The 57032-nt window shown below is 63.5% G+C and carries 54 protein-coding genes (1 of these 54 running past the window's edge); 33 read left to right on the forward strand and 21 right to left on the reverse strand.

Annotated features, from left to right (window positions below):
- Positions 1-260 precede the first annotated feature (260 nt).
- From ACFFNA_RS24100 to ACFFNA_RS24115, 4 genes are all read left to right on the forward strand, one after another.
- The gene (locus ACFFNA_RS24100; protein ID WP_208647190.1) at positions 261-833 is read left to right on the forward strand and encodes a rod-binding protein; all 573 of its coding nucleotides are present in this window, start codon (positions 261-263) and stop codon (positions 831-833) included.
- A gap of 97 nt (positions 834-930) precedes the next feature.
- Entirely contained in the window at positions 931-1356 is a 426-nt protein-coding gene (locus ACFFNA_RS24105; RefSeq protein ID WP_111548636.1) for a hypothetical protein, read from the forward strand.
- A gap of 67 nt (positions 1357-1423) precedes the next feature.
- Positions 1424-1939: a hypothetical protein gene (locus tag ACFFNA_RS24110; RefSeq protein WP_111548637.1), complete on the forward strand. Its 516-nt coding sequence runs from the start codon at positions 1424-1426 to the stop codon at positions 1937-1939.
- A gap of 204 nt (positions 1940-2143) precedes the next feature.
- Positions 2144-2428 (forward strand): SCP2 sterol-binding domain-containing protein, encoded by a 285-nt coding sequence (locus tag ACFFNA_RS24115; protein WP_111548938.1) that lies wholly within the window; start codon positions 2144-2146, stop codon positions 2426-2428.
- A 91-nt stretch (positions 2429-2519) separates the two neighbouring features.
- Here ACFFNA_RS24115 and ACFFNA_RS24120 read toward each other — a convergent pair whose 3' ends face one another.
- Complete coding sequence (locus ACFFNA_RS24120) at positions 2520-3122, reverse strand: GNAT family N-acetyltransferase (protein ID WP_378922139.1); 603 nt, start codon at positions 3120-3122, stop codon at positions 2520-2522.
- Between the two features lie 97 nt (positions 3123-3219).
- The gene (gene odc2 / locus ACFFNA_RS24125) at positions 3220-4353 is read right to left on the reverse strand and encodes an ornithine/lysine decarboxylase (RefSeq protein WP_111548638.1); all 1134 of its coding nucleotides are present in this window, start codon (positions 4351-4353) and stop codon (positions 3220-3222) included.
- Between the two features lie 539 nt (positions 4354-4892).
- On the opposite strand from odc2, the gene ACFFNA_RS24130 reads away from it, so the two are divergent.
- From ACFFNA_RS24130 to ACFFNA_RS24145, 4 genes are all read left to right on the forward strand, one after another.
- Positions 4893-6089, forward strand: a complete 1197-nt coding sequence (locus ACFFNA_RS24130; RefSeq protein WP_378922142.1) for an amidase — start codon at positions 4893-4895, stop codon at positions 6087-6089.
- Positions 6090-6091: 2 nt separating this feature from the next.
- Complete coding sequence (locus ACFFNA_RS24135) at positions 6092-6991, forward strand: LysR family transcriptional regulator (protein WP_111548640.1); 900 nt, start codon at positions 6092-6094, stop codon at positions 6989-6991.
- 175 nt (positions 6992-7166) lie between these two features.
- The gene (locus tag ACFFNA_RS24140; RefSeq protein ID WP_378922144.1) at positions 7167-7835 is read left to right on the forward strand and encodes a DUF1007 family protein; all 669 of its coding nucleotides are present in this window, start codon (positions 7167-7169) and stop codon (positions 7833-7835) included.
- Positions 7832-9031, forward strand: a complete 1200-nt coding sequence (locus ACFFNA_RS24145; RefSeq protein WP_378922146.1) for a nickel/cobalt transporter — start codon at positions 7832-7834, stop codon at positions 9029-9031. Before ACFFNA_RS24140 ends, ACFFNA_RS24145 begins: the two co-directional genes overlap by 4 nt.
- 25 nt (positions 9032-9056) lie before the next feature.
- Here the strand turns inward: ACFFNA_RS24145 and denD are convergent, their stop codons facing one another.
- The 4 genes from denD to ACFFNA_RS24165 form a co-directional block, all read right to left on the reverse strand.
- Positions 9057-10034 (reverse strand): D-erythronate dehydrogenase, encoded by a 978-nt coding sequence (gene denD, locus ACFFNA_RS24150; protein WP_378922148.1) that lies wholly within the window; start codon positions 10032-10034, stop codon positions 9057-9059.
- Between the two features lie 12 nt (positions 10035-10046).
- The gene (locus ACFFNA_RS24155) at positions 10047-10259 is read right to left on the reverse strand and encodes a hypothetical protein (RefSeq protein WP_111548644.1); all 213 of its coding nucleotides are present in this window, start codon (positions 10257-10259) and stop codon (positions 10047-10049) included.
- Positions 10260-10342: 83 nt separating this feature from the next.
- On the reverse strand, positions 10343-11323 hold the full coding sequence (locus ACFFNA_RS24160) for a cation diffusion facilitator family transporter (protein ID WP_378922150.1): 981 nt from the start codon (positions 11321-11323) through the stop codon (positions 10343-10345).
- A 30-nt stretch (positions 11324-11353) separates the two neighbouring features.
- On the reverse strand, positions 11354-12040 hold the full coding sequence (locus ACFFNA_RS24165; protein WP_378922152.1) for a GNAT family N-acetyltransferase: 687 nt from the start codon (positions 12038-12040) through the stop codon (positions 11354-11356).
- An 83-nt stretch (positions 12041-12123) separates the two neighbouring features.
- Here ACFFNA_RS24165 and ACFFNA_RS24170 point away from each other — a divergent pair, with 83 nt between their 5' ends.
- Both ACFFNA_RS24170 and ACFFNA_RS24175 read left to right on the forward strand, forming a co-directional pair.
- Positions 12124-13308 (forward strand): pyridoxal phosphate-dependent aminotransferase, encoded by a 1185-nt coding sequence (locus tag ACFFNA_RS24170; protein ID WP_378922154.1) that lies wholly within the window; start codon positions 12124-12126, stop codon positions 13306-13308.
- 51 nt (positions 13309-13359) lie between these two features.
- The gene (locus tag ACFFNA_RS24175; protein ID WP_111548647.1) at positions 13360-13734 is read left to right on the forward strand and encodes a YciI family protein; all 375 of its coding nucleotides are present in this window, start codon (positions 13360-13362) and stop codon (positions 13732-13734) included.
- Here ACFFNA_RS24175 and ACFFNA_RS24180 read toward each other — a convergent pair whose 3' ends face one another.
- The 4 genes from ACFFNA_RS24180 to trhO form a co-directional block, all read right to left on the reverse strand.
- Positions 13735-14490, reverse strand: coding sequence for an SDR family oxidoreductase (locus ACFFNA_RS24180; RefSeq protein ID WP_111548648.1), 756 nt, complete (start codon positions 14488-14490; stop codon positions 13735-13737).
- 19 nt (positions 14491-14509) lie between these two features.
- Entirely contained in the window at positions 14510-14848 is a 339-nt protein-coding gene (locus ACFFNA_RS24185) for a 1-deoxy-D-xylulose-5-phosphate synthase (protein WP_378922157.1), read from the reverse strand.
- Between the two features lie 213 nt (positions 14849-15061).
- Complete coding sequence (locus ACFFNA_RS24190; RefSeq protein WP_378922159.1) at positions 15062-15799, reverse strand: tellurite resistance TerB family protein; 738 nt, start codon at positions 15797-15799, stop codon at positions 15062-15064.
- A 130-nt stretch (positions 15800-15929) separates the two neighbouring features.
- Positions 15930-16859: an oxygen-dependent tRNA uridine(34) hydroxylase TrhO gene (trhO, locus tag ACFFNA_RS24195; RefSeq protein WP_378922602.1), complete on the reverse strand. Its 930-nt coding sequence runs from the start codon at positions 16857-16859 to the stop codon at positions 15930-15932.
- 191 nt (positions 16860-17050) lie between these two features.
- Here trhO and ACFFNA_RS24200 point away from each other — a divergent pair, with 191 nt between their 5' ends.
- Entirely contained in the window at positions 17051-17689 is a 639-nt protein-coding gene (locus ACFFNA_RS24200) for a 2-dehydro-3-deoxy-phosphogluconate aldolase (RefSeq protein ID WP_378922161.1), read from the forward strand.
- Positions 17690-17761: 72 nt separating this feature from the next.
- Here the strand turns inward: ACFFNA_RS24200 and ACFFNA_RS24205 are convergent, their stop codons facing one another.
- The 3 genes from ACFFNA_RS24205 to ACFFNA_RS24215 form a co-directional block, all read right to left on the reverse strand.
- The gene (locus tag ACFFNA_RS24205; protein ID WP_378922163.1) at positions 17762-17953 is read right to left on the reverse strand and encodes a hypothetical protein; all 192 of its coding nucleotides are present in this window, start codon (positions 17951-17953) and stop codon (positions 17762-17764) included.
- A 179-nt stretch (positions 17954-18132) separates the two neighbouring features.
- Positions 18133-19980: a peptidoglycan L,D-endopeptidase MepK gene (locus tag ACFFNA_RS24210; protein ID WP_378922165.1), complete on the reverse strand. Its 1848-nt coding sequence runs from the start codon at positions 19978-19980 to the stop codon at positions 18133-18135.
- Positions 19981-20452: 472 nt separating this feature from the next.
- Positions 20453-22012 carry a sigma-54-dependent transcriptional regulator gene (locus ACFFNA_RS24215; protein ID WP_378922167.1) on the reverse strand — a complete coding sequence of 520 codons (1560 nt, stop codon included), beginning with the start codon at positions 22010-22012 and terminating at the stop codon, positions 20453-20455.
- A gap of 177 nt (positions 22013-22189) precedes the next feature.
- On the opposite strand from ACFFNA_RS24215, the gene ACFFNA_RS24220 reads away from it, so the two are divergent.
- The 13 genes from ACFFNA_RS24220 to ACFFNA_RS24280 all read left to right on the forward strand — a co-directional run bounded on the left by ACFFNA_RS24220 (position 22190) and on the right by ACFFNA_RS24280 (position 35517).
- Complete coding sequence (locus ACFFNA_RS24220) at positions 22190-24022, forward strand: M3 family oligoendopeptidase (protein ID WP_378922169.1); 1833 nt, start codon at positions 22190-22192, stop codon at positions 24020-24022.
- Positions 24023-24395: 373 nt separating this feature from the next.
- Entirely contained in the window at positions 24396-25121 is a 726-nt protein-coding gene (locus ACFFNA_RS24225) for a helix-hairpin-helix domain-containing protein (RefSeq protein ID WP_378922171.1), read from the forward strand.
- Between the two features lie 201 nt (positions 25122-25322).
- Positions 25323-26468, forward strand: a complete 1146-nt coding sequence (locus ACFFNA_RS24230; RefSeq protein WP_378922173.1) for an aminodeoxychorismate synthase component I — start codon at positions 25323-25325, stop codon at positions 26466-26468.
- Positions 26417-27079: an aminotransferase class IV family protein gene (locus ACFFNA_RS24235; protein ID WP_378922175.1), complete on the forward strand. Its 663-nt coding sequence runs from the start codon at positions 26417-26419 to the stop codon at positions 27077-27079. The genes ACFFNA_RS24230 and ACFFNA_RS24235 overlap by 52 nt, the downstream gene beginning before the upstream one ends.
- 13 nt (positions 27080-27092) lie before the next feature.
- On the forward strand, positions 27093-27380 hold the full coding sequence (locus tag ACFFNA_RS24240) for a YciI family protein (RefSeq protein WP_111548658.1): 288 nt from the start codon (positions 27093-27095) through the stop codon (positions 27378-27380).
- A complete protein-coding gene (locus tag ACFFNA_RS24245; RefSeq protein ID WP_378922177.1) occupies positions 27377-28315 on the forward strand; it encodes a heme-dependent oxidative N-demethylase family protein in 939 nt (312 codons plus the stop codon). Before ACFFNA_RS24240 ends, ACFFNA_RS24245 begins: the two co-directional genes overlap by 4 nt.
- A 128-nt stretch (positions 28316-28443) precedes the next feature.
- Positions 28444-29889 carry a homospermidine synthase gene (locus tag ACFFNA_RS24250; RefSeq protein ID WP_378922179.1) on the forward strand — a complete coding sequence of 482 codons (1446 nt, stop codon included), beginning with the start codon at positions 28444-28446 and terminating at the stop codon, positions 29887-29889.
- A gap of 85 nt (positions 29890-29974) precedes the next feature.
- Positions 29975-30352 carry an outer membrane lipoprotein Omp10 gene (omp10, locus tag ACFFNA_RS24255; protein WP_111548661.1) on the forward strand — a complete coding sequence of 126 codons (378 nt, stop codon included), beginning with the start codon at positions 29975-29977 and terminating at the stop codon, positions 30350-30352.
- 188 nt (positions 30353-30540) lie between these two features.
- Complete coding sequence (locus ACFFNA_RS24260; protein ID WP_378922181.1) at positions 30541-32625, forward strand: 5'-nucleotidase C-terminal domain-containing protein; 2085 nt, start codon at positions 30541-30543, stop codon at positions 32623-32625.
- Positions 32626-32762: 137 nt separating this feature from the next.
- A complete protein-coding gene (gene hemH, locus ACFFNA_RS24265) occupies positions 32763-33827 on the forward strand; it encodes a ferrochelatase (protein WP_378922183.1) in 1065 nt (354 codons plus the stop codon).
- A gap of 5 nt (positions 33828-33832) precedes the next feature.
- Positions 33833-33967, forward strand: coding sequence for a hypothetical protein (locus ACFFNA_RS24270; RefSeq protein ID WP_378922185.1), 135 nt, complete (start codon positions 33833-33835; stop codon positions 33965-33967).
- Between the two features lie 121 nt (positions 33968-34088).
- Complete coding sequence (locus ACFFNA_RS24275) at positions 34089-35039, forward strand: SPFH domain-containing protein (protein ID WP_111548665.1); 951 nt, start codon at positions 34089-34091, stop codon at positions 35037-35039.
- A 13-nt stretch (positions 35040-35052) separates the two neighbouring features.
- On the forward strand, positions 35053-35517 hold the full coding sequence (locus ACFFNA_RS24280) for an NfeD family protein (RefSeq protein ID WP_378922188.1): 465 nt from the start codon (positions 35053-35055) through the stop codon (positions 35515-35517).
- A gap of 4 nt (positions 35518-35521) precedes the next feature.
- On the opposite strand, the gene ACFFNA_RS24285 is transcribed toward ACFFNA_RS24280, so the two are convergent.
- Positions 35522-36523, reverse strand: a complete 1002-nt coding sequence (locus ACFFNA_RS24285; RefSeq protein WP_378922190.1) for a KpsF/GutQ family sugar-phosphate isomerase — start codon at positions 36521-36523, stop codon at positions 35522-35524.
- A 229-nt stretch (positions 36524-36752) separates the two neighbouring features.
- Between ACFFNA_RS24285 and ACFFNA_RS24290 the strand changes: the two genes are divergently transcribed.
- Positions 36753-38558, forward strand: coding sequence for an outer membrane beta-barrel protein (locus ACFFNA_RS24290; protein ID WP_378922192.1), 1806 nt, complete (start codon positions 36753-36755; stop codon positions 38556-38558).
- Between the two features lie 157 nt (positions 38559-38715).
- Here the strand turns inward: ACFFNA_RS24290 and galU are convergent, their stop codons facing one another.
- Positions 38716-39621, reverse strand: a complete 906-nt coding sequence (galU, locus tag ACFFNA_RS24295) for a UTP--glucose-1-phosphate uridylyltransferase GalU (RefSeq protein WP_378922194.1) — start codon at positions 39619-39621, stop codon at positions 38716-38718.
- A 212-nt stretch (positions 39622-39833) separates the two neighbouring features.
- Between galU and ACFFNA_RS24300 the strand changes: the two genes are divergently transcribed.
- Together ACFFNA_RS24300 and ACFFNA_RS24305 are read left to right on the forward strand one after the other, a co-directional pair.
- On the forward strand, positions 39834-41057 hold the full coding sequence (locus ACFFNA_RS24300; RefSeq protein ID WP_378922196.1) for a lytic murein transglycosylase: 1224 nt from the start codon (positions 39834-39836) through the stop codon (positions 41055-41057).
- 129 nt (positions 41058-41186) lie between these two features.
- Positions 41187-42410, forward strand: coding sequence for an SGNH/GDSL hydrolase family protein (locus ACFFNA_RS24305; RefSeq protein WP_378922197.1), 1224 nt, complete (start codon positions 41187-41189; stop codon positions 42408-42410).
- A 22-nt stretch (positions 42411-42432) separates the two neighbouring features.
- Here the strand turns inward: ACFFNA_RS24305 and ACFFNA_RS24310 are convergent, their stop codons facing one another.
- Together ACFFNA_RS24310 and gltB are read right to left on the reverse strand one after the other, a co-directional pair.
- Positions 42433-43887 carry a glutamate synthase subunit beta gene (locus tag ACFFNA_RS24310; RefSeq protein ID WP_111548672.1) on the reverse strand — a complete coding sequence of 485 codons (1455 nt, stop codon included), beginning with the start codon at positions 43885-43887 and terminating at the stop codon, positions 42433-42435.
- Between the two features lie 140 nt (positions 43888-44027).
- Positions 44028-48773, reverse strand: coding sequence for a glutamate synthase large subunit (gene gltB / locus ACFFNA_RS24315; RefSeq protein WP_111548673.1), 4746 nt, complete (start codon positions 48771-48773; stop codon positions 44028-44030).
- A 470-nt stretch (positions 48774-49243) separates the two neighbouring features.
- Here gltB and ACFFNA_RS24320 point away from each other — a divergent pair, with 470 nt between their 5' ends.
- Complete coding sequence (locus ACFFNA_RS24320) at positions 49244-50296, forward strand: threonine aldolase family protein (protein ID WP_378922200.1); 1053 nt, start codon at positions 49244-49246, stop codon at positions 50294-50296.
- Positions 50297-50361: 65 nt separating this feature from the next.
- On the opposite strand, the gene ACFFNA_RS24325 is transcribed toward ACFFNA_RS24320, so the two are convergent.
- The gene (locus tag ACFFNA_RS24325; RefSeq protein ID WP_023759726.1) at positions 50362-50829 is read right to left on the reverse strand and encodes an Hsp20 family protein; all 468 of its coding nucleotides are present in this window, start codon (positions 50827-50829) and stop codon (positions 50362-50364) included.
- Positions 50830-51298: 469 nt separating this feature from the next.
- On the opposite strand from ACFFNA_RS24325, the gene ACFFNA_RS24330 reads away from it, so the two are divergent.
- The gene (locus ACFFNA_RS24330) at positions 51299-52276 is read left to right on the forward strand and encodes an alpha/beta fold hydrolase (RefSeq protein WP_378922202.1); all 978 of its coding nucleotides are present in this window, start codon (positions 51299-51301) and stop codon (positions 52274-52276) included.
- An 18-nt stretch (positions 52277-52294) separates the two neighbouring features.
- Here ACFFNA_RS24330 and ACFFNA_RS24335 read toward each other — a convergent pair whose 3' ends face one another.
- On the reverse strand, positions 52295-52807 hold the full coding sequence (locus tag ACFFNA_RS24335) for a DUF1579 domain-containing protein (protein WP_378922204.1): 513 nt from the start codon (positions 52805-52807) through the stop codon (positions 52295-52297).
- A 176-nt stretch (positions 52808-52983) separates the two neighbouring features.
- Here ACFFNA_RS24335 and ACFFNA_RS24340 point away from each other — a divergent pair, with 176 nt between their 5' ends.
- From ACFFNA_RS24340 to ACFFNA_RS24350, 3 genes are all read left to right on the forward strand, one after another.
- Positions 52984-53139: a hypothetical protein gene (locus ACFFNA_RS24340; RefSeq protein WP_167392101.1), complete on the forward strand. Its 156-nt coding sequence runs from the start codon at positions 52984-52986 to the stop codon at positions 53137-53139.
- Positions 53140-53142: 3 nt separating this feature from the next.
- The gene (locus ACFFNA_RS24345; RefSeq protein WP_378922206.1) at positions 53143-53397 is read left to right on the forward strand and encodes a DUF1127 domain-containing protein; all 255 of its coding nucleotides are present in this window, start codon (positions 53143-53145) and stop codon (positions 53395-53397) included.
- A gap of 210 nt (positions 53398-53607) precedes the next feature.
- On the forward strand, positions 53608-54438 hold the full coding sequence (locus ACFFNA_RS24350; RefSeq protein ID WP_378922208.1) for a helix-turn-helix domain-containing protein: 831 nt from the start codon (positions 53608-53610) through the stop codon (positions 54436-54438).
- A gap of 2 nt (positions 54439-54440) precedes the next feature.
- Here the strand turns inward: ACFFNA_RS24350 and hisN are convergent, their stop codons facing one another.
- Positions 54441-55214, reverse strand: a complete 774-nt coding sequence (gene hisN, locus ACFFNA_RS24355) for a histidinol-phosphatase (protein ID WP_378922210.1) — start codon at positions 55212-55214, stop codon at positions 54441-54443.
- A 372-nt stretch (positions 55215-55586) separates the two neighbouring features.
- Positions 55587-56528, reverse strand: coding sequence for an N-formylglutamate amidohydrolase (locus ACFFNA_RS24360; protein ID WP_378922212.1), 942 nt, complete (start codon positions 56526-56528; stop codon positions 55587-55589).
- A 162-nt stretch (positions 56529-56690) separates the two neighbouring features.
- On the opposite strand from ACFFNA_RS24360, the gene cpdR reads away from it, so the two are divergent.
- Positions 56691-57032 carry the 5' portion of a cell cycle two-component system response regulator CpdR gene (gene cpdR / locus ACFFNA_RS24365; protein WP_010911372.1) on the forward strand. Its footprint extends 21 nt past the window's final position, so only the first 342 of its 363 coding nucleotides appear in the window; it begins with the start codon at positions 56691-56693; its stop codon lies beyond the right edge, outside the window.

The raw sequence follows: 57032 nt of genomic DNA on the forward strand, positions 1-57032 counted from the left end.
TCTGCCGCTGCCGAACCCCGCTCAATGCAGGCGCAACGACCGGTTCTTGATCTCTACCTCAACCGCAGGCGCCCTCCCGCGCAGCGGGTTCGTTCTCCGGCCCAAAACGCGACGTCCGAATAGTGGCTTGGCGATGTCCGTAGTTGGCGCTTGGCCGACCACGACACACACCTGCATTCCGCCTCTCCCACCCGCGCAAGCCTGCCACAAGCTTGTTGAGGCATGGTCTGGCTAGGAAAACCGATAACAGGCGGACTTTCTTGGCGATTTCTCCACCCAGCGACATCGTTATGGATGTGGCCCGAGCCGTCGACCCGACGGACATCGAGGCCGCCCGCGCCGCGCTGACCAGGCGCGCCGGTGGTGCTGCCGGGACGTTTTCGGTCGACACCGCGGCTTCGGTCGATGCCGGCTCGATCCTGTCGCGCGCCACCGCCGACAAGGCCGCCGCAGCGACCGACCCGGCCAAGAAGTTCAAGAAGTTCGAGGCGATGGTGCTGCAGACCTTCATACAGAACATGCTGCCCAAGGACACCGAAGGCGTCTACGGCAAGGGCCTGGCCGGTGACATGTGGAAATCGCAGCTTGCCGAGCGGGTGGCCGACGTGATGGCCGAACGCGGCGGCATCGGCATCGCCAAGTCGATGCTCGCCGACCACTATCTCGAAGGCAAGCGCGTCGTGCCGGTCGGTCCGGTTTCGGGCGGGCCGGAAAAGACCGAGATCGATCAACAGAACAGCCTGTCGACCTCGCTGGTCCACGAATTGCAACGCAAGGCGGCCCGGTCGATCACCGGTGACGAGACCGCCATCAAGACAGACATCAAGATCTAGGGCATGCCCCAAAACCGGGAACCGGTTTTGGGAAAGATCACGCTAAAACACTGAGATAGTGCGTATCCGAGTTCAATCTAACCAGACCGGGATTCTCATGGCCGACTTTTCGGAATTCACCGCCAACCTGCCAGCACGCACGACCGCGTCGGAAGCGCCGATCCCGTTCGCGCGGCCTGGCAACCTCGCCGCCATCATCGGCCGCATCGAGGAAGTGGTCGAGGAAGAGACGGCCGGCATCCGCAACGCCACCAACTATGATCTCAAGGCCTCGAACGCCCGCAAGAGCCGCTATCTCTACGAGTTGACCCGCGCCATGAAGGGCGGCAGCGAAGCCGAATTCCTCGAACAGCACCGCGAAGGCCTGACCCGGCTGCGCCAGAAGCTGGCGAAGAACGAGGCGGCGATCCTGGCTCACCTCAGCGCGGTCAACGAGGTCGCCAGCCTGCTGCGGCACGCCATCCAGCGCGCGGAAACCGACGGCACCTATTCCGCCGGCGAGTTCGGCTGGATGAAGGCATGATGCCGAACACAATGCCCAGGCAAAAAAATAGTGCCGCGTTCCCATCACCAGGGAATGACAAGGTCTGATGATCAAGGTCATCGCCATCGCCGTCTGGATCTGCGCCGCCACGCTCGGCGCCGTGTTCTATTCGTTCCAGGCAGCCGGCGAGCGTGGTGTCGGCGAGACGCCGAAGCCGATGCTGGGCGGCCTCGACTACGTCAAGACCGATATCATCTCCGTGCCGCTGATCCGCGATTCCGAGATCGGCGGCTATTTCCTGACCAAGCTTGTCTACACGGTCGAGCCCGAGCAGATAAAGAAGCTGTCCATTCCGGCCGAAGCGCTCATCACCGACCAGGTCTATACCTACCTCTATTCCAATCCGCAGATCGACTTCACCAAGAAGGCGACGATCGATCTCGATGCCTTCCGCGCCGCGATCCGCGACACTGTCAACACCCGTGTCGGCGCCACTTTGGTGCATGAGGTTCTGATCGATCAGGTCAATTTCCTCAGCAAGGACGAAATCCGCGACAACTGGCTGCGCCGCAAGAAAAGCGAGACGGCGGCGGAAATGACCAAGGCATTCAAGGAACATTGATCTGCCCGGCGTGCCGTTGCCCGCAGCCCGATCACATCGGACGTCATCCGCTGCGGCGATAGGAACCAGCCACCGGAATTCGCGTTGACGTAAACGTCAACCCAAAGCTATATGCGGCAGCGGCCGTGATCGCAAAAAACGCGGCATGGCGACTTAAGCCGGGTCGAAGCGCCGTTGCGCGACCAACCAGACAAGGAGAACAGCGTGAGCGTTCAGGAGATTGCCGAGAAGATCAAGTCGCGCGTGGCGAGCAGCGGGTTCGATCGTTCCGTGAAATTCGACACCGGCGCCGACGGCGTCATCGTCATCGACGGCGCAACCATCTCGACATCAGACGGACCCGCCGATTGCACCATCAAACTCTCGCTCGACGATCTGGATTCGCTGATTTCTGGCGACCTGAATCCGACCATGGCGTTCATGACCGGCAAGATAAAGGTCGAAGGCGACATGACCGTCGCCATGGCACTCAGCCAGTTGATCGGCTGACCGCTTGTGAGACGCGCAAAACGCCGCCCGATGGGCGGCGTTTTCGTTTTGGGGCCGGACCCGGGTGGCCGCATCACGCAGCCCTTGCAGCTCAGGCCGCCGACGTCAGCTGCTGCGCCTTCAGCTTGCGTCCCGCCGCCTTCAGTGTGCCCTGCGCGCCATCAAGCGCGCCGTCGACCAGTTCCAGCGCCAAAAGGCGGTGCCGCTCATAGGGGCCGGGCATGGCGAGCGAACCGGTCCTGGCGGCCGAGAATCCGAAGCGTCCGTAATAGGGCGCGTCGCCGACCAGCAGGATCGCCGCATGGCCAAGCCGCGCCGCCTCGGCGATGGCATGACGCATCAGCGCCGAGCCGATGCCGGCACTCTTGAGCAACGGGTCGACGGCGAGCGGACCAAGCAGCAGCGCTGCCGGACCGCCCTCGCCCAATCTGACATCCCACAGCCGCACGGTGCCAGCGACGGCGCCCGACGCATCGCGGGCGATAAAGGCCAGGCCTTCCGAAGGCCGGCGGCCACGCCGCAGCTTCTCCGACGATTTCTTCTTGCGCTTCGGCCCCATGGCGTCGTCGAGCAGCGCTTCACGCGCTGCAACGTCGGCTGAGGTTTCGGCGACGATGGCAATGACGCGGCCACTCTTCCCCTCAAGGGGGGAGATCACCCAGGCGCCCTCATCGATGAAATTTGCAATGTCCATTTCCGCGATCCCTAGCGAGCGGAGATCTGTTCCACAGGCGAGCCCGGGTGGACGCAAGACGCCCACCTGGGATGATCTGACCAGTTCTTGCGAACCGTCAGATCACGTAGGATCGGAGAGGCTCGAAGCCGTTGAAAGCGACCGCCGAGTAGGTGGTCGTGTATGCTCCGGTGCCTTCGATCAGCACCTCGTCGCCGATGGTCAGCGACAAGGGCAGCGGATACGGCGTCTTCTCGTACATCACGTCGGCCGAATCGCAGGTCGGGCCGGCGAGCACGCAGGGTGCGGTCTCCGTGCCGTCATGCGCGGTGACGATCGGGTAGCGGATCGCCTCGTCCATCGTCTCGGCCAGACCGCCGAACTTGCCGATGTCGAGGAACACCCAGCGCACATTGTCGTTGGCGGCCTTCTTCGAGATCAGCACGACTTCCGACTTGATGACACCGGCATTGCCGACCATGCCACGGCCCGGCTCGATGATGGTTTCCGGAATGGCATTGCCGAAATGCTTGCGCAGCGCCGAGAAGATCGCCTGGCCATAGGCCTGCGCCGCCGGCACGTCACGCAGATAGCGCGTCGGGAAACCGCCGCCCATATTGACCATCTTGAGCACGATCCCTTCGTCGGCGAGCGTCGCGAACACCGTCTTGGCGTCGGCGAGAGCACGGTCCCAGGCGGTCAGGTCGGTCTGCTGCGAGCCGACATGGAACGACACGCCATAGGCGTCGAGGCCGAGCCCCTTGGCATGGCGCAGCACGTCGACGGCCATCGCCGGCACGCAGCCGAACTTGCGCGACAGCGGCCATTCGGCGCCCTCGCCATCGGTCAGCACACGGCAGAACACGCGCGCGCCGGGAGCGACGCGGGCGATCTTCTCGACCTCTTCGACGCAATCCACCGCGAACAGGCGGATGCCGAGCTGGTAGGCGCGTGCGATATCACGCTCCTTCTTGATGGTGTTGCCGAAGGAGATGCGGTCCGCCGGCGCACCGGCGTCCATCGCCATCTCGACTTCGGCAACGGAAGCGGTGTCGAAGGACGAGCCCATCGCAGCAAGGAGGCGCAGGATTTCCGGCGCCGGGTTTGCTTTCACCGCATAGTAGATCTTGGAATCGGGCAGCGCCTTCTCGAAGGCGCGGAAATTGTCGCGCACGACATCGAGGTCGACGACGAGGCAGGGGCCGGTCGGACGTCGGGTGGCGAGGAAGTCAAGGATACGCTGGGTAGCCATCGGGGTCTCTCCATCAGCGCCTTTCGGCGCGCAATAAGGCTGCGGACGCGGGCTGTCAGCCTCGCGAACACGCGGTGGACAAAGGCGGGACGGAAATCCATGGAACCAGCCGGTGGAGACCCCGGAACCATGAAACGCCGTCTCGCGGCGGTGAACCTTGGCCTTGCCCGGCCTCGGTTCGCTTTGTCTGCCTTGGCTTGGATGGGAGACCCGTCCGCACTGCCGGCAATGAAGGTGTGCCTCTTCAGTAACCCCGGTCTTTGGACAACCGGCAGAACACCAGAAAGGCCCGCACCGTCGTTGCTTCAAGGTGTCCTCGGTCTGGCGGTTGGCCGCTAAACCGACTGGAGGGGTTGGCTCCAGTTACCTTACCGATTTCCCTCACCATTCGAGGATCGGCGGACACCCACAGGCACGTGCGACTTTGGGCAAACGCGATATAAGAGCGAAGGCTTTCACAATCAATAAAAATCGCATCCAAGGTTGTAAAATTTCTGGCATCGAACAATGTTGGTGCAATCGTATCCGGATATCGAACGATGCCAGGCACACACGGCCCCCTCAACGCCTTTCTCGATGTCAGCCAGATGCCGGTGGCACATGCCGAGCTCGGACCGCTGGCCGGCCTGCGGCTGGCCGTCAAGGACATCTACGACGTCGCCGGCTACCGCACCGGTTGCGGCAATTTGCAGAAGTTCGCTGAAAGCCCCACCGCCTCGCGCACCGCGCCGGCCGTGCAGATGATTCTCGATGCCGGCGCGCGCTTCGTCGGCAAGACCCAGACCGACGAGCTTGCCTTCGCGCTGTTCGGTCAGAATGCGCATTTTTCGTTTCCGGTGAACCCGGCAGCGCCCGACCGCGTCACCGGCGGCTCGTCATCGGGGTCGGCGGCGGCGGTGGCGGGCAGGCTGGCCGATATCGCCACGGGCTCGGACACCGGCGGCTCGATCCGCGCGCCGGCGAGCTTTTGCGGACTGATCGGGCTGCGCACCACGCATGGCCGCATTTCGCTCGATGGTACGATGAAGCTGGCGCCAAGCTTCGACACGTTCGGCTGGTTCGCCGACGACATCGAGACCTACGAGACCGTGGGCAAGCTGCTGCTTGGCCGCGACCCGCACCAGCACGTGTTGGAACGCCCGCTGGCGCTGGACTGGCTGGACGAACTGGTCGCCCGCCCGGCGCTTGCCGAATATGCTGGAATGAAGGCGCTGGCGAGCGCGGTTTTCGGTACGCCGGCGACGCCGGCTGCGCCCTTCACCTCGTCTCCGGACGAACTTTACTGGTGCTTTCGCCAACTGCAGGCCAAGGAGGCCTGGGCGGTGCATGGCGCATGGATCACCAGTGGCGAGCGCGATCTCGGCCCCGGCGTCGATGAGCGTTTCGGCTTTGGCCGTGCCGTCGACGACCGCACGGCACAGGCCGAGACGGTGCGCCGGCTGACCTTTCGCGGCGAACTGGGCGCCCTGCTCGGCAAGGACGGCTTTCTTGTCCTGCCGACGGTGCCGGGCCCGGCACCCTACGTGGACAGCACGCCGGAGCAATTCAAGGCCTATCGCGAGCGGGCGTTGCAGCTTCTGTGCCTGGCCGGCCTGTCGGGCTTTCCGCAAATCACCTTGCCCGTCGGCTCGGTCGCCGGCGCCCCGTTCGGCCTGTCGCTGCTTGGCCCTTCCGGCAGCGACATTGCCCTGATACGGCTCGGCCGGAAACTTCTCGACGCCGCACGAAAGGCCTGACCATGGATACACTGACCCGCATGCGTGCTTTCATCGATGTGGTCGAGGCCGAGGGCTTTTCGGCGGCGGCGCGCAAGATCGGCCGCTCCAAGGCATTGCTGTCGAAATATGTGCGCGAGCTGGAGGATGAACTCGGCGCGCTGCTGCTCAACCGCACCACAAGGCAGTTCTCGATGACGGAGGCCGGCCACACCTACTACCGGCGCGCCTCCGAGATCGTGCGCGAGGTCGACAGCCTGGCTGATGCGGTGCGCGAATCGTCGGGCGACGTACGCGGCCGGATCAAGCTGTCGGCGCCACGCACCTTCGCCGATGCGCCGATCGGCCAGTCGCTGATCGACTTCGCCAAGCAATATCCCGACATCGTGCTCGATATCCAGCTCGACGACCGCTTCGTCGACCTTGTCGAGGAAGGCTTCGATCTCGCGGTGCGCATCTCGCGGCTGGAGAACTCGTCGCTGATCGCCAGGCGGCTGGCGCCGTTTTCGATAAAGCTCTGCGCCTCTCCCGAACTGATCGCCAAGCACGGCATGCCGACACGGCCGCAGGACCTTGGCCGCATGCCTTGCATCGTCGACACCAATGGCCGCGGACTGAACAACTGGCCGTTCAAGGGCGACAATGGCGATCCGGTGAGCGTTGCGGTGTCGGGTCCGATCGAGGTCAACAGCCCGATGGCGGCGCGGGCCGCAGCCGTGGCGGCGCTCGGATTTTCCATCCTGCCGGATTTCATCGCCGCGCCCGACCTCGAAAGCGGGCGGCTGGTTACGGTGCTCGATGACCGCATCCTGTCGGGCGGCGGCATTTTTGCCGTTTACCCGCACCGCCGCTATCTGCCGGCGAAAGTTCGCGTTTTCGTCGACTTTTTGGTGCAGTGGTTCAAGACACGTGAAGCTGCCTGACCGGGTTTGGCCGTCAAAGCGCATCGCGCCGCGACGCGCTTTGAGTTTTTGTTGAGTGCGTGTCGTTGTCCAAACCGCTGTCCACTTCTGGGCGACACGCACCAGCGGTCCCAATTTCGCCCCCTTTCTGGTAACTCTCGACATATCTCCGAGGCCGATGGAATCGCGACCGAGAATGCACCTGAAACGGCACGCAATCATGCTGGCTTCGGCCTTGGCGGCGACCTTTGCCGCCACTGGACCGGCTTATGTGCATCCACATGTCTTCGCCGAGGCTCGCCTCGACGTGATCCTCTCCCCGGATCACCAAAGTGTGAAGGCGCTGCGTCATCTCTGGCGCTTCGACGATCTGTTTTCCAGCACGGTGATGATGGAGTTCGACAAGAACTCCGACCTGAAGCTCGACGACAAGGAGCTGAAGGAGGTCGCCGACACCGTCCACGCCTCGCTGGCCGAGTTCAACTACTTCCAGCTCGTCACTGTCGACGGCAAGGACGTGGCGATGACGCCGCCGCCGCATCTGATGGCCAATTTTGACAATGACCAGCTGATCATCCTGTTCGAGTCCGAGCCGAAGGTGCCGATCAAGCTCGCCGGCAAGATCGACATCGGCGTCTACGATCCGACCTTCTACACGGCGATCGATTTTACCGAGGACTCCAACATCACGGTTGAAGGCCTGCCGTCGAATTGCACCAGCAAGGTGATCCGTCCGGATCCGGACGAAGCGATCAAAGAAAACCAGAAGACCCTGACGGATGCCTTCTTCAACGATCCGACGGGCACCGACATGAGCAAGATCTTCGCCACCAAGCTCGAACTGACCTGTCAGCCAGAAGGATGAACCCGGTGACGAAACCGTCCCTGCGTTTGGCATTCGGCCTGTTGGCCATCACCTTTGTCATGATGCATTTCGCCAATTCCGCCCATGCCCAGAGTTCGCTCGGCATCGGCGTCAATGACGGCATGGCGCCCACCACCGGCCCGTTCGCCCATATCCTGATGTGGATCAATCTCAGGCAGCAGGAATTCTATCGCGCGCTGGCGACGGCGATGAAGGCGATGCGCCAGGACGGCAGCAAGCTGTGGGTGCTCATCGGCCTGTCTTTCGCCTACGGCATTTTCCACGCCGCCGGCCCCGGTCACGGCAAGGCAGTGATATCGTCCTACATGGTGGCCAATGAAGTGGCGCTGCGGCGCGGCATCCTGTTGTCCTTCGTCTCGGCACTGCTGCAGGGCCTGACCGCGGTCGTGGTGATGGCGGTTGCTTATTTCGTCCTGCGCGGCACCGCCGTCTCGATGACCGATGCGGCCTGGTTCATGGAAATCATGAGCTTTGTCTTCGTCACCCTGTTTGGCGCCTGGCTGCTGTGGCGCAAGCTCGGCCCCTCCGTCCTGCGCCTGTTTGGCAAAGGCCCCGCCTACAGCCTGTCAGCAGCTCACGCAGGTCATTCTCATGCGGGTCATTCGCACGCCGGCCATTCGCATGCCGCTCACAGCCATTCGGCGCCTGCCCATTCGCACGCCCTGCACGTGCATGACGATCACGACCATGCGCATGGCCATGCGCACGATCATCACGAGCATGGTGCGCACGATCACGACCATGATCACGCCACACACGACCATGCTCATCATGACCACGCGGCGGGCGAGGTCTGCGACACCTGCGGCCACTCGCATGCGCCCGATCCGGCGCTGCTGTCGGGCGACCGCTTCGACTGGCGCACGGCCTGGTCGGCGGTGGCGGCCGTCGGCATCCGCCCCTGCTCCGGCGCGTTGATCGTGCTGAGTTTCGCACTTCTCAACGGGCTCTGGCTCGGCGGCCTGCTGTCGGTGCTGGCGATGTCGCTGGGCACCGCCATCACCGTCTCGGCCCTGGCGACGCTTGCGGTGACCGCCAAGAACTGGGCGGTGTATTTCGCCGGCGACGGCCGCATGGGCAACCGCATCCACTCGATCGTCGAGATCGGCGGCGCCGCCTTCGTGTTCCTGTTCGGGCTGCTGCTCCTGTCGGCGAGTCTCGCGACCGGCGGATGATCTTGCGGGTCGCGACGCTCCGGGTTTAACCCGCGATCTTGCCGTCCAGCTCATCCTCGATATGCGCGCGGATGATTTCGTCAAAACTCTTTTCGGCGCTGAAGCCGAGCTCCCTTGACCGCCGGGCCTCGAACCTTGTCGGCCAGCCCTTGACGATCGCCCAGATCGTCTCGTCGGGCTCCTCGCGGATCAGTTTCACCGCCTTCGATCCGGCGATGCGTTCCAGTGCCTCGATCTGCTCGCCGACGGTGACGGCGACGCCGGGCATCGTCAGATTGCGGCGCGGCCCGACAGCGTTGCCGTCGATCCCGGCCGCATGGATCAGGAAATTGACCGCCGAGCGGGGACTGGCGTGGGTGTGCACGACCGAGCGCGGCACCGGCAGGATCGCCTCATGGCCGCTCAACGGTTCGCGAATGATGCCGGAGAAGAAGCCGGACGCCGCCTTGTTCGGCTTGCCTGGCCGCACGCAGATGGTTGGCAGCCGGATGCCGATGCCGTCGAAGAAGCCGCGCCTGGAATAATCGGCGAGCAGCGCTTCGCTCATCTGCTTCTGCGTGCCGTAGGAGGTCAGCGGCGTCGGGTGGAATTCATCCGGGATGACATCCGGAAAAGGCGCGCCGAACACCGCGATCGACGAGGTGAAGACGACGCGTGGTGCAAAGCCTGCCAGGCGGATGGCGTCGAACAGCGCCCGTGTGCCGTCGAGGTTGACGCGGTAGCCGAGATCGAAATTCGCCTCCGCCTCGCCGGACACGATGCCGGCGAGATGGAAGACGACATCGGGGCGCGATCCGACCAGGCTTTCGGCGGCACCCGCCTCGGTGAGATCGCCGGTGTGGATGGTGACGCTGACGCCGTCCATGCTAGGTGCCTGCGGCGGCACGATGTCGTGCAGGTCGAGTGCTTCGACCTTGCGGCCGCGCAGCGTACCGTCCTTGGCCAGCCGGGCAATGAGCTTGCGGCCGACCATGCCTGCCGCGCCAGTGATCAGAATGCGCATGTCAAAGAACCTTTACTTACCCTGGTTTTTGCGCTGGTTGCGGGCCCGCAGCCAGAACACCGAGAAAAACGCCAGCACGAAGACGATCCCAAATGCACCGGCCAGCACGGTCGAGAAACTGCCAAGTGCCAGCATCACGGTCGGCAGATAGAAGGCGGCGATACCGAACAGAAGCATGATCCACGCTGCCGCGATGGCCGCATTCCTGGTGTCTCGGTCCATCATGCTGCACCCGGGCAGCGGGTGTTCATCAAGCTGGTTTTCAAGGCTTTGGGACTCCTGAGGCAGGACCAATCGATATCAATCGATCAGGCCTGGTGATGATGGTCGTGATGCGCGGCCGCATCATGCTCGTGCTCGTGATCATGATCGTCGCCGTCGTCGGCGCATTGTCCGAATTCCGGTTCCACGGTGGCATGGCTGATGCCGTGCTCGCTGGCAAGCCGCTTCTTGATGGTGCTGACCGCCTGATAGGCATCGACGCCTTCGTCGAGACAGGCATGCAGCGTCGCCATGTTGCTTGTTCCGTCGAGCGACCAGACATGCATGTGGTGCACTTCGCGCACCCCCTGGACCGTCGCCTCGATATCCCTGGCGATCAGATCGCGGTCGAGGCTGGGCGGCACGCCCTCGAGCAGGACTTGGGCGGCGGCGCGCATCAGCGACCATGCCGTGGACAGGATCAGCAGCGAGACCAGGACCGACAGGATCGGGTCGATCGGCGTCCAGCCGGTCGCCAGGATGACCAGTGCGGCAACGATCGCCGCCGCCGAGCCGAGCAGGTCGCCGAGCACATGCAGCATGGCGCCGCGCATGTTCAGGCTCTCGCGGTCGCCGCCATGCAGCACGAAGAAGGAACTGATATTGACCAGCAGGCCGAGGATCGCCACCACCAGCATCGGCCCGCCAAGCACCGGCGCCGGCGCCTGCAGGCGCCCCCATGCCTCGTAGACGATCCACAGCGCAATGACGAAGATGGCAATGCCGTTGTTATAGGCCACCAGCGTCTTGACCCGGCCGAAGCCATAGGTGAGACGGCCGGTCGCCGGACGCCCGGCAAGGTGGAACGCATACCAGGCAAGGCCGAGCGCGATCGAATCGGCCAGCATGTGGCCGGCATCGGCCAGAAGTGCCAGCGACCCGGTAAGAAGGCCGCCGAGCGCTTCGGCGACCATGAAGCCGCCGGTCAGGCAGGCTGCGATCAGGACGCGTTTCTTATCGGTCGAGCCATGCACATGGCCGGCGCCGTGATCGTGTCCACTATGATCGTCGGAATGGGTATGTGCCAATGGCAACTCCCGTTGCACGCCGAATTCAGTTCACGCGCCGAACTCCGCGCGGAAATCCTCAAGCCGTCGCTTCTGTTGGCCGTCGCCATCGAAATTGGCCGGATCGAGCCACGCTTCATAGGCTTTGCGCAGATCAGGCCACTCCTTGTCGATGATCGAATACCATGCCGTATCGCGGTTTTCACCCTTGACGATGAGATGCTGGCGGAAAATGCCCTCGAACTTGAAGCCGAAGCGTTCGGCCGCCCGCTTCGATGGCTCGTTGCGGTTGTTGCATTTCCATTCGTAGCGGCGATAGCCGAGCCCGTCGAAGATGTATTTCATGAACAGGAACTGCGCTTCCGTCGCTCCCGGCTTGCGCGAGATGAGCGGTCCCCAATAGATGTTGCCGATCTCGATGACGCCATAGGCAGGATCGATGCGCATCAGCGTCTGGCGTCCGGCGACCTTGCCGCTGGCCTTGTCGATGACGGTGAAGAACAACGGATCCTCGCTGGCTTCCACCCTGTCCAGCCATGGTTGGAAGGCGGCACGGGTCTCCGGCGGATAATCGGGCAGCCAGGCGAAGCGGCCATCGACGTCGGATACGGAGGACGCCTCATAGAGGCCGTCGCCATGTTTTGCGGCGCTCAGCGGCTCGAGCCGGACGTACCGACCGTCGATGGCCTTGCGCTCAGGCCGCGGACGCGGTTGCCAGTCTTTGAGATTTTCCGACACCAAAAACTCCAATCCGTTTGACTTTTGCCAGCCGAAGCTCACAAAAACGCACGCCAACAGCAAGAACCACACGGACGGGAAAAATGCTCCACACGATTTCGGCCTTCGACCGTCTCGGCGAGGAAAACGCCTTTGCCGTGCTGGCGCGGGCGACAGCACTGGCGAGCCAAGGCCGCGACATCGTCAATCTCGGCATCGGCCAGCCCGACTTCAAGACGCCGCAGCATATCGTCGAGGCGGCGATCAAGGCGCTGCGTGACGGCCACCACGGCTACACGCCGGCCAATGGCCTGCTGGCGACGCGCGAAGCGGTGGTGCGGCGCACGCTGGCCACCACCGGCGTCGAGGTATCGCCTGAAACGGTGATGATCCTGCCCGGCGGCAAGCCGACCATGTTCGCCGCGATCCTGATGTTCGGCGAGCCGGGCGCCGAGATCCTCTATCCCGATCCCGGCTTTCCCATCTACCGCTCGATGATCGAGTTCACCGGCGCCGCACCGATCCCGGTGCCGATGCGCGAGGAAAACGGCTTTGCCTTCTCCGCCGAGGAGACGCTGGCGCTGATCACCTCGAAGACCAGGCTGTTGATCCTCAACTCGCCGGCCAACCCGACCGGCGGCGTGACGCCACGCGCCGAGATCGAGAAGCTGGTCAAGGGGCTGGAGAAGCATCCACAGGTCGCCATCCTCTCCGACGAGATCTACGACGTCATGACCTATGACGGCGAGACGCATTGCTCGCTGCTTGGCTTTCCCGAGATCCGCGACCGGCTGATCGTGCTCAACGGCTGGTCGAAGACCTGGGCGATGACCGGCTGGCGCATGGGCTGGTCGATCTGGCCGAATGGCGACAAGGGCGCCCATCTCTACGACAAGGTGCGCAAGCTGGCAGTCAATTGCTGGTCCTGTGTCAACGCGCCAAGCCAGTTCGCCGGCATCGCGGCAATAGACGGCCCACAGGACGATGTCGACAAGATGATGCGCGCCTTCGACCGCCGCCGGAAGGTCGTGGTCGAGGGGCTGAATGCCTTGCCCAACATTTCCTGCATCACGCCCAAGGGTGCGTTCTATGCCTTCCCCAACGTGTCGAAAACCGGCTGGAAAGCAAAGAAGCTTGCCTCGGCCTTGCTTGACGAGGCCGGCGTGGCGCTGATCGGCGGTCCCGATTTCGGCATTCTCGGCGAAGGCTATGTCAGGCTCTCCTACGCCAACTCCGAGGAGAACATTTTGCGGGCGCTGGAGCGGATCGGAACGTTCCTGGCGAAGTGAGGCTCAGCGCGCGCTGTCCAGGGATTCACGACCAGAGAGAGATGACATCAGATGTTCTATGCAATCCTCGCCTATCACGTGGAAGATGCGATCAAGGCGCTGACGCCGCAAGAAGATGCGGCGCTGATGGCCGACCTGCTGCAGATCAACGACAGGCTCCACGCCGACGGCAGCCTCGGGCCGTCGGCGCGGCTGGGCGCGACACAATCGGCCTTCACTCTGCGCGGGCCGGGCGACGGGACCGTCATTGACGGGCCGTTCGCCGAGACCAAGGAACAGCTTCTCGGCCTCTATGTCGTCGACTGCGCCACCCGCGACGATGCGATCGCCATCGCGCGCGACCTTCGCCGCGTCAATCCGACCGCCGTTTACGAAATCCGTCCGATCGCGCTCTATCTCCCCGGCGTGCCGTTGGCAGGGAAATGACTACCCACGCCCGACAAACGGCATCTTGGTGGCCATCACCGTCATGAACAGCACATTGGCGTCGAGCGGCAGGCTGGCCATGTGGACGACGGCGTCGGCAACGCGCTGGACGTCCATCACCGCCTCGGCGGCGATCGAGCCGTTGGCCTGCGGCACGCCGACCGTCATCGCCTGCGCCATGTCGGTCAGCGCGTTGCCGATGTCGATCTGGCCGCAGGCGATGTCATAGGGCCGGCCGTCGAGCGCCAGCGTCTTGGTTAGTCCGGTGATGGCATGCTTGGTCGCCGTGTAAGGCACCGAGCCCGGACGCGGCGCATAGGCCGACACCGAGCCGTTGTTGATGATGCGGCCACCCATCGGCCGCTGCTTGCGCATGGCGCCGAAGGCGGCGCGGGCGCACAGGAACGAACCGGTGAGATTGACGCCGACGATATCGTTCCACACCTCGACCGGGATCTCGTCGATCGGCGTCGATTTGTAGCCCATGCCGGCATTGTTGAACAGCAGGTCGACGCGGCCGAAAGCCTCCGCCACCGTCTCGAACAGATCATCGACCTCGCCGGCCTTGCTGATGTCGCAGGCAACCGCCAATGCCTTGGCCTCGGTCGGCCCGGCCTCGGCGACGGCGGTATCCAGCACGGATTTGCGGCGTCCGCAGAACACGGTGTTCCAGCCGGCCTTGAGCAACGCCGTGGCGACGCTCTTGCCGATGCCGGTGCCGGCGCCGGTGACGATGGCGGTTCTTTGCGCGGTCATAACTGTCCTCCGTGACGCCTCAGCCATCGCAAATGATGGTGACCGTGACAAGCCTGGGATCAGACTCAGTTGGGCGACGTTTCCCGGATCTCACGCCAGTATTCCTCTGCGACGTCAGCATCAATTGCACGGGTGCAGAACTTTCTGGATAGAGCCGATCTTTGCCGTCCTTCCGAGGACCAGAAATCCAAAACCTCTCGCCTGTCTCGATGTCGAAGTAATTTGCTTTGAATCCGCTGCCTTTCAGGCTTTGAACGGTCCGTCCCCGATAGCTCATCGATTTGCCAGTTTGTGAAAATATGACGCGGCCAATCCACGCCGGTCCATTCAGCGATGCGGACTTGTTTTCGATATACATTATGCGCGATTTTGGCATGCCGGCATGACCCTATGCGACATCGATGATGCGCAAGATACGGAGGCGGCCCTTCGACAAAAAGGGCGGTCATTGGCGACCGCCCTGATCTAAACCGGGCTTGGGAGGAGGAAAACCGGTCCGACTATATAGAATCATGCGCTTCCTGAGTTAACGGATGGTTAACCGTGGAAAGGTCGCCTGTGCCGATTTGGGCTACCAGCGCGGGTTGGGTGACGTCCCTGCCTTGGCCGGCACTTTCGCTGCCGAAACCGTCGCCTCGACATGGTCGACCAGCGCGTCCGGCAGGCCAAGCCGGCCGGCAAGCAGGTCGAGATAGCCGCGCTCGGCGCGCGTGTCGGGGTCGATGGTAAGGCGCGACGCGGTATAGAGTTCGAGCTTCTGTGCATCGGTCTTGGCGCCGGCCACCAGCGTGTCGAGGTCGAGCGGGCTCTCCAGCTCAGACATCAGGAATTTCTCGGCATCGGAGCCGATCCCCGCCAGGCTGAGCTTGCCGGCGATCTTCTGGCGTTCGTCATCGTCGATATGGCCATCGGCCTTGGCGGCCGAGATCATCGCCCGAACCAGGGTCAGCGTGAATTCGTCCTCGCCTTGCGGCGCCTGCGACGGGTGGAAAGCGGTGTCCTTGGGCGGCGGCAGCAATTCCGGTTCGCCGGCCACGGGCGCTTCCGCCGGCGCGTTGCCGGCCTTGTAGTTCTGGTAGGCCTTGTAAGCGAGGCCGCCGATCGCGGCCAGGCCGCCAAGCTTCACCGCGGCACCTGTCACCTCGCGGCCGGCACCGGTCCCGAGCAGCACGGCAGCCAGCGCGCCAGCGGCCAGGGGGTTGTCCTTGGCCATCTGCACGGCCTGACCCGCCTTGTCGCGGACGGTCCCGCTGGTGCCGGGGATTTGCGAGCCGAGCAGATCGTCGAGAAGCTTCTTGGGATCGAACATTCAATGCCTCCAGGATTTGCCCGGCCGAACGGGCAGGTTTCGAACGTCGGAGAGGTAGGTCCCGCACCTTGACATTACAATGACGGACCCTTCGGGGCAGACCCTTGGCGGCGAGCGGCCGATGCCGGGATCAGGATCCGATATGCCGGCCCCTGCCCCGTACTTGCGCGAGTTCAACCTGGCGCTGGCGCTCGGCATAACGCTGGCGGTCCTCGTCGGAACGCGCATCGAAGCAATGCGGACAAGACACGCCGGTGGCGAATTTCGGTGATGTCAGGTCGCTCGGCGTCAGCGGATGACGGCAGGCGCGGCAGAGTTCGGCCTCGCCCTCGGCAAGACCGTGCGACACGGAAACGCGTTCGTCGAAGACGAAGCACTCGCCTTGCCACAGGCTCTGTTCGGAGGGAATCTCCTCCAGGTATTTGAGGATGCCGCCCTTGAGGTGGAAGACATCTTCGAAACCGAGCGACTTGACGTAGGCGGTCGCCTTTTCGCAGCGTATGCCGCCGGTGCAGAACATCGCCACCTTGCGGCCCTCGAGTTCCGCCCTGTGTGCTTCCACCCAGGCCGGGAACTCGCGAAAGCTTGCCGTTGCCGGATCGACCGCGCCCTTGAAGGTGCCGATCGACACCTCATAGGCGTTGCGCGTGTCGATGACGATCGTATCGGGCTCGGAAATCAGCGCGTTCCAGTCGGCCGGCGCGACATAGGTGCCGGCGCTCGTCGCCGGGTCGATATCGCCGACGCCCATGGTGACGATCTCGCGCTTCAGCCGCACCTTCATGCGGTGGAACGGCATTTCCGCTGCACTGCTGTATTTGATCTCGAGGCCGGCCAGCCCGTCGATGGCTTCGAGATAATCGATCAGTTCGGCAATCGCCGTCTCGCGGCCGGCAACGGTGCCGTTGATGCCCTCATGCGCCAGAAGCAGCGTGCCCTTGATGCCGCGCCCGCAACAGAAAGCAGCGAGCGGCGCGCGCAATTCGTCGAAGGCGTCGAGCCGGGCAAACCGGTAGAGCGCGGCGACGCGGATACGGTCTGTTGGCGTGGACAATGTCATTGCCAAGGCAACTAGACGCTCGTCGCAGCCGATTCAAGGCGGAGCAGTTTCATCAGCCCGTCAATCGCGTTTGATAGTAGTGGCCGGTATGACCGCCCCACGGCGCGTGACATCGCGACACGCTTCGTTTCATGGACAGAAAAACACCCGTCTGCTAATCGGTTGAATTGTCCCACGATACGGAGAGACAGATGCCCAGCAAGACCGAAAAACTCCTGTCGCTCCTCAACGGCCAGCCGGTCATCCCGGTGCTGAAGATCGCCAATGTCAGTGATGCCGTGCCGCTGGCACGCGCTCTGGCCCGTGGCGGCCTACCGGCGATCGAGATCACGCTCAGAACCGCCGACGCGCTGGAAGCGATCCGGCGGGTGGCGGCTGAGGTCGAGGAAGCCATCGTCGGCGCCGGCACCATTCTCGATGCGCGTCAGTTCGAAGAGGCGGCGGCCGCGGGCTCGCGCTTCATCGTCAGCCCCGGCATCACCCGCGAGCTTCTGGCGGCAGCCGCCGACAGCGACGTTCCGCTGCTGCCCGGCGCCATCACGCCCGGCGAGATCATGGCCGCGCGGGAAGCCGGCTTGCGCTTTCTCAAATTCTTCCCGGCCGAGCAGTCGGGCGGCATCGCTTCGCTGAAGGCCTTCGCCTCGCCGCTCGCCGATGTGAAATTCTGTCCGACCGGCGGCATCACCGGCAAGAACGCGGCCGAGTATCTCAGCCTGCCCAACGTCGTCTGCGTCGGCGGCTCCTGGGTGGCGCCCGACGACATGGTCAAGGCCGGCAAGTGGGATGAGATCGAAGCCCTGGCGCGCGCGGCGAGCAAGCTCGCGAAATAGGGCTTTCGGCGTGGCATGAAAAAACCCGGCCGACTTGCGTCGACCGGGTTCTGCTGAATTAGTTCGAGCCGATCAGTTGCAGACCCTGATCTTTTCCACGACCTTGCGGTGGTGAGCCCAATGCGTGACCACCTTGGTCCGGCAGTGCTTCTTCATGTGCATATGGTCGTTGGTCTTGATGACAACGGTCGCTGCCTGCGTGGGAGCGATGGCCGCCGAAGCGGTTGCCAATGCAATGACCGATGCCAGTAGAATGTTCTTCATGGATTATCCCCGGGTTTGAACGAACAAGGGAGAAACCCTTGGAGGAATGAGCCGTTCCACGATCACCGCAATGTCAGACCGGCGTGATCGCGGCCAATGGCGGCGGCGCCATTGGCCCCAGCTACGCAACAAAAAGCCGCGCAGGTTGCCCGGCGCGGCTTCGTCGATTGACTGGTCGCTTACTTGGTCTGGAAGCGGGCGACCGACAGGAACTTGACGGCGTTGCCGGTGAAGCGGTTGGCATCGGCCATCTGGTCGCCGGACTGGAAGCCGGCCGTATAGACCTCGCTCGGCGGGGTATGCACGATGCTGTAGGCGTAGCCCGGTGCTGTCGTGGCGCTTGAAACGGTGGCGACATGCTCGCCACTGGTCAGCGCCCAGCGGGCGGCCTGCGGCGCTGCGGCAATCACCATGGCCTTGGGGCCGGGCTTCAGGTCGCGGGCGGTGGCTCTCGATTCCTTGCGCGTCGTCTTCACGCCAGCGCCGATCGCGGCGGCCGGATCGGAACCGGCCGGGCGGGCAACGACAGCCTCGCGCGGCGATGCGGCATCGGCGCCCGACGGATCGTTGAAGGCCGAACGCGGCTCGGACAAGGTCAAGGACGCGACATGGTACGCGTCGGCCGCACTGCCGATCTGGGCATTGGCCTCGTCAAGCACGGCCTTGACCGCATCCGGCTTGCTATCGGGCCGCGCGCTGGGCAGCACCGAGAAGGCGTCGGCCGCGGCGCTGCCGCGCTCAGCCGTATCCGCCAGCGCCATCAGCACGTCCTTGCTGGGCGGCGGAGCCAGAGCCGCCGGCAGCGAATTGTCGGGGCGCCATGTCGGCAACGGTATATTGTTGACAGCGACCTGGGCCGGGTCCGGTGCGGCCGACGAATCGGCCATGCCGAAAGGCACGTTCGCCGGCGCATGTGCGGTCGCCACGGCCTGCTCGGTGGTGGCTGTAGCATCCGCAGCCGCTGTCGCATCCGCCATGGCAAAAGGAGCATTCTCAGGCGGCTGGGCGCCGACATCGGCTTTCGGCCGCGGTGCAAAATCAGGCAGCGGAATGCTGCGGGCTGGCAGCGCCGCGATGATCGTCTCCGGCGTATCTTTTTCCGGCTCCGGAGCCTGCTCCTCGGCAACCTGCGGAACCTCGGCACGCTGTGCATTCTCCGGCGCCACGATGGCGATGCCCGGGAGGTTGCTGGTCTTGGCCGCCGCAGCCGGCTTCAGGTTTCTAGCCTTGGGCGGAGGTGCCGCCGAAGCGGTCTCGACATCGGCGCTGTCGTCGGCCTCGTCGTCGCCGCCGCCAAAGAAAGCCGACAGGAACCCACCTGATTTCTTGCTGCTGCCGCCGGCACTGGCCAGCTCGATGGCCGGCGCGCCTGAACCCTTGCGCGCCTTGTAGGAGGCGAGCGCCTGCTCAAAGCCGGGCAGCGGCCTGCCGTCGCTCGGCACATGCAGCGTCTTGCCATTGGGGAACAGACTGACCAGTTCCTGGCGGCTGATGCCGGGCCAATGGCGCACATTGCCGACATCCATATGGACGAACGGCGAACCGGACGTCGGGTAGTAGCCGACGCCGCCACCCTGCATCTTGAGTCCGATGTTGCGCAGCTTCTTCAGCGGCACGCCGGGAATGTAGAAGTCCATCGCCTTGCCGAGCATGTGCTGGCTCTTCTCGGCGACGCCCCTGCTGCGGCTGCGCAGCATCGAGTTCGTCGACGGCGAGCGATAGCCGCAGACGACCTGGATGTAGTCCGTGGCACCGCTTTCCCGATATGCTTCCCAGACCAGATCCAGCAGGCGCGGATCCATCTTGGTCGGTTCGTTGCGGCGCCAGTCGCGCAGAATGATGTTGATCTTCCTGAGACCCTCCGGAACGTAGCGGCCATTGCGCTTGTAGACGATCTCGGCCTTCTCGTGGGTGTGGAGGTGATAGAGCTTCAGCGAACGTGTTTCGGCGCTGGCGCCAGTTGCAGCCGCGGCAACAAAACCAAATGCGACAATCAACGCCGCCAGCCATTTCGGCCAGACGCTCACGTGATGGTGCCGCCCGTTTGTGTGTCGTTCGATTCTGTTCAAATCAAAAGGCCCTGCAGGCTGCCGTTTGTCCCCGGATTTGCCCAAACGGATGTGTCGTTTTCACATCCGAATATCGATCCTAATGGTTAATCATCGCTTATTGAAGCCAAAATGCGGTAACACCGTGGCGATATCCCGTCAAAAATTGTTCACCGGGTTTCTTGGTAAACCGCTGGTTTAGATCATGTTTCCGCCTTTTTCCGAAACACGATCTGTTACCGCCAGCCTTAATGCGTGAACAGGCCTGTCCATAGGCCCGCCACATTCCCGCCGAAACCCGATACAGGGCGCATTCTGGCATCGCAAGCTGGCTCCGGCCTTGCGGCCGAAGCATGAATCCCGAACCGAAGGTCGGCAAAGCAATGGTTGGAACTGGTTTTCGGAAGAGATTATGCGCTCTAAGGTGTGTTAAGATTCAGGTCAACACACCTTAGGAAGCGAGCCGATCGACGCGGCCGGTCTCCGGGTCGATGCCGTATTCCTTGAGCTTGCGATAAAGCGTCGAGCGGCCGATGCCGAGGCGGCGGGCGACTTCGCTCATCTGGCCGTTGTAGTGATCGATGGCAAGCTTGATCATCTCGAGTTCGACATCGGCCAGCGCACGCACATTGCCGCGTTCGTCGAGTGCCCGCAACGTGCCGAAGCGGGGCTGCAGCCTGGCCGGCGGATCGGGCTCGGTCGCCAAGACACCTTCACCCCGCAAGCCACCCTCGCCGTGCAAGGCTTCCTCGTCGCGCGGCTCCGTGTCCAGCGGCGCGGACGCAGACGGCGAAACGCCATCGGCGTCGAGATTGACGGTGCCTTCCACTTGCGCCCGGATCTGCGGGAAGTCCTCCGGGGTCAGCACATCGCCTTCGCAAAGCACCGAGGCCCGGAAGACGGCATTTTCGAGCTGCCGGATGTTTCCCGGCCAGTCATAGGCCTGCAGCACGGCAAGGGCTGCGGCCGAAATGCCTTGCAGGCGATGACGCGGGTCGGCTGGCGCCACCTTCTCCATGAAATGCGTGACCAGATAAGGGATGTCGTCGCGGCGGTCGCGCAGCGGCGGCACGAAGATCGGGTAGACGTTCAGCCGATAGAACAGATCCTCGCGGAACTTGCCGTCCTTGACCTGCTGCAGGAGGTTGCGGTGCGTCGCCGAAATCAGCCTGATGTCGACCCTGACGGTCGAGCGTCCGCCGACCGGGTCGACCTCGCCGTCCTGCACGGCGCGCAGCAGCTTGACCTGCACGTCGAGTGGCAGATCGCCGATCTCGTCGAGAAACAGCGTTCCCGAATGCGCCTCGACGAACTTGCCGGTGTGCTTATCGGTGGCGCCGGTGAACGAGCCCTTCTCGTGGCCGAACAGGATCGATTCGACGAGATTGTCGGGAATGGCGCCGCAATTGACGGTGACGAAGGGTTTCGAGCGGCGGTCGCCGCTGCCCTGGATGGCGCGCGCCACCAGTTCCTTGCCAACGCCGGACTCGCCCTCTATCAGGATCGGGATGTTGGATGCCGCCGCCTTCTGGCCAAGGCGGATCACCCTGTCCATGGCCGGGCTGTGCGTGACCATGTCCTTGAAGGTCAAAAGCCCGCCACGCCGGCGCGACGTGCGCTTGACCTCGCCCTCGACTGCCTCGACCTTGAGCGCATTGGCAATCGACGCCTGCAGCCTGTCGGGAGAGGCCGGCTTGACGACGAAATCGAAGGCGCCGTGACGCATTGCCGAAACCACGGTCTCGATGCCGCCCTGGGCGGTCTGCACGATCGTCGGGACATTTATGTCGCGCTCGCGCATCGCCTTCAGCACGCCGATGCCGTCGAGACCGGGCATGACCAGATCGAGGATGACCACCGAAACCTCGCGGGCGCTTGGCCCGTCGAGAACATCGAGCGCGGCCGCGCCGCCATCGACGACGGTTGCCGTATAACCGAACCGCGTCACGGCTGCTTCGAGCAGCCGGCGCTGCACGGGATCGTCATCGACTATGAGTATGGAACCTGTCATGACTGATACGACTGTGCCCGCCCGAGGAATTCTGCCCTGTGGGCCATCTTGGCACAGGGTTCTAAATAAGGTTTCAAAAAACCCGGTGAATGAATTCCTTAGGATTTGACCGGCTTCTCGTTTCCCCCTGAACCTCGGCCACGGAAGGTATCGGCAATGCACATGGTTTCTGGGCACATGGTTTCTGCTCGGCGGCTGACGGCGCGAGCGTCCGGTCAGGGCGCGGCCGAGCTTGGCGACCTGCCGGAGTGGAACCTTGCCGATCTCTATGCCGGCATGGATGCGCCGGAACTGAAGCGCGACATCGTCAAGGCCGCCGCCGATGCGATCAGCTTCGAGACCCGCTGGAAGGGTACGCTGGCCGCCGAGGCCGAGCGCGGCAGCGCCGGCAGGCTGGGCGAGGCGCTTGTCGCCTACGAGGCACTGGAGGAACTGATTGGCCGCATCGTCTCCTATGCGGGGCTGGTCTATGCCGGAAACACCGCCGATCCGCAGCGCGCCAAGCTCTATGGCGACATCCAGGAGAAGATGACCGACGCCAGCGCGCACCTTCTGTTCTTTGCGCTCGAACTCAACCTGATCGACGACGGCGCGATCGAAGGCGCGCTTGCCGCCGATCCCGCGTTCGGCCACTACCGGCCCTGGGTGCTCGATCTGCGCAAGGACAAACCCTACCAGCTCGAGGACCGCGTCGAGCAGCTTTTCCACGAAAAATCGATCACCGGACGCGGCGCCTGGAACCGGTTGTTCGACGAGACGATGACCGACCTTCGCTTCGACATCGACGGCGAGGAGCTGACGCTGGAGCCGGCGCTAAACCGCTTGCAGGATGCCGACGGCGAGGTGCGCCGCCGGGCTGCCGAGGCGCTGGCAGCGACCTTCCGCAAGAATTTGCGCACTTTCACGCTGATCACCAACACGCTGGCCAAGGACAAGGAGATTTCCGACCGCTGGCGTGGCTTCGAGGACATCGCCGATTCACGCCATCTCGCCAACCGCGTCGAGCGCGGTGTGGTCGATGCCCTCGCATCCGCCGTTCGCGACGCCTATCCGCGCCTGTCGCACCGCTATTATGCGATGAAGGCGCGCTGGCTGGGCATGGAGGTGATGAACCACTGGGACCGCAACGCGCCGTTGCCGGACACGCCCCAGGCGATCATCGGTTGGGACGAGGCCAGGAACACCGTCCTGTCCGCCTATCAGCGCTTTTCGCCCGACATGGCGGAGATCGCGCGGACCTTCTTCGACCGCAACTGGATCGACGCGCCGGTGCGTCCGGGCAAGTCGCCCGGCGCCTTCTCGCATCCGACCGTGCCGTCGGCGCACCCCTATGTCCTGCTCAACTACATGGGCAAGCCGCGCGATGTGATGACGCTGGCGCACGAGCTTGGCCACGGCGTGCATCAGGTGCTGGCCAGCGGCCAGGGCGCGCTGATGGCCTCGACGCCGCTGACGCTGGCCGAGACGGCATCCGTCTTCGGCGAGATGCTGACCTTCCGCTCGCTGCTCGACCAGACCACCGACAGGCGCGAGCGCAAGGCCATGCTCGCCCAGAAGGTCGAGGACATGATCAACACGGTCGTGCGCCAGATCGCCTTCTACGAATTCGAGCGCAAGGTGCATGCCGAGCGCAAGAATGGCGAACTGACCTCCGACAGGCTCGGCCAGTTCTGGCTGGAAGTGCAGGCCGAAAGCCTCGGGCCGGCGATCAAGCTGCGCGAAGGCTACGAGGTGTTCTGGACCTACATCCCGCACTTCATCCATTCGCCCTTCTACGTCTATGCCTATGCTTTCGGCGACTGCCTGGTGAACTCGCTTTACGCGGTCTACCAGAATGCCGAGCGCGGCTTCCAGGACAAGTATTTCGAAATGCTGCGCGCCGGCGGCACCAAACATCATTCCGAGCTTCTGGCGCCCTTCGGCCTTGATGCTACCGATCCCGCCTTCTGGCAGATCGGGCTTGGCGTCATCAGCGGCCTCATCGACGAGCTGGAAACACTCGACGCTTGAAACGCGCCCGTAGGTCTCATCTGCTCGCAGAACAGTTTAGCCGGGATGCATGTTGGGAACGGCTTATTCTGGCCTAAATATCTGTTCTTGAAGTACTCTCCATGGAAGTTTTTCCGATAGCTTTCCACAAGCTCTATGATAGCCTTCGTTCCAAGCTCAGCCGGAGCGCATGCGGATCGGCGAGGGAAAGTCTCAGCCGACTGCGGCGCTTTGGCGAACGCGACAACGGCCGTTGGCCATGGCAGGCAAAGCCGATCGCCGACAGCTCGAACCGAAGCCGGCTGTTCTGCGAACCGCGGAATACCATCGAGTAGTCCTTCGCCGAAGGTCATGAACCCATGCCACGGCAGACGGATCTGACTGGAGAGAGACAATGGGCACTTTTTTCTACATGCTCCTGGCATTCCTGGTAGGCGTGTTGGTGGGCTGGTTCCTCTGGGGACGCCAGCGCGGTGAACTCGACAGCTTGCGCGGCGACCTCGACCGCACGCGCAGCGAGCGCGACAGGCTGCGCGCCGACAGCGACCGCCTGACCGGTGAACTCGATGCATGCGGCAAGACCCGCGCCGACCTTGAGCGCCGGCTGCGCGAAGCGCAGGCAACGCCCGCTGCCGGAACCGGTGCGGCAAAGGCCGCGAGCCAGGCGCCGGCTGCCTTGATGTCAACGCCAGCCGCGGCCAAATCGGCACCGGCAGCGGCCAAACCGGCGCCAAAGAAGCCGGCGGCGGCCAAGGCAGCGCCCGCCGCGAAGACCAGCGCACCCAAAGCCAGCGTCCCAAAGGCGACCGCCGCGCCAAAAACGGCAGCACCGGCAAAAGCCACGGCGGCCAAACCAGCATCTGGCAAGCCGGACAATCTGCGCCGGCTGATCGGCATCGGTCCGGTCAACGAGAAGCTGCTCAAGGCACAAGGCGTCACCAGTTTCGCCCAGATCGCCGCCTGGACAGCCGCCGATATCAAGCGGATTGAGGATGTCATGAACTTCGACGGCCGCATCGCGCGCGAACGCTGGATCGAACAGGCCAAGCTGCTTGCCGCCGGCGACGAAACAGAGTTCGCCAAGCAGTTTCCGACAGCGGGAACCGCCAGCAACACCTGAGTGGCGGAAGCAAGATTATTACAAACGGCGGCGCCCAAGGCGCCGCCGTTTGTTTTTGGCCGCGATATCGACCCCAAGGTTGGTCCGGAGGTCGGCCCAAAGGTCGGCTTTGAGTGGCAGCGTGCCGTTCCCTCGATTGCGCGCGAGCGGCCCCCCATATAGAGCGGTCGACGGCTTCATTGACCGCAGCATCCGAGTCCCATGTCCCTGCCCGCCGCAATTTTCCGCAACGACGAAAGCGCGCACCAGCTCGTTTTCGACCGGCCGGCCGACATCATCGTGGCGCATGAGGCAAAGGATTTCCTGCCGGCGCTGGCGGCGGCGCAAGCCGCGCACGACGCCGGCAAATGGCTGGCCGGCTATTTCTCCTATGAAGCGGGCTACCTGCTCGAACCCAAGCTTGTTCCCTTGCTGCCGGGCGAACGCCGTGCCCCGCTGGTCTGCCTGGGGGTTTTCGATGCGCCGGTCGAAGAGGCGGTGCCGCCCCGCAACGCAGCGGCGACCAATGGCCCGATCTTCGATGCCCGGGCGACATGGTCGCTCGAGGACTACGAGAAGCGGTTCTCGCGGCTGCACCAGCACATCAGGCAAGGCGATTGCTACCAGGGCAACCTGACCTTTCCCATTCATGCGCAATGGTCGGGTGACCCGCTCGCCGCCTTCGATGCGCTGACCGAACGCCAGCCGGTGAAATATGGCGCGCTGGTCGCGCTCGGTGATCCCATCGTGCTGTCGCGCTCGCCCGAACTGTTCTTCGAGATCGACGCCTCAGACATGATCGAGACGCATCCGATGAAGGGTACCGCACCGCGCGGCGCCACCAAGGTCGAGGACGAGCGGCAGAAGATCTTCCTGCGCAACGACGAGAAGAACCAGGCCGAAAACCGGATGATCGTCGATCTCCTGCGCAACGATATCTCGCTGATCAGCGAGGTCGGTACGCTGGAGGTGCCGGCGCTGTTCCGCATCGAGACCTATCCGACCGTCCACCAGATGGTGAGCGACGTCAGGGCGAAGTTGCTGCCGGGTCTCAGCATCCGTCAGATCTTCGCGGCGCTGTTTCCGTGCGGCTCGATCACCGGCGCGCCAAAAATCCGTGCCATGGAAATCCTGCACGATCTGGAAGGCACGCCGCGCGACACCTATTGCGGCGCCATCGGCTGGATCGCGCCCGGCGGCACGATGCGCTTTTCCGTGGCGATCCGCACCATCTCGCTCTTTTCCGGCGGCGAGGCCGTCTACAATGTCGGCGGCGGCGTCGTCTTCGATTCGACGGCTGAGGAGGAGTATCAGGAGTGTCTGCTGAAAGCGCGCTTCGCGACGGGAACACCGCCGACTTCCAACTGATCGAGACCATGCGCTGGGAACCCGGCTCGGGCTTCCTGCGCTTCGATCGCCACCTTGCCCGCCTCTATGGCTCGGCAGCGGAACTCGGCTTTGCCTGCGACCCGCAAAGGATCGGCGAGGTGCTCGGCGATGCGGTCAGCGGATCCGGCATCGCGTTGCGCACGCGCCTCGCTTTGTCGCGCGACGGCGAAGCGACCGCCTCGGCACAGCCCTATGAACCGCTCGCCGCCGACAAGGTCTGGACGCTGCGGCTGGCGCGGACAAGGCTCGATTCGCACGACACGCTGCTGCGCCACAAGACCAGCCGGCGCCAGCTCTACAGCCACGCCCGCTCCGAATATCTCATCACCCAGGCCGACGAGGTGCTGCTGGCCAATGAGCGCGGCGAGATCTGCGAAGGCACCATCACCAATGTCTTCGCCGATCTTGGCGATGGCATGCTGGCGACGCCGCGGCTCGACTGCGGCTTGCTGCCTGGCGTATTGCGCGCCGAGCTTCTGGATGAAGGCCGCGCCCGCGAAGCGATCTACAGCTACGGCGATCTGCGGTCGGCCAAGGCGCTGTTCGTCGGCAATTCGCTGCGCGGCTTGATTCCCGCAAAATTGGCATGACCGGGAGAATGCTATGTTCGTCGTTTCGCTGAACTACAAGGTGCCGCTGACCGAGATCGATCGCTTGCAGGCGGCGCATGTCGAATGGCTGAAGGCCTGCTATGCGGACGGCATCTTCGTCGCCTCCGGGCCGAAGAAACCGAGAACCGGCGGCATCATCATCGCGCAATGCCCGCGCGAAGTCCTCGACGCCAGGCTGGCAGCGGATCCCTTCGCCATGGCAAACGCGGCCGACTATGAAGTCATCGAGTTCCTGGCGCGGATGACCACCGCCGGCCTGGACACATTCAGGGAAGCATGAGCTTGGCCGAGGCGCTGCCGACTCACACGCCCTATGACGACTCGTCAAAACTGTTCAGCATCGGGCTGAAGCCGCTCGATCCGGCAGACTGGATCGAGGTCGACGACCATCTGCTGCCGTATCTCGCCGAGAAGCGCCGGCTCTATGCCGAAATCCCCGAGCGGGTTTTCGTCGAGGAGGACGGCACGCGGGACGCCCAGCAGGAAGTGCTCGAATTGCTCGGCGCGCATCTGCCGGAAAGATTTCCCGACACCTATCGGCGCACCGCCGCGGGCGTCGAGGCCGTGGGCACGGAGAGCCATTTCACCATCCCTTCCGGTCTCGGCGACGCACCGCTCGTCGCCGCCTCCCTGCTCATCCAGGAAGACCTGATCCTGATGCGCCGCAACGACAGCGGCTGGCGGCTCGTCGCCGGCTCGCTGTGCTTTCCCTCATCCTGGCTGCTGGTCGAGAAATTCGGTCGGCCGCTGCAGGATATCCACGCGCCGGTGCCGGGTTTCGGTCCGGGCACCCGCCCGGCCGAACTGATCAACCGCATGTTCGACGGTCTTCAGGGCCAGGCGGTCGAGCGCTACAACTGGTCGATCCAGTCTGATAACGCGCTCTACCATCCGCTCTCCGATCTGCAGCGCACCGACCGCGCCACCAACCGCCCGTCGCGGTTTCCGGATGGCGACGTCGGCGCCCATGCCTTCATCCGCGTCGAACGGCAGACGCTGCGCAAACTGCCGGTCTCGTGCGATATCCTGTTCACCATTCGCATCCATCTCGACCCGCTCGCCGTGCTCGCGCGGCATCCGGATCGGGCGAAGCTCGCAGCGTCTTTCGCCGCGCAGCTCGAAGCGCTCGATCTCGCCCAGCTCGACTACAAGGGCCTGACATCGGACCGCGACCGGCTGATCGCCGTCCTTAACCACATGGCCAATGACGCGTAGCCTCCGGTTGGCGCTTTTCGCTGGTTTGTGACAATGATCTGTGATGTAGCGCATGGCCGCCGGGCAAAAATGCCCGGTTTTGTGTGTGTTTTCCCAGTTTCCTGGGTTTTGAAGGAGTGCTCGAAAAAATGGCGACCGAAAACTGGCCCGTTTACGGCGAGATCACCGGCCCTGTCGTGATGATCGGCTTCGGCTCGATCGGCCGGGGAACGCTGCCGCTGATCGAACGCCATTTCAAGTTCGACAAGTCGCGCATGACGGTCATCGACCCGCGCGACACCGATCGCAAGCTGCTCGACGAGCGCGGCATCGCCTTCGTCCAGGAAGCGGTGACCGAGAAGAACTACAAGAAGCTTTTGACGCCGCTTCTGACCGGTGGCGGCGGCCAGGGCTTTTGCATCAACCTGTCGGTCGATACCGGCTCGGTGGATCTGATGCGGCTGTGCCGCAAGCTCGGCGTGCTGTACATCGACACTGTCATCGAACCATGGCTTGGGTTCTATTTCGATGCCAAGGCCGACAATGCCAGCCGCACCAACTATGCGCTGCGCGAAGCGATGATCAAGGAAAAGCACGACAAGCCCGGCGGCGCGACGGCGGTCTCCACCTGCGGCGCCAATCCCGGCATGGTCTCGTGGTTCGTCAAGCAAGCGCTGGTCAACCTCGCCACCGATCTCGGCCTCGAGTTTTCGGAGCCCACGCAGGACGACCGCGAGGGCTGGGCCAAGCTGATGAAGAAGGCCGGGATCAAGGGCATCCACATCGCCGAGCGCGACACCCAGCGCACCAAGAAGCCGAAGCCGATGGATGTATTCTGGAACACCTGGTCGGTCGAAGGTTTTGTTTCGGAAGGTATGCAGCCGGCCGAGCTCGGCTGGGGCACGCATGAGAAATGGATGCCGAAGAACGCCAGGAAGCACAAGCATGGCTCGAAGGCCGCCATCTACCTGGAGCAGCCCGGCGCCAACACGCGTGTGCGCTCATGGTGCCCGACGCCCGGACCGCAATACGGCTTCCTGGTGACGCACAACGAGGCGATCTCGATCGCCGATTTCTTCACCGTGCGCTCCAAGAAGGGCAAGGTGCATTACCGCCCGACCTGCCACTATGCCTACCATCCCTGCAACGACGCCGTACTGTCGATGCACGAGATCTTCGGCGCCGCCGGCAAGGCACAGGCGGCTTATCACGTGCTCGACGAGAACGAGCTGGTTGACGGCGTCGACGAGCTTGGCGTTCTGCTCTACGGCCACGACAAGAACGCCTACTGGTACGGCTCGCATCTGTCGCTGGCCGACGCGCGCAAGCTGGCGCCCTATCAGAACGCCACTGGCATGCAGGTCACATCGGCGGTTCTCGCCGGCATGGTCTGGGCTCTGGAAAACCCCGAGGCCGGCATCGTCGAGGCCGACGAGATGGACTACAGGCGCTGCCTCGAAGTGCAGTCCCAATATCTGGGGCCGGTCAAGGGCCACTACACCGACTGGACGCCCCTCGACAATCGGCCCGGCCTGTTCGCGGAAGACCTCGACCGCAGCGATCCGTGGCAATTCCGCAACATCCTCGTCCGATAGCGGCCTGCTCGGGATACTCCATTGCCTTGCAATCGCCTGGAAATCGGGCGATTGAAGGGGTGCGGACTGAGGAGAGGATTTTCATATGACTATTGCGCGCAAAGTTCTTTCGATGAGTGTGGCGGGTGCCATTGCGACGATGCTTGCTGCCTGTGCGACCAGCGGCCCCGACGAACCGCCGATGGCGGCTTCGCCGAAAGGCGTCGAAGGCTCCTGGATCGATGCCAAGGGCACCGGCCTTTCGACCTTCGCCAGCGGCACCTTCACGACCGTCGCCACCGACACCGGCCAGAAGCTTGCCGATGGCAGCTACACCATGACCGGCGCCACGTCGGTGCAGATCAATGGCACGTCGCTGATCCGCCAGACCGCGGTCAGCTTCAACTGCCTGATGGTGTCGACAAGCCAGCTCAACTGCACCAGCTCCAGCGGGCAGAACTTCGTGCTGACACGGCGCACCTGAACCGGCGATCATTCGCTTCCCCAGGGACGGCGGCCAATGGCCGCCGTCCTTTTTTATGCCGGCAAAAGTCCCCGGATTTCCGCTTGCGTCATCTGGAGCGCGATGGGAACATGGCCAAAACGCCGACTGTTATGTTCCAGTCAAGCAAGAGCGCTAAACGCCTCTGATCAGCTTTCCGGGAGACGAAGATGAAGAAACTTGCTGCCATTGCCGCCCTCTCTGCCTCCACGCTCGGTCTGTCAGCCGGCGCATCCTTTGCCGACTACACTCTGAACATCCTGCACATCAACGACTGGCACAGCCGCATCGAAGGCAACAACAAATATGAATCGACCTGCTCGGCCGACGAGGAGACCAAGGGCGAGTGCATCGGCGGCGCGGGCCGGCTGATCACCGCGATCGCCCAGGAACGCAAGAAGCTGGAAGGCCAGAACGTGCTGCTGCTCAGCGCCGGCGACAACTTCCAGGGATCGCTGTTCTACACGACCTACAAAGGCAAGGTCGAAGGCGAATTCCTCAACGAGATGAAGTTCGACGCCATGGCGCTCGGCAACCATGAATTCGACGATGGCGAGACGGCGTTGGCGCCGTTCCTCGACATGATCAAGTTCCCGGTGCTCGGCGCCAATGTGAAGGCCAACGCGCAATCCAAGCTCGGCGATCGCGTCAAGCCGTCGATCGTCGTCGAGGTCGGCGGCCAGAAGATCGGCATCATCGGCGCGGTGACCAACGACACGCCCGAACTCGCTTCCCCCGGCCCCAACATCACCATCGAGGACGACGTCAAGTCGATCACCGCCGAGGTCGAGAAGCTGAAAGGCGAAGGCGTCAACAAGATCATCGCCGTGACCCATATCGGCTACAGGCGCGAGCGCGACGTCATTGCCAAGATCCCGGGCATCGATGTGGTTGTCGGCGGTCACAGCCATTCGCTTCTGTCGAACACCGACCCGAAGGCGGAAGGCCCCTATCCGACGATGGTCGACAATCCTGACGGCTACAAGGTGCCGGTCGTGCAGGCGGCGTCCTATTCCAAATATCTTGGCGAGTTCAAGGTGGTGTTCGACGACAATGGCGTTGTCAAATCGGCCAGCGGCGACCCGATTTATCTCGACAAGTCGATCACCCCCGACCCGGCTGCGCTCGCCCGCATCAAGGAGCTTGGCGCGCCGATCGAAGCGTTGAAGAACAAGGAAGTAGCCGAGACCACCGACGCGATCGACGGCAGCCGCGAGAACTGCCGCACCCGTGAATGCGCGATGGGCAACCTCGTCTCCGACGCCATCCTCGACCGCGTCAAGGGACAGGGCGTCGAGATCGTCATTTCCAATGGCGGCGGGCTGCGAGCCTCGATCGACAAGGGCACCGTCACCATGGGCGAGGTGCTGACCGTGCTGCCGTTCCAGAACACGCTGGCCACCTTCCAGATTTCCGGCAAGGACCTGGTGGCCGGCCTCGAGAACGGCCTCAGCCAGATCGAGGACGGCGCCGGCCGCTTCCCGCAGGTCGCCGGCCTGAAATATTCCTTCGACAAGTCGGTTGCGCCCAATGCAGGCCGCGTCAAGTCGGTCGAAGTGATGGAAGGCGGCACCTGGACGCCGATCAATCCGGACAAGGACTATCTCGTCGCCACCAACAACTATGTCCGCCAGGGCGGCGACGGCTACAAGATCTTCGCCGACAAGGCCAAGAACGCCTATGACTACGGTCCGGGCCTCGAACAGGTGGTTGCCGACTATCTCGGCGCGCACCGGCCCTACACGCCGAAGCTCGACGGCCGCATCACGGAGATCGCCGCGACCGTCGCGGCAGCGCCTGCGGCTCCGGCAGCGGAGCCTGCCAAGCCTGCCGAACCGGCAAAGCCCGCCGAGGCCGCCCCTGCACCGGCGGCGGAGCCTGCCAAGCCTGCGGAGGCGGCGCCTGCAATGCCTGAATTGCCGGCCAACTCGGGCGATATCGCCAACACGCCGCCGGCGATATCGACAGAGACAGCGCCAGCCCCACCCGCGCCACCTGCCGCGCCGGCCGAGCCTGCAAAGCCGGCCGAAGCTGCGCCTGCTCCCGCAGCACCTGCCCCCGCCGAACCGGCAAAGCCCGCCGAGGCCGCGCCCGCCGAAAGCAGCCATGTGATCGTTGCCGGTGATACCTATTGGGACCTGGCAAAGAAGGCCTATGGCGACGCGACCAAATGGAAACTGATCTATGAGGCCAACAAGGGCCAAAGGCCTCACCGGCTTGCGCTTGGCGCAACCCTGACCATCCCGGCAAAGTAACGTCGCTTCGCCCCTTTCGACGACAGCGCCCGCCCGGGAAACCGGGCGGGTTTTCTGCTTTCAGGCTAAGGTGCGGCCAGACGCTGCATTGAAAGCGCGCGCAAGATGGTTAGGTTCGCGTCTCCTGGAGAACCCTTATGACGCTTTCCACCCCTGCCGATCCCAAAGCCGCGAAGGCCGGCGGCCCGTTGCCCGCCGGGCATCCGCCGGTCAAGGCTGGCAAGATCGGTGTCATGCTGGTCAACCTCGGCACGCCGGACGGCACCGATTTCAAGCCAATGTGGCGCTATCTCCGGGAATTCCTGTCCGATCCGCGCGTCATCGAGCTCAACAGGGCGATCTGGTATCCGATCCTCTATGGGCTGGTGCTCACCAGGCGGCCGAAGACGTCGGGCGCGAACTACGCCCGGATATGGAACCGGGAGAGGAACGAGTCGCCGCTGCGCACTTACACCCGCGCCCAGGGCGAAAAGCTGGCCGAGGCGTTGCGCGACCTGCCCGATGTCGTCGTCGATTGGGCGATGCGCTACGGCAATCCTTCAACCGCGAGCGTCGCCCAGGGGCTGGTCGAAAAGGGCTGCGACCGCATTCTTTCGTTCCCGCTCTATCCGCAATATTCGGCGACGACGACGGCCACCGCCAACGATCAGCTGTTTCGCGCCTTGATGACAATGCGGGCAGCACCCGCCATCCGCAGCGTGCCGCCTTACTATGCCGAGCCGGTTTACATCGAAGCGCTCGCGTGTTCGATCGAGCGGCATCTGGCGACGCTGGATTTCGAACCGGAAGTGGTCATCACCTCCTATCACGGCATCCCGAAACCCTATTCCGACAAGGGCGATCCCTACCATGCGCATTGCCTCGAGACGACGCGTCTGCTGCGCGAAAAGCTCGGCTGGAGCGAGAACAGGCTGATCACCACTTTCCAGTCGCGCTTCGGCGCGCAGGAATGGCTGCAGCCCTACACCGACAAGACCGTGGAGAAACTGGGCAGGGACGGCGTCAAGTCGATCGCCATCGTCAATCCCGGCTTTTCGGTCGACTGCATCGAGACGCTGGACGAGATCGGTCGCGAGGCGGCCGAGACCTTTCACCACGCCGGCGGCAAGAACTTCGCCCACATTCCTTGCCTCAACGACAGCGCCGAGGGCATGGCGGTGATCGAGGCAATGGTGCGGCGCGAACTGTCCGGCTGGGTCTGAGACCGTTGAGCAGCACCTCCGGAGTCATGGGTTATGGCGGCAACGGCCTCATCTTCTCGCAGATCGCTTCCAAGATTGTCTCTGCTTCGATCAATGGGCCGGACGACACGGATGCAAGGCTGTTTGCCTTCAACCGCTGATCGCAAACCCACAAACAATCCCTCATCACCTGATTGTAACGCATCTGAAACAGACTTAAGTCTTTGGTGAAGCCGGCCGCGCGAGAATGGCTTTCGCAGCCTGCGTCTGAGGGAGAGCCAAATGGATTTCAGTGGTTTCGGCATTGCAATTGGTGCGCTTGCCCTTCTGGTATTGGTGCTTCTGATCAAAGGCATCAGGACAATCCCGCAAGGTTACAATTATACGGTGGAACGTTTTGGCCGTTACACCAAGACACTGAGCCCAGGCCTCAATCTCATCACGCCTTTCGTCGACCGCATCGGCGCCAAGATGAACATGATGGAGCAGGTGCTCGACGTTCCGAGCCAGGAAATCATCACCCGGGACAACGCCATCGTCGGCGTCGACGGCATCGCCTTCTACCAGATCCTCAATGCGGCACAGGCCGCCTACCAGGTTGCCGGCCTGCAGAACGCCATCCTCAACCTGACGATGACCAACATCCGTACCGTCATGGGCTCGATGGACCTCGACGAGCTGTTGTCGAACCGCGACGCCATCAACGAGCGCCTGCTGCGCGTCGTCGACGAAGCGGCGCATCCGTGGGGCATCAAGATCACCCGCGTCGAGATCAAGGACATCAACCCGCCGGCCAACCTCATCGAATCGATGGGCCGGCAGATGACCGCCGAGCGCAACAAGCGCGCACAGATCCTCGCCGCCGAAGGCCTCAAGCAGTCGCAGATCCTCGAGGCCGAGGGCCGCAAGGAAGCCGCCTTCCGCGACGCCGAGGCGCGCGAACGCTCGGCTGAAGCCGAAGCCCGGGCCACGCAGGTGGTGTCGGAAGCGATCTCCAAGGGCGATGTGCAAGCGCTGAACTACTTCGTGGCGCTGAAATACACCGAAGCGCTTGGCAAGATCGGCACGGCCACCAACAGCAAGATCGTGCTGATGCCGATGGAAGCCTCGTCGCTGATCGGCACGCTTGGCGGTATCGGCGAAATCGCCAAGGAAGTCTTCCGCAGCGAAGGCACGGCCGGTGCCGCCCGGCAAGCCGCCCGCCCGCCCGTGGTTCGCCCGAGCGAGAACTGAGGGACACACTCCCATGTTGGACCGCATCATTTCCGAACTCGGCCCGTGGAACTGGATGGTTCTGGGCTTCGTCCTGCTGGTGATGGAAATCATCGCGCCGGGCATCTTCATGCTGTGGATCGGCATCGCCGCCCTGATCATCGGCGCCGTGTCGCTGCTGATCTGGGATGCCGGTTTCTGGACCTGGCAGGTCCAGGTCCTTGCCTTCCTGGCGCTGTCGCTGGTCTCGGCCTATGTCGGCAAGAAACTGGTCGGTGGTCGCAATGACCCGACCGACCAACCGCTGCTCAACCGGCGCGGCGCGCAGATGGTCGGCAGGATGGCGACGCTTGCCGAACCGATCCGGGACGGGCGTGGCCGAATCAAGCTTGGCGATACGCTGTGGCGTGTCTCCGGCCCGGACCTGCCGGCCGGCACGCAGGTGCGGGTGACGGCTGCGGCCGACACGGATCTGGAATTGACCGTGGAGGCGGTCTGAACGTTCAGGCCGCGCCGATGCGCAGCAGGTCGTGCAGGTGGATCAATCCAACCGGCCGTCTGCCTTCCACCACCATCAGGCTGGTGATGGCTGAATCGTTGATCGTCTGCAGCGCCGTCGCCACCAACGTGTCCGGCGTTGCCGTCTTCGGCCCTTTTGTCATCACCTGATCCACCGTCATCGCCAGCAGATTGCTGCCGATGTGGCGGCGGATGTCACCATCGGTGATGATGCCGACCAGCGCGCCGTCAGCGTCGGTGATCGCCACGCAACCAAATCCCTTGCGCGACAGTTCCAGGATGGCGTCCTGCATGCCGGTGCCCGTGACCACCAGTGGCAGCCTGTCGCCGACATGCATGATCTCGTGGATCTGCGTCAGGTTGGCGCCGAGCTGGCCACCGGGATGGAAGGTACGGAAATGGTCCGGCGTGAAGCCGCGTGCTTCGAGCAGGGCGATCGCCAGCGCATCGCCCATCACCAATTGCAACAGCGTCGAGGTCGTCGGCGCCAGGCCGTGTGGACAGGCCTCAGGCGCGCGGGGCAGCAGCAGCACGACGTCCGCTGCCCGCGCAAGCGCCGATGTCTCTCCGGCGGTGATGGCGATAAGCGGAATGGAGAAGCGCCTGGAATAGGCGACAATGCCCATCAGTTCCCTGCTCTCGCCCGACCACGACATGGCGATGATGGCATCGTCCCTGGCAATCATACCGAGATCGCCGTGATTGGCTTCGGCGGGATGGACGAAAAAGGCTGGTGTGCCGGTCGAGGCCAGCGTCGCCGCGATCTTCGAACCGATATGGCCGCTTTTGCCGACGCCGGTGACGATGAGCCGGCCCTCGATCTTCGAGATCATCTCGACGGCCTGGGCGAAAGGCCCGGCCAGTCCGTTCTCGAGTGCCTCGGCAAGGGCCGCGACTCCGGCCTGCTCCGTTGCCACCGTTCTCAGCGCCGAAGCGATCGACGCTTGCCTGTCCAAAGGCTTCTTATTCAGGGATCCCGCATGCATGGCTGATGCGATTAGCGCGTTGCCGCCCGCCTGTCCAACAGAAATGGCCCCACTGTGGTTCGGGACAACGACAAGCATGCAAACAAAAGGCTTAACGCACGCCGCATGAAACCCTTTGCAAATCGGCACTTGAGGCCGCTGGCGGGCGGCGGCCTCAACGCTCCGTTAACCATCCCCGTTTACGGTTCGGTAAGTATGGCGCGCGTGCGCCGCGCAAGCAGTGGTGACGATGTCCGGGGGCCAGCCAGAAAAATCAGGAAGACGAAAGGGCAAGGCCGCCTGCGCCTTGCTGCTGGCGACCAGCATGCTTGCCTTGCTGCGCCCGACGGCGCTCCATGCCCAAGAAACGGAGCTGCGCGGCGAGGTCTCCGAAACGGCGATCCTGACCGACCAGCAGCGCAAGGCGAGACAGCTGGCTCTGGCAGCCCAAGGCCAGCAGGCGCCGACCAGCGCCGCCCAGGACAATGCGCCGGCACGAACCTACCTGCCGGCCAGCGCCGGCGCGGTGCCTGACGACACGGACGCCGCAACCGCGACCGGCAGCGTGTTCGATCCGCCTTCTGCCACCGACGATACCTCCGCCGACACCCCCACACCGCCAAAGCCTCGTCGCCGACCATCAACTGCCAGCCAAAATGCGGCGGATCAGGCCAAGGCCAAGGCGGCCGACAAGTCGAAGAAGAAAAAGTCGACTTCCACCACGGGCGCCACCGCGACCACGGGCGCAACCGCGACCACGGACACCACTGCGTCTACCACGGATGACGCCGACACCACCGAAGCGGATCAGGAGGCGGCCAACCGCCGCGCCGTCACCATCGACAGCGTCGACCGGCAGAAGCTCGACCCGGGCGCCGAGCGCACCGCCTCCATCGAAGGCCAGGACAAGAAGGCCGAGGACGATCCGTTTGCCGCCACCGGCGTCAAATGGGGTTCTTTCGTCATTCGGCCGACGATCGAACAGGGCCTGACCGCCACGTCGAACGGCGATTCGAGCAGTGCGGGCAAGTCGGCGCTGCTGTCCGAGACGGCGCTGCGCTTTTCCGCCGCCTCCGACTGGCGCGAGAACTCGGCGACGATCGACGGCTATGGCCTTTTCCGCGAAACCGTATCGGGCTACCCGGTCCATGATGAGCAGGGCCGCATCGAAGGCCAGTTCAACGTCGATCTCGACAACGAGCTGCGCGCCATCGCCAAGCTCGGCTACGAGGCCGTGCCGGAATCGGCCTCCTCCCCGGACGCCATTGCGGGCGTCAACACGCAGCCGCTACGGCAGACCGTCAATGGCAGCCTCGGCATCGAAAAGGAAGCCGGCAAGATGCACTATGCGTTGACCGGCGCGGTCACCCACGACTTTTATGGCGACGCCGAGCTCTCGGACGGCACCTCATTGTCGCAGAAGGATCGCGACTCCACGCTCTACACGGCGACCTTGCGCACCGGCTACGAGATTTCTCCCGCACTCACCCCCTTCACCGAAATCGAGATCGGCCGCCGGACCTATGATCAACGCATCGACAATGAAGGCTTCGAGCGCTCCTCGACGCGGCTCGGCGCACGCGCCGGCCTTGAGCTCGACATGGGCGAGAAGCTGGCGGGCGAGTTCTCCGCCGGCTGGCTGAGGGAGGCGATCGACGACAACAGCCTGGAGGCGATCTCAGGTGCGACAGTCAACGCCGACCTCAAATGGTCGCCGGAACGCGGCACCACGATCGGCCTGACCGGCCAGACCACCGTCGAGCCCACCACCACCGCCGACCAAAGCGGCGATATCCTTTATTCAGGCCGCTTGACGGGCGAGCGGCAGATCCGCGCCAACCTCACCGGAAATGCGGCTCTTGGCCTGGACTGGCGCGACTATATCGGCGTCGACGGCCATGACATGACCTTGAGCGCCGAGGCCGGCCTGACCTGGTGGCTGAACCGCTATGCCGGCCTGACCACCCGGGTGAGGACCGAGAAGCTGACCAGCAACCTGCCGGGCCGCGACTACACCGCCAACAGCATCTTCCTCGGCGTGAAGGTGCAGCGCTAAGGCCTGCACGCCAAGGATATGTTGAGATTCAGATCAGGCCGCGCCGAGAGCGATGGATTCCGAGAACCGGAGCGGAGCGTACGTTTGGGTAGGTGAGCAGGGAAGCGCAGGAAACCGTCGCTCGCAGGCCGGCATCACCTGAATGTCGACATAGCCTCTAGAAGGCTGCGCCGCGGCGCTCTGATGGCTTCAGCTCGTCGAGAAGCGTGCGGATGACGCCGGCCATGTTCTCGTTCATGTCGCTGCGCCACAGCGCGAAGGCGACATTGGCCTCGACGAACCCTTCCGGCGATCCGCAATCGAAGGTACGGCCCTGATAGTGGTAGCCATAGAAGGGCTGCTGCTTTTCCAGCTTCAGCATCGCGTCGGTGAGCTGGATCTCGTTGCCGGCGCCCTTTTCCTGGCCTTCGAGGATCTTGAAGATCTCGGGCTGCAGGATGTAGCGGCCGTTGATGTAGAGGTTGGATGGCGCGGTGCCGGTCTTCGGCTTTTCCACCATCTCGGTGATGCGGAAACCGTGATGCGTGTCCTCGCCGCGGCCGACGATGCCATATTTGTGGGCTTCGGCCGGGTCGCATTCCTGCACCGCGATGATGTTGTTGCCGGTTTCCTGGTAAAGCTCGACCATCTCCTTCATGCAGCTCTTTTCCGACTGCATGATCATGTCGGGCAACAAAAGGGCGAAGGGTTCGTCGCCGACCAGTTCGCGCGCGCACCAGACTGCATGTCCAAGCCCCATCGGCACCTGCTGACGGGTGAAGCTGGTCTGCCCCGGCGCCGGCTGCAGGCGCTGCAGGCGGGCGAGCTGGTCGTCCTTGCCGCGTTGGGCAAGCGTGTCATAGAGCTCGAACTGGACGTCGAAATGGTCCTCGATGACGGCCTTGTTGCGGCCGGTGACGAAGATGAAATGCTCGATGCCGGCCTCGCGCGCCTCATCCACCACATACTGGATGACTGGCCGGTCGACGACGGTCAGCATTTCCTTGGGGATGGCCTTGGTGGCCGGGAGAAACCGTGTGCCGAGACCGGCGACCGGGAAGACTGCCTTGCGAACTCTCTTCATGCTGTCAATTATCCGTTTGATGGCCTGCTCCGCAATCCCCCTTTTCAAGACATTTTCACGCCGGAATTGAGGATTACTGGACGAGTGAGGGGGGAACGTTCACCGGTAAAGCTTTGAGGCGTCTTTTCGTTCCCGGCGGCACCTATGGTAAACTAATTCCTAACCTGGTTCGGCGATGAATGGTCTTTCCTGACACAGAGAAGGAGGAAAAGATGTCCGTTCGCAGTGCCGCAAAACGTTTTACCAGCGTCATCGCGGCAGCCAGCCTCTCGCTCGCCCTGCTGATGCCTGCCGGCCCCGCTTTCGCCGATGCCGGTTTCCGGCAGTGGGTCGCCGGCTTCCGCGCCACCGCCGTGCAGAGCGGCGTTTCCGGTGCCCTCTACGACCAGGCCTTCAGGGACATCAAGGATATCGACCCGGTGGTGCTGGAAAAGGCACGTACGCAGCCTGAATTCACCGCACCTGCCTGGGACTATTTCGACAACCGCGTCCATGACCAGTCTGTCGCCGTCGGTCAGCAGATGGCCAAGAAATGGAAGCCGTGGCTGGACAGGATCGAGGCGAGGTTCGGCGTCGACCGCTACATCCTGCTCGCCATCTGGTCGATGGAATCGAACTATGGCGAGATCCTCAAGCGCGACGACATCATGCGCAACGTCGTGCGCTCGCTGGCGACCCTGGCCTATGCCGATCCGAAACGGGCGAAATTCGCCCGTACCCAGCTGATCGCCGCGCTGAAGATCCTGCAGACCGGCGACATCGACGAAAGCCATCTGAGTGGATCCTGGGCCGGCGCCATGGGCCACACCCAGTTCATCCCGACCAGCTATCTGCACTATGCCGTCGACATGGACGGCAACGGCAAGCGCGACATCTGGAATTCGATCCCCGATGCGCTGGCCACCGCCGCCAATTTGTTGAAGAAGAATGGCTGGCAGGCCGGCAAGACCTGGGGCTATGAGGTCACTCTGCCTGCCGGCAAACTTCCCGGCGGCTCGAAGACGCTGTCGCAATGGCAGGCGCTCGGCGTCGTCAGGGCCAACGGCAAGCCGTTCAAGAACGGCTCCGACAAGGCGACGCTGAAAGTGCCGGATGGCCGTGGCGGGCCAGCATTCCTGATGATCAAGAATTTCTCGGTCATCAAGGCCTACAACAATGCCGACAAATATGCGCTTGCCGTCGGTCTTCTTGCCGACGAAATCGCCGGTTCCAGCGGTCTCGTGCAGGACTGGAAGCGGCCTTTCACCAAGCTCACCTTCGAGGAAAGGCAGGAGCTGCAGAAACGGCTTTCCCAGCACGGCCTCTACGACGGCAAATTCGATGGCAAGATCGGCGACGGCTCGAAGACCGCCATCATGGCCTTCCAGGCCAAGGCTGGCTTGACCCAGGACGGCTATCCGAGCATGGAAGTGCTGAAGTGGCTCCGGCAGAAATAGAGCCACCTGCGGTGCCACGCGGCCTTTCGGACGCGCAACGGACACTGTAGCAATCTGGTTTGGCGCAATGTCCCTTCGAAAAGTCGACGCGACTCTTCAAAGAAGTGCGCCAAGGGATGGAGGAAACGATTGGCTTCGGCTGCGCGCATCGCAGGGCTAGTTCGTCGCATGCCGGTGCTGATTCTGGCCGTCGTCGTGCTCGCCGTCGGCGTGGCTGGCGCCTTCCATGCGCCGGCCATGGCGCAGGAGCAGCAAAACAGCGGCTGGTCGTTGCGCGACCTTTTGTTCCCGCGCCGCAGCGAGCGGATCGAGCCGCCGCTGAACATCCAGAAGGCGAAACCAAAGCCGCGCAAACCCCGCGTCCCGCGTGCACCGGCCGAACCGCAAACACCGATCGCCGAGAAAGTCCCGGATGCCCGCACCGTCCTGGTGGTCGGCGATTTCATGGCGTCCGGGCTTGCCGAAGGCCTCGACACCGCCTTTGCCGAAAACACCGGCATCAGGATCGTCGTTCGCAGCAATGGTTCATCCGGCTTCGTGCGCGACGACTTCTACAACTGGCCCGAGCAGATCAAGACGCTGATCGAGACCGAGAAACCGGCCGCCGTGGTCGTCATGCTGGGCTCCAACGACCGTCAGCAGATGAAGGTGGGGGATGTGCGCGAGCAGCCCCGGTCCGAGAACTGGACCAAGGAGTATGAGCGGCGCACCGATGCACTCGGCAAGGCCATCGCCGACGCCAAGGTGCCCTTCCTGTGGGTTGGCATGCCGGCGTTCCGGGTGCCGAAGATGACTTCGGACATGCTGGCCTTCAACGACATCTACCATCTGGCGGCTGAAAACCATGGCGGCGAATTCGTCGACGTCTGGGACGGCTTCGTCGACGAGAACGGCGCCTTCGTCACCAGCGGTCCCGACATGAACGGCCAGCCGGTGCGGCTGCGTGCCGATGACGGCATCAACGTGTCGAAGGCCGGCAAGCGCAAGCTCGCCTTCTATACCGAAAAGCCGCTGATGAAGATTCTCGGCCTCGCCGCGCCCGGGGGCGTGGCTCCGGCGACCGCGCCGGCGGGCGCGCCCGTCGAGGCGCCGGGGCCGGCTGCCGCGCCCATCGTCATCGACCGCACCGCGCCGATGCTGCTCAGCGATCCGGCGCTCGATGGCGGTTCCGAACTCCTGGGCGCAGCACCGCCGGCAAAGGCCAATCCGGATCTGCCCGGCGAAAAATTGGTGGTCGAGGGCAAGGCACCGAATGCCTCGCCCGGTCGCGCTGACGATTTCTCCTGGCCACCCCGGACGCAGCCTGCTGCGGCGGCAGCCGCACCCGACACGACAACAGCGATCAACCCTTAGGTATCGCAGAGCGCTCTGAGGCTCAGCTGGGCAGTACGGTCGACCCCATCAATGCTTCGTCGATCGAACGCGCTGCCTGGCGGCCCTCGCGGATCGCCCAGACGACCAGCGACTGGCCGCGACGCACGTCGCCGGCCGCATAGAGCCTGTCGACGCTGGTCCTGTAGTCGCGGTCATTGGCTTCGACATTCCTGGAACGGCGGCTGTCGGTGACGATCTTCATCTGGCCGTCCAATTCCTTAACCAGGCCGGCGGTCGTCGGGCCGGCAAAGCCGATGGCGATGAAAGCGAGATCGGCGCGGATGACGAATTCGGTGCCGAGGATCGGCTTGCGCTTCTCGTCGACCTCGCAGCACTTGACGCCGGTCAGCTGGCCTTCCTCGCCGATGAATTCGAGTGTCGCCACCTGGAATTCACGCTCCGCCCCTTCGGCCTGCGAGGACGAGGTGCGCATCTTGGTCGCCCAGTAGGGCCAGACCGAAAGCTTGTCTTCCTTCTCCGGCGGCTGCGGGCGGATGTCGAGCTGGGTGACGCGCACCGCACCCTGGCGGAAGGCAGTACCGACGCAGTCGGACGCGGTATCGCCGCCGCCGACGACGACGACATGCTGGCCGCCGGCGATGATCGGATGCGACGGCCAGGCGACCGACTGGATCGGCTCGCCGCCGACGCGTCTGTTCTGCTGCACCAGATAGGGCATCGCATCATGCACGCCGCCGAGATCGTCGCCGGGAATGCCGGCCGCGCGCGGCGTTTCGGAACCGCCGCAATAAAGCACGGCATCATGTTCGGCGAGCAGCTCGCTGACCTTCTTGTCGACACCGACATTGACGCCGCAATGGAAGGTCACGCCCTCGCCCTGCATCTGCTCGATGCGCCGGTCGATATAGTGCTTCTCGATCTTGAAGTCGGGAATGCCGTAGCGCATCAGCCCGCCCGGCCGGCTTTCGCGCTCATAGACATGGACGTCGTGGCCGGCGCGGCCAAGCTGCTGGGCAGCCGCCATGCCGGCCGGGCCGGAGCCGATGACGGCGACGCGCTTGCCGGTCTTCTTCTCCGGCGGATAGGGCCTGATATGGCCGGTCTCATAGGCCTTGTCGGCGATCGCCTGCTCGACCGTCTTGATGGCGACGGGAATGTCCTCGAGGTTCAGCGTGCAGGCTTCCTCGCAGGGCGCGGGGCAGATGCGGCCGGTGAACTCCGGGAAGTTGTTGGTCGAATGCAGGTTGCGGATCGCGTTGTCCCAGTCGCCATTGTAGACGAGGTCGTTCCAGTCCGGGATCTGGTTGTGGATCGGGCAGCCCGTCGGCCCATGGCAGAACGGAATGCCGCAATCCATGCAGCGCGCGGCCTGTTTCTCGACCTCCTTGTCCGACATCGGCAGCGTGAATTCGCGGAAATGCCGGATGCGGTCGGAGGCCGGCTGGTACTTGTGCACCTGCCGGTCGATTTCGAGAAAGCCTGTTACCTTGCCCATAGTCCAGTTCCTGCTGTCCAGATGGTGCGGTTTTCGCCGCACCCGTTAACCTCTTGAGGCAGCCATGGCAACCTTGCCTTCGAGGTCAAACTGTCGATGAAAGTGGCCGGGAAACCTGAGCCTCCCGGCAACGCATAAGTCTATTCCGCCGCCACGCCCATGCGCATGCGTTCCATCTCGATCAGTGCGCGGCGGTATTCGACCGGCATGATCTTGCGGAATTTCGGCCGGAAAGTCGTCCAGTCGTCGAGGATTTCGCGGCCACGCACCGAACCGGTGTAGTGCACATGGTTGGAGATCAGCTGGTAGAGCCGCTCCTCGTCATGGCTGGTCATGTCGCCTGACACGTCGACGCGACCCTTGTGGTCGAGATCGCCGCCATGGTGCAGCAGCCTTTCCATCAGGTCGTCTTCTTCCGGAACCGGTTCCAGCTCGACCATCGCCATGTTGCAGCGCTCGGCGAAATCGCCCGCCTCGTCCAGCACATAGGCGACGCCGCCCGACATGCCGGCGGCGAAGTTGCGGCCGGTTTTACCGATGACGACGACGATACCGCCGGTCATGTATTCGCAGCCATGGTCGCCGACGCCCTCGACAACGGCGGCAACACCCGAATTGCGCACGGCGAAGCGTTCGCCGGCGACGCCGGCGAAATAGGCCTCGCCCTCGGTCGCGCCATAAAGCACCGTGTTGCCGACGATGATGGACTCCGCCGCAACGATCTTGGCCTCTTCCGGTGGCCGGATGACGATACGCCCGCCCGACAGGCCCTTGCCGACATAGTCGTTGCCGGCGCCGACAAGCTCGAACGAGATACCGCGCGCCAGGAAGGCGCCGAAGGACTGGCCGGCGGTGCCGGTCAGCTTTACGGAGATCGTATCCTCGCGCAGGCCCTTGTGCTTGAAGCGCTTGGCCACTTCGCCCGACAGCATGGCGCCGGCCGAGCGATCGACATTGCGGATGTCGACCTCGATCTTGACCGGCTGCTTGCTTTCGAGCGCCGGCTTGGCCAGTTCGATCAGCTTGCGGTCGAGCACGTCGTCGATCGGATGCTTCTGGCGTTCGGTCCAGTGCACCGCTTCATGCGGCGCATCGGGCTTGAAGAACATCTTCGAGAAATCGAGCCCGCGCGCCTTCCAGTGCACGATCAGGTCGCGCTTTTCCAGAAGGTCGGTGTCGCCGATGATCTGGTCGATATGGGTGTAGCCCATTTCGGCGAGCAGCTCCCTCACCTCTTCCGCCACGTAGAAGAAGAAGTTGATGACATGCTCGGGCGTGCCCTTGAAGCGCTTGCGCAGCACCGGGTCCTGCGTCGCCACGCCGACCGGGCAGGTGTTGAGATGGCACTTGCGCATCATGATGCAGCCGGCCGCGATCAGCGGCGCGGTCGAGAAGCCGAACTCATCGGCGCCGAGCAGCGCGCCGACGATGACGTCGCGGCCGGTGCGCAGACCGCCATCGACCTGCAGCGCCACGCGCGAACGCAGACCGTTCAGCACCAGCGTCTGGTGCGTCTCGGCAAGGCCCATTTCCCATGGGCTGCCGGCGTGCTTGAGCGAAGTCAGCGGCGAGGCACCGGTGCCGCCATCATAGCCAGAGATGGTGATGTGGTCGGCGCGCGCCTTGGCGACGCCCGCCGCAACCGTGCCGACACCGACTTCCGACACCAGCTTGACCGACACGTCGGCCGCCGGGTTGACGTTCTTCAGATCGTAGATCAGCTGCGCCAGATCCTCGATCGAATAGATGTCGTGGTGCGGCGGCGGCGAGATCAGGCCGACACCCGGCGTCGAATGCCTGACCTTGGCGATGGTCGCGTCGACCTTGTGGCCAGGCAACTGTCCGCCCTCGCCGGGCTTGGCACCTTGCGCCACCTTGATCTGCATCATGTCGGAATTGACGAGATATTCGGCCGTCACGCCGAAACGGCCCGAGGCGATCTGCTTGATCGCCGAGCGTTCGGGGTTCTTGCCGCCACCGGGCAGCGGCAGATAGCGGTCAGCCTCTTCGCCGCCCTCGCCGGTGTTCGACTTGCCGCCGATGGCGTTCATGGCGCGCGCCAGCGTGGTGTGCGCCTCACGCGAGATCGAGCCGAAAGACATCGCCCCGGTCGAGAACCGCTTGACGATGTCGGCCGCCGACATGACGTCGTCGAGCGCAACCTTGTTGCGGCCGGTTTCTTCCGCCAGCTTGATCCTGAACAGGCCGCGAATGGTCTGGGCGCGGGCCGTCTCGCTGTCGATCTGGGCGGAATAGTCCTTGAACGTCTCCCACGAGCCCTGGCGCACGGCGTGCTGCAAGGTTGCGACCGCGTCCGGCGACCACATATGCGCCTCGCCGCGCATGCGGAACATGTATTCGCCGCCGACTTCGAGGCTGCTGCGCAGCACCGGATCGTTGCCGAAACCATCATTGTGGCGGCTGAGCGTCTCGGTTGCGATCTCGTCCAGCCCGACGCCTTCGATCAGCGTCGCGGTGCCGGTGAAATACTGCTGCACGAAATCGGTCTTCAGCCCGATGGCGTCGAAAATCTGCGCGCCGCAATAGGACTGGTAGGTCGAGATGCCCATCTTGGACATCACCTTCAGGATGCCCTTGCCGATCGACTTGATGTAGCGCGTGACGACTTCGTAGGCGTCCACCTCTTTCGGCAGTTCGCCGCGCTTGTGCATGTCGAGCAGCGTGTCGAAGGCGAGGTACGGGTTGATCGCCTCGGCGCCATAGCCGGCAAGGCAGCAGAAATGATGCACTTCGCGCGGCTCGCCGGATTCGACGACGAGGCCGACCGAGGTGCGCAACCCCTTGCGGATCAGGTGGTGATGCACCGCAGCTGTCGCCAGCAGCGCCGGGATAGCGATGCGGTCCGGCCCGACCTGGCGGTCGGACAGGATGATGATGTTGTAGCCACCGGCGACCGCCGCCTCCGCCCGCTCGCACAAGCGGTCGATGGCGCCCTGCATGCCCGCGGCCCCTTCATTCGAGCCGTAGGTGATGTCGATCGTCTTGGTGTCGAAGCGATCCTCGGTGTGGCCGATGGAGCGTATCTTCTCCAGATCGCCATTGGTCAGGATCGGCTGGCGCACCTCGAGCCGCTTGCGGCGCGAATTGCCGACCAGGTCGAAGATGTTCGGCCGCGGCCCGATGAAGGACACCAGGCTCATCACCAGTTCCTCGCGGATCGGGTCGATCGGCGGGTTGGTGACCTGGGCGAAGTTCTGCTTGAAATAGGTGTAGAGCAGCTTCGACTTGTCCGACATCGCCGAGATCGGCGTATCGGTGCCCATCGAGCCCACGGCTTCCTGGCCTGTCGTCGCCATCGGCGACATCAACAGCTTGGTGTCTTCCTGGGTGTAGCCGAACGCCTGCTGGCGATCGAGCAGGCTGACATCCTTGCGCAGCGCGCGCGGCTCGACCGGCTTCAGGTCTTCGAGGATGAGCTGCGTGTTGGCGAGCCAGGTCTTGTAGGGATGCTTGGTCGCGATCTCCGACTTGAGCTCCTCGTCGGAGACAATCCGCCCCTTTTCCAGGTCGATCAGCAGCATGCGGCCGGGCTGCAGCCGCCACTTCTTGACGATCTTCTCTTCCGGCACCGGCAGCACGCCGGCTTCCGAGGCCATGATGACGCGGTCATCGTCGGTGACGATGTAGCGCGCCGGGCGCAATCCGTTGCGGTCGAGCGTGGCGCCGATCTGGCGGCCATCGGTGAAGACGACCGCCGCCGGTCCGTCCCACGGCTCCATCAGCGCAGCATGGTATTCGTAGAAGGCCTTGCGGTCGGCATCCATGAGCTTGTTGCCGGCCCACGCTTCCGGGATCAGCATCATCATGGCGTGGCTGAGGCTGTACCCGCCCTGGAACAGAAACTCGAGCGCATTGTCGAAACATGCGGTGTCGGACTGGCCGTCATAGGAAATCGGCCACAGCTTCGAGATGTTGTTGCCGAACAGTTCGGAATCGACGGACGCCTGTCGCGCCGCCATCCAGTTGTTGTTGCCGCGCACGGTGTTGATCTCGCCATTGTGGGCGACCATGCGGTAGGGATGCGCCAGCTTCCACGACGGGAAGGTGTTGGTCGAGAAACGCTGGTGGACAAGGATCAGCGCGGTTTCGAAGCGCGGATCGATCAGGTCCTTGTAATAGGCACCGACCTGATAGGCCAGGAACATGCCCTTGTAGACGATGGTGCGCGCCGACAGCGACACGCAGTAGGAGCCGATGTCCTTGTTGTCGTTCTCGGCGTAGATGCGGCCCGATATGACCTTACGCAGCAGATAGAGCCTGGCCTCGTACTCCTCGTCGTCGGGAATGTCGGCTGTGCGGCCGATGAAGACCTGCCGATGGAACGGCTCGGACGCCACGATGTCGGGCGCCTTCGACAGCGACGAATTGTCGACGGGCACATCACGGAAACCGATGAGCGGAAGCCCCTCGGACTGCGCCGATTCGGCGATGATGTCCTCGATATGGGCGCGCAAGGCGGCGTCCTGCGGCATGAACCAGTGTCCGACGCCGTACTGACCCGCCGGCGGCAGTTCGATGCCCTGGGCTGCCATCTCCTCGCGGAAGAAACGGTCTGGAAGCTGCACCAGCACGCCGGCGCCATCGCCGACCAGCGGATCGGCGCCGACGGCGCCGCGATGCGTCAGGTTTTCGAGCACGGCAAGGCCGTCCTTGACGATCTGATGCGACTTCACGCCCTTCATGTTGACGATGAAGCCGACGCCGCAGGCATCATGCTCGTTGCGCGGATCGTAGAGGCCTTGGGCGGAAAAGCCGGTTCGGCCAATATTGGATCGGCTAGTATTGGTTCGGAGCGCGGTTTTGACGGTTGCCGCTTTCGTCTGCGCGGCCTGGCCGTTCGTCGCAGAGTGCGTCATGTCCGTCATCTCCTGTCCTCCATTCCCAGCCCTTCGGGCGCTGGTTTGCCCCGGCAAGCGCCTGGCTCACCCTGATCCTTGCGGCACGTCTTGCGAAATCCTTGCCGAACCAGGCGGCTCCGCATGGTTCGTATTCGTACAGGCCAGAGTCTGGCTGTCCAACCTGTCGCTCGCAGCAACAGCCGGAGAGGCCCAAATGATACGCCAATCCAGCTCGTTTTGTGCGACAAAATAAGACAGCACTACTGTCCTAAATTTTTATGACAGAAATCCGAGACGCACACAAGACCGATTCACAAAAAACTTGGGCCGTCGGCGACATAAAATTACGTGAAGTTGAGGAAAAACGTAAGCTTCAGTCGCCAGCTGCTGCTTTACCAGATTGACTGGCTTTAATGGTTTTCCGGCGTCTGGCCCTTGCGGTCGGCACGCGAAATCGGTCAGCTTCAGGCCGATTTCCCCAAAACACAGGCAGGTGCATGTTCTTCGCTTCCGACAATTGGGCAGGCGCCCATCCCGACATCTCGGCCAATCTGTCCCGGCACGCCGCGGGCATCGCGACCGCCTATGGCGACGGCGAGCTCGACCGCGCCGTCTATCGGCGCTTCAGCGAGATCTTCGAGCGGGAGGTCGCGGTGTTCTTCGTCGCGACCGGCACGGCGGCCAACGCGCTCTCCATGGCGGCATGCAATCGTATCGGCGGCGTCGCCTTCTGCCATTCCGAAGCGCATATGAACGTCGATGAATTCGGCGCGGCGGGCTTCTACACCGGCGGAGCGCGCATGTCGCCGGTTCCTGGACCATTGGGGCGCATCAGTCCGCGGGCTCTCGACCGGGCCATCATGCGCTATTCGCAAGACCTCGCCCCCGCCGGCCAGCCGATGGCGGTGACGATCACCCAGGCGACCGAGGTCGGCACGGTCTACACCGTCGATGATATCAAGGCCGTCTCCGAGGTCGCTCGCCGCCATGGCTTGCCTCTGCACATGGACGGCGCGCGCTTCGCCAACGCGATTGCCGCGACCGACATATCGCCTGCTGAAATGACCTGGAAGAGCGGCGTCGACATCATCTCCTTCGGCGGCACCAAGAACGGCTGCTGGATGGCCGACGCGGTTGTGGTCCTGAACCTCGACGTGGCGCGTGACCTGCGCCTGCTGCGCCAGCGCGCCGGGCAGACCTTCTCCAAGGCGCGCTTCATCTCGGCTCAGTTCGAAGCCTATCTCACCGACGACCTGTGGCTGAGGATGGCGCGCCAGGCCAACGCCATGGCCGCGCGGCTGGCCGAGACGATCGAAGACGCGCCGACAGGCAGGCTGGCCTGGTTGCCGCAGGCCAATGAGGTTTTCGCGGTCCTCGACCGCACCAATGCCGAAAAGCTGCAGGCGGCCGGCGCCAAATTCTACGAATGGGGCGTACCTCAGGGCTTCGACGGCCACCTCGGCGACAACGAAGCGATCTACCGTTTCGTCGCCAGCTTTGCGACGACGGCCGAAGATGTTGACCGCTTTGGCCAGCTGATCGCAGGATAATCGATATCCCGGACTACAAAAAGGCGGCGCCTTTCAGCGCCGCCTTTGCCTTGGGAGGCTATTGGTTAGTTGGCGGTCTTGGCTTCGATCTGCTTGGCCTTGGCCGGAGCCGAGGTGATCGCGATTTTGCGTGGCTTCAACTCCTCGGGAATGTTGCGCTTGAGGTCGACGAAGAGCAGGCCGTTCTTCAGCGCGGCGCCAACGACTTCAACGTGGTCGGCAAGCTGGAAGCGGCGCTCGAAAGCCCTCGAGGCGATGCCGCGATAGAGCAGTTCGGAACCTTCGCCGGTGCCCTCGTCCTTGCGCTCACCTTTCACGGTCAGCACGTTGCGGTGGGCTTCGATCGAGATTTCCTCGTCGGAGAAGCCGGCAACCGCCATCGAGATCCGATAGGAATCCTCGCCGGTGCGCTCGATGTTGTAGGGCGGATAGGTCTGCGCGCCATCCGGCTGCGCAAGCGAATCGAGCATGGTGAAGAGACGGTCGAAGCCGACGGTCGAACGGTAGAGCGGGGAAAAATCAACGTGACGCATGAGGTGTTCTCCTGTTGAGCAACATGGTTTGCGTATGGCCGGTGCGAAACCCTTGAGCGGCGTTTCGGCTGGACCAGCGGCCCCGACATTGGCGACCGCATTCGACATTTGGGGAGCGCTCGAATGCATTTCAAGATTTCGCATGCTGGCAAAAAGGCCGTGCGGCTGGTCGTTGATGAACGGCAGATGAACCGGCGCTTCGGCGCGCGTTCAGACAGCCGGCGCTAGGGTGAGCCCAAGATCAAGGATTAGCGGCGCCGGGTGCCGCAACGAGGCCGAACCGGGTGTAACGTCCCTTCCTCCCGGATCGACAGAGGCCGGAAGCACGCTTTCAAGCGGCTTCCGGCCTTCCCCGTTGCGGGGCCTCCATCGCCCGGAATTCCTTTGCTTTTGGCGCATGGGCGTCTATCACCTTAGCCGAGCCAGCCAGCACGGGCGGGCACGCCAGACGCCGAGCACGAAGCGCCGAATGACGGATCTTTTCCACGACATCCCCCTTTTTCACGAAATCGAGGGCAATCCACGACCGGAAAACGCCACCGGCGGCTTCTTCACCACCCGCGACCGCAAGAAGATCCGCTACGGCCTGTTCGGCGCGGTCGCGCGCCCGCTGAAAGGCACCGTGGTCGTGCTCACCGGCCGCAACGAGTGCATCGAGAAATATTTCGAAACCATCCGCAATCTTGCCGACCGTGGCTTTGGCGTCGCCACCCTCGACTGGCGCGGTCAGGGCGATTCCTCCCGTCTGATCCGCGATCGCCAGCGCGGCTATGTCCGCAGCTTCCGTGACTATACCGCGGATCTGGAGCAGTTCTTCGAGGAGATCGTGCTGCCCGACTGCCGCGGCCCATATTACATCCTGGCCCATTCCGCGGGTGCGGTGATCACGCTGCTTGCCGCGCCGTCGATGGTGAACCGCGTGCGGCGCATGGTGCTGATCGCGCCGTTCCTCACGGTGCCCGATCTGCCGGTCTCGATAAGAACGGTTCGCCGCGTCTGTTCGCTGTTCTGCGCTCTCGGCCTTGGCCGGCTCTATGCCGCCTGGGGCCCACGGCCGAAGGTGACGGCCCCTTTCGAGACCAACAAGCTGACGTCCGACCCGGAGCGCTATCGCCGTAACACGCGGATTTACGAAGAGTACCCGCAACTGGCGCTTGGCGGCCCGACGATCCGCTGGCTGCAGGCAGCCGCCAAAGCATCCGAAGCCGTCAGCGGCCCCGACTTCATGGCTCGGATTCAGGTCCCGCTGCTGATAATCGCAGCCGGCGCCGACCAGGTCGTCTCGACCAAGGCCGTGGAAGCCTATGCCAGGCGGCTGCGGCTCGGTTCGCTGCTGATGATCGACGGCGCGCGCCACGAAATCCTGCAGGAAGCCGACATCTACCGCGAACAATTGCTCGCCGCCTTCGACGCCTTCATTCCCGGCAGCGACGACCCCACGGCCTGACGGACGCCGATCATCGGCTCATGCGTGGCGGGCGAACTCCATGACCCAGTTGGTCTCCCAGCTCATGCCGCCATCGGGCGAAAAGGCCTGCTCCCAGCGCGCCGAATTCTCCATGATCCGTGACCAGAGGAAACGAACCTGGATCGGCCGGCCGTCGAAGACATCGTCACACAGGAATGTGCCGACACCGTCTGTGAACGCGCCGCGCACCGGCACATCGATGGTCGACGGGTTGCGACCGTCGATCCACCAGATCGACCATTGCCGTGTCGCTGCATCGAAGGTCCGCACCGTGGCGGCGCGATAGGCGCCGCCCGGCAGTTCGATCACATTGTCGTCGACATTGCCGAGACCGCCGAGCAGCGGGCGCACCTCGCATATGCCGCCGAATTCGTCCCAATTGTCGTCGCCTGCCAGGCGCTTTTGCAGCCTTCGATGACTGACATCCCAGCTGCCGAAGAAGAAATCGAAATCGCTGCGGCCGTCCGCCGGACTGTCATTGGCGTGGCTGGCTGTTGATTGTGTCGGCATGTCTGGTCCTCCCTCTGGAAAGGCCCTTCCATAGTCCGTCCCTACTGACACCCTGTTGTCAGTAGGGATGGGCCGGCAGCGCCCGCGGCACGCAAAGTGCTAAAGATTCTGACAGCCCGCGCCGTCCCCGAGTGCTCATCTGCCCGCGTCGAACTGAACGCCATGGAGATGAGATCATGACCGAGAAAACCTGCGCCGCCTGCGATTGCCAGCTGGACGCCAACCCGATCCGTGTCAAGGTCGGCGGCAAGACCGTCGAAGTCTGCTGCGAGGAATGCGCGCAAGCGCTGAACGAAGCCGGCGCCTCGGCAGCCGGCACCAGGGAGGACTGAGCGATGCGCCCCGATCATACAGCGGCGACGCAATGCCTGGCCGGCACCGTGCCGACGCAGGCGCCGACAATTCGCACCGTGACCATCCGCCAGACTTTGTACGCACAATTCATAGCGACGGCTGGCTGGATCAGCTGTCAGATGGAGAGGCGCCGAAGCCGCCGCGCTTTGCTCGAGATGACCGACGACCAGCTCAAGGACATCGGTCTGTCGCGCGGCGACGCCTATTCCGAATCCACGCGCCGGTTATGGGATTAACGTATGTCGCCCAAAAAGTGGTCCCGGCTTTGGGGCAACGACATGCATGAGACAAAGACTTAAAGCGCGTCGCCTGAATCCGTTTCAACGCGACGCGCTTTAAGGAGCGGCCTGCCTGGAAGTCTCCTGACAGGAATGGGCGGGCCGATTGCGTAGAGTGCCGATTGCAATGCCGGACCCCATGGTCCGGCGCAAGGGAACGCAACGGCCATGTCGCAATTCACCGTCCAGCCGCTTCTCGACACCGGCACTGTCAGGGTGCGGGACGTCATCTGCAGTGGCGAATGCCGGCACAGGAGCGAAGAAGAGTGCACGACGGCGACGCATCTTGTGTTTCCGTATCGCGGCGTCTTCGTGCGTCATGTCGGCCGCAACGACGCCGTCGCCGAAGCCAACCAACTGCTGTTCTTCAACGAGGCGGAAACCTATCAGATCAGCCACCCCGTCGAGGGCGGCGATGCCTGCCTCGATCTCGTCGTCGAGGAGGCTCAGCTGCTGGAGCTGGTGCCGAAGGAACAATTGCGCGCCGGCGCCACCCCGGCGTTTCGTCGCCAACGCCGGCGCATCGACCCGCGAGCGCAAGCTTTGGTGGCTTTGCTGCGCCACAGCCTGAGCCGCAACGTCGCCGAAACGCTCGAGGCCGAAACCCTGGCGCTGACGCTGGTGCGGCGCTCGCTCGGCGAGCGGACCTCGCACGTCGCCGGCGCCAGCATAGGCCGACAGAAACTGGTCGACCGCGCCAAGCTCGTTTTGTCCTCTGATCTGTCCCGGCGCTGGACGCTGGCCGAAATTGCCGCCGAGGTCGGCGTCTCGCCGGTTTACCTGACGCAAGTGTTCCAGCAGGTCGAGGCCATGCCGCTCTATCGCTATCACCTGCGCCTGCGGCTGGCGCGTGCGCTCGACCTGCTTGGCCGCTACGACAATCTGACGACGCTGGGCATGGACCTTGGCTTCTCCAGCCACAGCCATTTCAGCTCCGCGTTCAGGCAGGTTTACGGCCGCACGCCGGCGGAATTCCAGCGCTCGATCAAGCCGCGCTGATATTAGCCGCGTAGCGCTGCCATGGCGGCCGCATGAAGCTCCGGCGTCGCCGCTGCCACCACGTCGCCGCCCTTCTCCGCCGGCCCGCCTTCGAATGTGGTAACCACACCGCCGGCCTTTTCGATGATCGGGATCAGCGCCACGATGTCGTAAGGCTTCAATCCGGGATCGGCGACGATGTCGACGCTTCCCGACGCGATCATGGCGAAGGCGTAGCAATCGGCGCCGTAGCGGGCGAGTTGGACTTGCTTCTCTAACTGGTCGTAACGCTCGCGCGCCGCGCCCTTGAACAGCGCCGGCGTGGTGGTGAACAGCGTCGCCTCGGCGAGCTTCGTCGTCTTGCGGGTTGTCAGCTTGCGCGGGCCGCCCGGCCCCTCATAGTGCGAGCCCGAGGCGTTGGCGTAGTAAAGCTCGCCGGTGAACGGCTGCGACATCATGCCGGCAACCGCGTCGCCATCGACCGTCAGCCCGACCAGCGTCCCCCACACCGGCAGGCCGGAGATGTAGGCGCGCGTGCCGTCGATGGGGTCGATCACCCAAACATGCCGGCTCGAAATGTTTTCGCTGCCATGCTCCTCGCCCAGAATGCCATGGTCGGGATATTGCGCTGATATCAGCGCCCGGATGGCGCGTTCAGCCTCGCGATCGGCTTCGGTGACCGGGTCGAAACTGCCCTTTTCCTTGTTGGCGACGGCGCCCTGGCTGCGGAAGCGCGGCAAGGTTTGCGCCGCTGCCGCCTGCGCGATGCGGCGCATGAAATCAATGCTGATATCCAACTGATTCTCCCGCATTGCAGCATGCCCGAGCCGGTGCTCTGCCGCCAATTTCCAGCCAAAACAAGGGTGTTCGACGATTTCTCCGCTGCAGCAGCTGTTGCCCGGATGTCACACAAGCGTCACCGAAACGCAATTTCCACATCAGAGTGAATTAAAAAAGCCTGAAGGTCGCTTGACATTTGTGCAGCGCACAATACCCTCGACCTCGGACAGGTTTTCCTGTCCATGCCCTCCTTGGGCGTTTCCTCCCTAGACTTCGACCGTATCGTGCAAACGATGCGGTCTTTTTTTACGCCGAAAATCCTGATGCATGTCGCCCAAAAGTGTGTAGCGGTTTTGCGACAACGACATGCGTAAAAACAAGACTGGATTTCACTCCGCCGCCAGCGGCAGGTCGATGAAATGATGGTCGGGCATCGCCATCAGATCCGCCGAAAATCGCGTCAGGTCGTCGGCCAGCGCGTCGAAGCCAGTGACCTTCTCGAATGTCCGCTCGTTCATGTAGAGCCCGCGATTGACCTCGATCTGCAGCGCATGCAGATGGCGCGCTGGGCGGCCATAGTGCTCGGTGATGAAGCCGCCGGCATAGGGCTTGTTGTGGGCGACGGTGTAGCCCATCGCGGTGAGCAGGCCAATCGCGGTCTCGGTCAAGGCCGCGGTGGCCGAGATGCCGAAACGGTCACCAATGATGAAGTCGGGCCGCAGGCCGTTTTCGCCGACACGAATGCTTGCCGGCATCGAATGACAGTCGATCAGAACGGCAAAGCTGAAACGCGCATGGGTTCTGGTCAAAAGCCGTTTCAGCGTCTCGTGATAGGGCTTGTAGACGGCCTCGATGCGGGCGATCGCTTCAGCCAGCGGCAAGCGGCCGGAATAGATATCGAGCCCCTCGCCGACCAGCTTGGGAACCGTGCCAAGCCCGCCGGCCACCCGCGCCGAGCGGATGTTGCAGAAGGACGGCACCGGCTCGGCGAACATGCGCGGATCGAGTTCCCACGGCTCACGATTGACATCGAGATAGGCGCGCGGGAAATTCGCCGCCAGCATCGGCGCGCCCAGCGCAACGGCGCCGCCGAACAGCTCGTCGACGTAGCAGTCTTCCGAGCGGCGGATGGCGTTGCGGTCCAGCCTTGCCATGGCAAGGAAGCGCTCCGGATAGTAGCGGCCGCTATGCGGCGAGTTGAAGAGGAAGGGGACGCGCTGCTCGGCGCCCGACCGGATTTCGAAGGGTGGAAAGACCGAAAAATCCTCGGCTGCCGTCTTCAATTTGAACGAACCCGAAAACACCAGTGCATCATGATGTGAAAGTGCCACCTTGCTGGTCGCGTGTCCAGCATTTCAGCGGCCACACCGCCGGGCAAATATGGATCATCCCCGTTCTCGTTCACTTGATGTTTACCCTCACCTCCTCATATACAGGATGGTTAACGGGCTTGCCCAACGGCAATCTCGGGCGGGTGATTCGGACGGGATATCATGGCACGCATTCTTCTGGCGGAAGACGACGACGATATGCGTCGGTTCCTCGTCAAGGCGCTGGAGCGCGCCGGGTACCAGGTCAGCGATTTTGACAATGGCGCCAGCGCCTACGAGCGGCTGCGCGAGGAACCGTTCTCGCTACTTCTGACCGACATCGTCATGCCGGAGATGGACGGCATTGAACTGGCGCGCCGCGCCACCGAGATCGATCCCGACCTCAAGGTCATGTTCATCACCGGTTTCGCCGCCGTTGCGCTGAACCCGGATTCCAAGGCGCCGAAAGACGCCAAGGTGCTGTCGAAGCCGTTCCACCTGCGCGACCTCGTCAACGAGGTCGAA

This window comes from Mesorhizobium kowhaii, from assembly GCF_042431665.1.
Taxonomy (GTDB): domain Bacteria; phylum Pseudomonadota; class Alphaproteobacteria; order Rhizobiales; family Rhizobiaceae; genus Mesorhizobium; species Mesorhizobium kowhaii.

Coding starts and splice junctions, on each gene's coding strand:
- ACFFNA_RS24120 (WP_378922139.1), bottom strand. CDS start 3,122: ATGGACATTGCAAATTTCATCGATGAGGGCGCCTGGGTGATCTCCCCC.
- ACFFNA_RS24135 (WP_111548640.1), top strand. CDS start 6,092: ATGGATACACTGACCCGCATGCGTGCTTTCATCGATGTGGTCGAGGCC.
- ACFFNA_RS24250 (WP_378922179.1), top strand. CDS start 28,444: ATGGCGACCGAAAACTGGCCCGTTTACGGCGAGATCACCGGCCCTGTC.
- ACFFNA_RS24190 (WP_378922159.1), bottom strand. CDS start 15,799: ATGTTCGATCCCAAGAAGCTTCTCGACGATCTGCTCGGCTCGCAAATC.
- ACFFNA_RS24335 (WP_378922204.1), bottom strand. CDS start 52,807: ATGCCGACACAATCAACAGCCAGCCACGCCAATGACAGTCCGGCGGAC.
- ACFFNA_RS24185 (WP_378922157.1), bottom strand. CDS start 14,848: ATGTATATCGAAAACAAGTCCGCATCGCTGAATGGACCGGCGTGGATT.
- ACFFNA_RS24215 (WP_378922167.1), bottom strand. CDS start 22,012: ATGACAGGTTCCATACTCATAGTCGATGACGATCCCGTGCAGCGCCGG.
- ACFFNA_RS24285 (WP_378922190.1), bottom strand. CDS start 36,523: ATGCATGCGGGATCCCTGAATAAGAAGCCTTTGGACAGGCAAGCGTCG.
- ACFFNA_RS24300 (WP_378922196.1), top strand. CDS start 39,834: ATGTCCGTTCGCAGTGCCGCAAAACGTTTTACCAGCGTCATCGCGGCA.
- omp10 (WP_111548661.1), top strand. CDS start 29,975: ATGACTATTGCGCGCAAAGTTCTTTCGATGAGTGTGGCGGGTGCCATT.
- ACFFNA_RS24155 (WP_111548644.1), bottom strand. CDS start 10,259: ATGATGGACCGAGACACCAGGAATGCGGCCATCGCGGCAGCGTGGATC.
- ACFFNA_RS24130 (WP_378922142.1), top strand. CDS start 4,893: ATGCCAGGCACACACGGCCCCCTCAACGCCTTTCTCGATGTCAGCCAG.
- ACFFNA_RS24330 (WP_378922202.1), top strand. CDS start 51,299: ATGACGGATCTTTTCCACGACATCCCCCTTTTTCACGAAATCGAGGGC.
- ACFFNA_RS24145 (WP_378922146.1), top strand. CDS start 7,832: ATGAACCCGGTGACGAAACCGTCCCTGCGTTTGGCATTCGGCCTGTTG.
- ACFFNA_RS24340 (WP_167392101.1), top strand. CDS start 52,984: ATGACCGAGAAAACCTGCGCCGCCTGCGATTGCCAGCTGGACGCCAAC.
- ACFFNA_RS24345 (WP_378922206.1), top strand. CDS start 53,143: ATGCGCCCCGATCATACAGCGGCGACGCAATGCCTGGCCGGCACCGTG.
- ACFFNA_RS24260 (WP_378922181.1), top strand. CDS start 30,541: ATGAAGAAACTTGCTGCCATTGCCGCCCTCTCTGCCTCCACGCTCGGT.
- galU (WP_378922194.1), bottom strand. CDS start 39,621: ATGAAGAGAGTTCGCAAGGCAGTCTTCCCGGTCGCCGGTCTCGGCACA.
- ACFFNA_RS24280 (WP_378922188.1), top strand. CDS start 35,053: ATGTTGGACCGCATCATTTCCGAACTCGGCCCGTGGAACTGGATGGTT.
- ACFFNA_RS24320 (WP_378922200.1), top strand. CDS start 49,244: ATGTTCTTCGCTTCCGACAATTGGGCAGGCGCCCATCCCGACATCTCG.
- ACFFNA_RS24180 (WP_111548648.1), bottom strand. CDS start 14,490: ATGACCGCGCAAAGAACCGCCATCGTCACCGGCGCCGGCACCGGCATC.
- ACFFNA_RS24350 (WP_378922208.1), top strand. CDS start 53,608: ATGTCGCAATTCACCGTCCAGCCGCTTCTCGACACCGGCACTGTCAGG.
- denD (WP_378922148.1), bottom strand. CDS start 10,034: ATGCGCATTCTGATCACTGGCGCGGCAGGCATGGTCGGCCGCAAGCTC.
- ACFFNA_RS24105 (WP_111548636.1), top strand. CDS start 931: ATGGCCGACTTTTCGGAATTCACCGCCAACCTGCCAGCACGCACGACC.
- gltB (WP_111548673.1), bottom strand. CDS start 48,773: ATGACGGACATGACGCACTCTGCGACGAACGGCCAGGCCGCGCAGACG.
- ACFFNA_RS24225 (WP_378922171.1), top strand. CDS start 24,396: ATGGGCACTTTTTTCTACATGCTCCTGGCATTCCTGGTAGGCGTGTTG.
- ACFFNA_RS24240 (WP_111548658.1), top strand. CDS start 27,093: ATGTTCGTCGTTTCGCTGAACTACAAGGTGCCGCTGACCGAGATCGAT.
- trhO (WP_378922602.1), bottom strand. CDS start 16,859: ATGACATTGTCCACGCCAACAGACCGTATCCGCGTCGCCGCGCTCTAC.
- ACFFNA_RS24140 (WP_378922144.1), top strand. CDS start 7,167: ATGCACCTGAAACGGCACGCAATCATGCTGGCTTCGGCCTTGGCGGCG.
- ACFFNA_RS24325 (WP_023759726.1), bottom strand. CDS start 50,829: ATGCGTCACGTTGATTTTTCCCCGCTCTACCGTTCGACCGTCGGCTTC.
- ACFFNA_RS24110 (WP_111548637.1), top strand. CDS start 1,424: ATGATCAAGGTCATCGCCATCGCCGTCTGGATCTGCGCCGCCACGCTC.
- ACFFNA_RS24275 (WP_111548665.1), top strand. CDS start 34,089: ATGGATTTCAGTGGTTTCGGCATTGCAATTGGTGCGCTTGCCCTTCTG.
- ACFFNA_RS24310 (WP_111548672.1), bottom strand. CDS start 43,887: ATGGGCAAGGTAACAGGCTTTCTCGAAATCGACCGGCAGGTGCACAAG.
- ACFFNA_RS24230 (WP_378922173.1), top strand. CDS start 25,323: ATGTCCCTGCCCGCCGCAATTTTCCGCAACGACGAAAGCGCGCACCAG.
- odc2 (WP_111548638.1), bottom strand. CDS start 4,353: ATGGCTACCCAGCGTATCCTTGACTTCCTCGCCACCCGACGTCCGACC.
- ACFFNA_RS24220 (WP_378922169.1), top strand. CDS start 22,190: ATGGTTTCTGCTCGGCGGCTGACGGCGCGAGCGTCCGGTCAGGGCGCG.
- ACFFNA_RS24205 (WP_378922163.1), bottom strand. CDS start 17,953: ATGAAGAACATTCTACTGGCATCGGTCATTGCATTGGCAACCGCTTCG.
- ACFFNA_RS24245 (WP_378922177.1), top strand. CDS start 27,377: ATGAGCTTGGCCGAGGCGCTGCCGACTCACACGCCCTATGACGACTCG.
- ACFFNA_RS24170 (WP_378922154.1), top strand. CDS start 12,124: ATGCTCCACACGATTTCGGCCTTCGACCGTCTCGGCGAGGAAAACGCC.
- ACFFNA_RS24175 (WP_111548647.1), top strand. CDS start 13,360: ATGTTCTATGCAATCCTCGCCTATCACGTGGAAGATGCGATCAAGGCG.
- ACFFNA_RS24200 (WP_378922161.1), top strand. CDS start 17,051: ATGCCCAGCAAGACCGAAAAACTCCTGTCGCTCCTCAACGGCCAGCCG.
- ACFFNA_RS24290 (WP_378922192.1), top strand. CDS start 36,753: ATGTCCGGGGGCCAGCCAGAAAAATCAGGAAGACGAAAGGGCAAGGCC.
- hemH (WP_378922183.1), top strand. CDS start 32,763: ATGACGCTTTCCACCCCTGCCGATCCCAAAGCCGCGAAGGCCGGCGGC.